The organism is Pseudomonas sp. MF08875 (assembly GCF_059862525.1).
The window spans coordinates 1-40,486 of record NZ_JCBCUW010000050.1; the positions used below are offsets into that span (position 1 = coordinate 1).

Annotated in this window: 34 protein-coding genes, 1 tRNA gene and 1 pseudogene; 15 read left to right on the forward strand and 21 right to left on the reverse strand. The window is 62.1% G+C overall.

Annotated features, from left to right (window positions below):
• Positions 1 to 308 precede the first annotated feature (308 nt).
• The 7 genes from AC19YT_RS23225 to AC19YT_RS23255 form a co-directional block, all read right to left on the reverse strand.
• Complete coding sequence (locus tag AC19YT_RS23225; RefSeq protein ID WP_095109872.1) at positions 309 to 1,067, reverse strand: PIG-L deacetylase family protein; 759 nt, start codon at positions 1,065 to 1,067, stop codon at positions 309 to 311.
• A 139-nt stretch (positions 1,068 to 1,206) separates the two neighbouring features.
• A complete protein-coding gene (gene glgX / locus AC19YT_RS23230; protein WP_500611091.1) occupies positions 1,207 to 3,345 on the reverse strand; it encodes a glycogen debranching protein GlgX in 2,139 nt (712 codons plus the stop codon).
• A gap of 70 nt (positions 3,346 to 3,415) precedes the next feature.
• Complete coding sequence (locus AC19YT_RS23235; RefSeq protein ID WP_095109870.1) at positions 3,416 to 3,664, reverse strand: DUF2934 domain-containing protein; 249 nt, start codon at positions 3,662 to 3,664, stop codon at positions 3,416 to 3,418.
• Between the two features lie 69 nt (positions 3,665 to 3,733).
• Positions 3,734 to 5,812: a 4-alpha-glucanotransferase gene (gene malQ, locus AC19YT_RS23240; RefSeq protein WP_500611092.1), complete on the reverse strand. Its 2,079-nt coding sequence runs from the start codon at positions 5,810 to 5,812 to the stop codon at positions 3,734 to 3,736.
• Positions 5,813 to 5,856: 44 nt separating this feature from the next.
• Positions 5,857 to 7,425, reverse strand: a complete 1,569-nt coding sequence (gene glgA, locus AC19YT_RS23245; protein ID WP_500600123.1) for a glycogen synthase GlgA — start codon at positions 7,423 to 7,425, stop codon at positions 5,857 to 5,859.
• 390 nt (positions 7,426 to 7,815) lie between these two features.
• On the reverse strand, positions 7,816 to 8,253 hold the full coding sequence (locus AC19YT_RS23250) for a YqaA family protein (protein ID WP_095109867.1): 438 nt from the start codon (positions 8,251 to 8,253) through the stop codon (positions 7,816 to 7,818).
• On the reverse strand, positions 8,253 to 8,699 hold the full coding sequence (locus AC19YT_RS23255; protein ID WP_095109866.1) for a DUF411 domain-containing protein: 447 nt from the start codon (positions 8,697 to 8,699) through the stop codon (positions 8,253 to 8,255). The genes AC19YT_RS23250 and AC19YT_RS23255 overlap by 1 nt, the downstream gene beginning before the upstream one ends.
• A 218-nt stretch (positions 8,700 to 8,917) precedes the next feature.
• Between AC19YT_RS23255 and AC19YT_RS23260 the strand changes: the two genes are divergently transcribed.
• Positions 8,918 to 9,106, forward strand: a complete 189-nt coding sequence (locus AC19YT_RS23260) for a hypothetical protein (RefSeq protein WP_095109865.1) — start codon at positions 8,918 to 8,920, stop codon at positions 9,104 to 9,106.
• A gap of 6 nt (positions 9,107 to 9,112) precedes the next feature.
• Here the strand turns inward: AC19YT_RS23260 and AC19YT_RS23265 are convergent, their stop codons facing one another.
• Both AC19YT_RS23265 and AC19YT_RS23270 read right to left on the reverse strand, forming a co-directional pair.
• Entirely contained in the window at positions 9,113 to 9,487 is a 375-nt protein-coding gene (locus AC19YT_RS23265) for a fe2+ zn2+ uptake regulation protein (RefSeq protein ID WP_095109864.1), read from the reverse strand.
• 331 nt (positions 9,488 to 9,818) lie between these two features.
• A complete protein-coding gene (locus AC19YT_RS23270; protein ID WP_500611093.1) occupies positions 9,819 to 10,820 on the reverse strand; it encodes a FecR family protein in 1,002 nt (333 codons plus the stop codon).
• 153 nt (positions 10,821 to 10,973) lie between these two features.
• Here AC19YT_RS23270 and AC19YT_RS23275 point away from each other — a divergent pair, with 153 nt between their 5' ends.
• Complete coding sequence (locus AC19YT_RS23275) at positions 10,974 to 11,243, forward strand: PepSY domain-containing protein (protein WP_095109862.1); 270 nt, start codon at positions 10,974 to 10,976, stop codon at positions 11,241 to 11,243.
• A 124-nt stretch (positions 11,244 to 11,367) separates the two neighbouring features.
• Here the strand turns inward: AC19YT_RS23275 and AC19YT_RS23280 are convergent, their stop codons facing one another.
• A complete protein-coding gene (locus tag AC19YT_RS23280) occupies positions 11,368 to 16,470 on the reverse strand; it encodes a dermonecrotic toxin domain-containing protein (RefSeq protein WP_500611094.1) in 5,103 nt (1,700 codons plus the stop codon).
• A gap of 144 nt (positions 16,471 to 16,614) precedes the next feature.
• Positions 16,615 to 16,935: an ElaB/YgaM/YqjD family protein gene (locus AC19YT_RS23285; protein WP_095109860.1), complete on the reverse strand. Its 321-nt coding sequence runs from the start codon at positions 16,933 to 16,935 to the stop codon at positions 16,615 to 16,617.
• Between the two features lie 167 nt (positions 16,936 to 17,102).
• On the opposite strand from AC19YT_RS23285, the gene AC19YT_RS23290 reads away from it, so the two are divergent.
• Complete coding sequence (locus AC19YT_RS23290; RefSeq protein WP_095109859.1) at positions 17,103 to 17,357, forward strand: hypothetical protein; 255 nt, start codon at positions 17,103 to 17,105, stop codon at positions 17,355 to 17,357.
• On the opposite strand, the gene AC19YT_RS23295 is transcribed toward AC19YT_RS23290, so the two are convergent.
• Complete coding sequence (locus AC19YT_RS23295) at positions 17,329 to 18,264, reverse strand: LysR family transcriptional regulator (RefSeq protein ID WP_500611095.1); 936 nt, start codon at positions 18,262 to 18,264, stop codon at positions 17,329 to 17,331. The two genes, AC19YT_RS23290 and AC19YT_RS23295, sit on opposite strands and share 29 nt — an antisense overlap.
• 84 nt (positions 18,265 to 18,348) lie before the next feature.
• Between AC19YT_RS23295 and AC19YT_RS23300 the strand changes: the two genes are divergently transcribed.
• Complete coding sequence (locus AC19YT_RS23300; protein WP_500611096.1) at positions 18,349 to 19,281, forward strand: carbon-nitrogen hydrolase family protein; 933 nt, start codon at positions 18,349 to 18,351, stop codon at positions 19,279 to 19,281.
• A gap of 20 nt (positions 19,282 to 19,301) precedes the next feature.
• Here AC19YT_RS23300 and AC19YT_RS23305 read toward each other — a convergent pair whose 3' ends face one another.
• The 3 genes from AC19YT_RS23305 to AC19YT_RS23315 all read right to left on the reverse strand — a co-directional run bounded on the left by AC19YT_RS23305 (position 19,302) and on the right by AC19YT_RS23315 (position 21,844).
• Entirely contained in the window at positions 19,302 to 19,856 is a 555-nt protein-coding gene (locus tag AC19YT_RS23305; RefSeq protein ID WP_095109856.1) for a GNAT family N-acetyltransferase, read from the reverse strand.
• A gap of 25 nt (positions 19,857 to 19,881) precedes the next feature.
• The gene (locus AC19YT_RS23310; protein ID WP_095109855.1) at positions 19,882 to 20,346 is read right to left on the reverse strand and encodes an LEA/WHy family protein; all 465 of its coding nucleotides are present in this window, start codon (positions 20,344 to 20,346) and stop codon (positions 19,882 to 19,884) included.
• Between the two features lie 67 nt (positions 20,347 to 20,413).
• Positions 20,414 to 21,844: a nucleobase:cation symporter-2 family protein gene (locus tag AC19YT_RS23315; protein ID WP_256576615.1), complete on the reverse strand. Its 1,431-nt coding sequence runs from the start codon at positions 21,842 to 21,844 to the stop codon at positions 20,414 to 20,416.
• Between the two features lie 162 nt (positions 21,845 to 22,006).
• Here AC19YT_RS23315 and zapE point away from each other — a divergent pair, with 162 nt between their 5' ends.
• Entirely contained in the window at positions 22,007 to 23,128 is a 1,122-nt protein-coding gene (zapE, locus tag AC19YT_RS23320; RefSeq protein WP_500600132.1) for a cell division protein ZapE, read from the forward strand.
• A gap of 26 nt (positions 23,129 to 23,154) precedes the next feature.
• On the forward strand, positions 23,155 to 23,643 hold the full coding sequence (locus AC19YT_RS23325) for a GNAT family N-acetyltransferase (RefSeq protein ID WP_500600134.1): 489 nt from the start codon (positions 23,155 to 23,157) through the stop codon (positions 23,641 to 23,643).
• Between the two features lie 144 nt (positions 23,644 to 23,787).
• On the opposite strand, the gene AC19YT_RS23330 is transcribed toward AC19YT_RS23325, so the two are convergent.
• The 3 genes from AC19YT_RS23330 to AC19YT_RS23340 form a co-directional block, all read right to left on the reverse strand.
• Complete coding sequence (locus AC19YT_RS23330) at positions 23,788 to 24,009, reverse strand: hypothetical protein (RefSeq protein WP_500611097.1); 222 nt, start codon at positions 24,007 to 24,009, stop codon at positions 23,788 to 23,790.
• A 138-nt stretch (positions 24,010 to 24,147) separates the two neighbouring features.
• Positions 24,148 to 25,893, reverse strand: a complete 1,746-nt coding sequence (locus tag AC19YT_RS23335) for a phosphoethanolamine transferase CptA (protein ID WP_095109851.1) — start codon at positions 25,891 to 25,893, stop codon at positions 24,148 to 24,150.
• Between the two features lie 141 nt (positions 25,894 to 26,034).
• Positions 26,035 to 26,202: a DUF6026 family protein gene (locus AC19YT_RS23340; protein ID WP_176465131.1), complete on the reverse strand. Its 168-nt coding sequence runs from the start codon at positions 26,200 to 26,202 to the stop codon at positions 26,035 to 26,037.
• 231 nt (positions 26,203 to 26,433) lie between these two features.
• Between AC19YT_RS23340 and gnd the strand changes: the two genes are divergently transcribed.
• Together gnd and zwf are read left to right on the forward strand one after the other, a co-directional pair.
• Positions 26,434 to 27,450, forward strand: coding sequence for a phosphogluconate dehydrogenase (NAD(+)-dependent, decarboxylating) (gene gnd, locus AC19YT_RS23345; RefSeq protein WP_500611098.1), 1,017 nt, complete (start codon positions 26,434 to 26,436; stop codon positions 27,448 to 27,450).
• Positions 27,447 to 28,967, forward strand: coding sequence for a glucose-6-phosphate dehydrogenase (zwf, locus tag AC19YT_RS23350; RefSeq protein WP_500611099.1), 1,521 nt, complete (start codon positions 27,447 to 27,449; stop codon positions 28,965 to 28,967). The genes gnd and zwf overlap by 4 nt, the downstream gene beginning before the upstream one ends.
• Before the next feature lie 31 nt (positions 28,968 to 28,998).
• Here zwf and nhaB read toward each other — a convergent pair whose 3' ends face one another.
• Positions 28,999 to 30,501: a sodium/proton antiporter NhaB gene (gene nhaB, locus AC19YT_RS23355; RefSeq protein WP_500611100.1), complete on the reverse strand. Its 1,503-nt coding sequence runs from the start codon at positions 30,499 to 30,501 to the stop codon at positions 28,999 to 29,001.
• Between the two features lie 236 nt (positions 30,502 to 30,737).
• On the opposite strand from nhaB, the gene AC19YT_RS23360 reads away from it, so the two are divergent.
• The 7 genes from AC19YT_RS23360 to AC19YT_RS23390 all read left to right on the forward strand — a co-directional run bounded on the left by AC19YT_RS23360 (position 30,738) and on the right by AC19YT_RS23390 (position 39,323).
• Positions 30,738 to 32,027, forward strand: a complete 1,290-nt coding sequence (locus AC19YT_RS23360) for a hypothetical protein (protein WP_500611101.1) — start codon at positions 30,738 to 30,740, stop codon at positions 32,025 to 32,027.
• Between the two features lie 165 nt (positions 32,028 to 32,192).
• Positions 32,193 to 32,834, forward strand: coding sequence for a response regulator transcription factor GacA (gacA, locus tag AC19YT_RS23365; protein WP_095109846.1), 642 nt, complete (start codon positions 32,193 to 32,195; stop codon positions 32,832 to 32,834).
• A gap of 2 nt (positions 32,835 to 32,836) precedes the next feature.
• Entirely contained in the window at positions 32,837 to 34,660 is a 1,824-nt protein-coding gene (gene uvrC, locus AC19YT_RS23370; RefSeq protein ID WP_095109845.1) for an excinuclease ABC subunit UvrC, read from the forward strand.
• 33 nt (positions 34,661 to 34,693) lie between these two features.
• Positions 34,694 to 35,254 (forward strand): CDP-diacylglycerol--glycerol-3-phosphate 3-phosphatidyltransferase, encoded by a 561-nt coding sequence (gene pgsA, locus AC19YT_RS23375; protein ID WP_095109844.1) that lies wholly within the window; start codon positions 34,694 to 34,696, stop codon positions 35,252 to 35,254.
• 67 nt (positions 35,255 to 35,321) lie between these two features.
• Positions 35,322 to 35,397, forward strand: a tRNA-Gly gene (locus AC19YT_RS23380).
• A gap of 223 nt (positions 35,398 to 35,620) precedes the next feature.
• On the forward strand, positions 35,621 to 37,462 hold the full coding sequence (locus tag AC19YT_RS23385) for a tyrosine-type recombinase/integrase (RefSeq protein ID WP_048392768.1): 1,842 nt from the start codon (positions 35,621 to 35,623) through the stop codon (positions 37,460 to 37,462).
• A 1,552-nt stretch (positions 37,463 to 39,014) separates the two neighbouring features.
• A complete protein-coding gene (locus AC19YT_RS23390; RefSeq protein ID WP_373345695.1) occupies positions 39,015 to 39,323 on the forward strand; it encodes a carboxymuconolactone decarboxylase family protein in 309 nt (102 codons plus the stop codon).
• A gap of 222 nt (positions 39,324 to 39,545) precedes the next feature.
• Here AC19YT_RS23390 and AC19YT_RS23395 read toward each other — a convergent pair.
• Both AC19YT_RS23395 and AC19YT_RS23400 read right to left on the reverse strand, forming a co-directional pair.
• Positions 39,546 to 39,701 (reverse strand): annotated as a pseudogene (locus AC19YT_RS23395) (IS5/IS1182 family transposase); the annotation flags it as partial.
• A 439-nt stretch (positions 39,702 to 40,140) separates the two neighbouring features.
• A complete protein-coding gene (locus tag AC19YT_RS23400) occupies positions 40,141 to 40,413 on the reverse strand; it encodes a glutathione binding-like protein (RefSeq protein WP_500611102.1) in 273 nt (90 codons plus the stop codon).
• Between the last annotated feature and the right edge of the window lie 73 nt (positions 40,414 to 40,486).

The window sequence follows — 40,486 nt, forward strand, 5'->3', positions numbered from 1 at the left end:
CGAAATAATCAGAGGGGCTAGGGCGGTGAGGTCTTCGGGTTCAGTGGGGTCGGTGGGTTCAATGGGCGTGGTCATCACAGGCTCCTTCTCAGGCTCGATGCGCGGGTGAAGCCATCACATACCCGCAACCTGCGGCCTGGCTACTGTCAGATCTGACAGTAGCGATGAACGGTGTCGGTCCTTGCCCCACCCTGTGAAAGCGGGCTGGCCCGCCATGGCGGCCTGACAGCCAATAGCGATAGAACGGCTGTTGCGGCCTGATTGCGGGTGAACCCGTTCCCACACAAGCCCGCTCCTACAGCGCCGGTCTAGACGAAAACAATCTCGTAAGGCTGGCGCATGCGTTCAAGGATGGCCCGTGGCAGGGAGGGTTTGATGCCCAGGGCCGGTTCGCCTTGCAGTTGGCTGGCGTAGGCGTGGGTAGCGTGGCTTTTGCGCGCGGCGGCCCAGGTGTCGAGGCGAATTTTTCGGGCGCGGTGCCAGGGCAGGCGCGCCTGTTCGCCGGCTGGCCAATGCCAGGCGCGCACGGCCAGTTCATACACCGGCACCTGGCACTGGGCTGCGGCCAGCAGGCTGGCGCGACCCACAGCGTCATGGTCGACATTGCCATCGTTGCGCCAGGTGCTGAACAACACATCGCCGGGGCGCAGGTAGCGGGCGATGAATTGGGTCAGTTCGGTTTCGTATTCGTCCAGGGCACTGTCGGGGAAGCCGCCGCGAATCCATTGCAGGTGATGCAGGGGGAGGCCGAGGCGGCGCAGGGCTTCGACGCTTTCTTGGGGGCGGAACACGCTCAGGCGCTGCGCCGACCAGCGCCGCGAGCCGGGGTGGCTGGCGCTGCCGTCGGTGATCGAGAGCAATTGCAAGGGGTGGCCGAGCTTGTCGAGCAGTTGCAAAAGGCCGCCGCACATCACCACTTCATCGCCGGGGTGGGGGGCGATAAGCACGACGCGGGCGCCGGGGGGCAGCAGGCTGGCGGGGCTGATGAGTGGGACATGCTGCAGTTGCGGCGCACTGTTCCAGACCTGGGCGGGCAACCGCGTACAGGGTGCTAGTAGGGTTTTCATCAAGACACATCCTTGTTGTGCAGCGTTCGCTAACGGTGGGCGATGCCGTACCTGGCTTCAAAAGGAGGACAACCCGCGCTCCGGATCCTGGAGCGCGGCGCGATGAGTATTGTTCATCTTGGCGGTTTCTTCCTGGCCGCTAATCGGTTGCCCCCCGCTGTAGCTCGAATAACAACAGTGACCGCCCGGTCACGGTGTACCGCTGATCGAACTCGAAGCGTGGCTGGTCGTCGGCATCGGGTTGGTGGGTGTCGAGCAGGCAGGTCCAGCCTGCACCTTCGGGCACGGCCGGGAGAAGGAACTCGATGCTGTCGTGGTGGGCGTTGACCACCAGCAGCAAGGTGGCGTCGGCGCCGGGGCGGTGGATGCCGGTTTCCTGGGCGCGGCCGTCGAGCAGCATGCCCAGGCAGCGGCCATTGCCGTCCTCCCACTGCTCGGTGTTCATTTCGTTGCCCGCGGGGTCGAGCCAGGTGACGTCCTTGACCCCCAGTTCTTCGTCGTAGTGGCCGACCAAAAAGCGTTGGCGGCGCAGGATAGGGTAGGCCAAGCGCAGTTTTATCAAGCGCTTGACGAAGCCCAGCAGGGCCTGGCCGCCTTCGTCCAGTTCCCAGTTGACCCAGCCGATTTCGCTGTCCTGGCAGTAGGCGTTGTTGTTGCCGTGTTGGGTGCGGGCGAACTCATCGCCGGCCACCAGCATTGGCGTGCCTTGGGCCAGCAGCAGGGTGGCGAAGAAGTTGCGCATCTGCCGCGCGCGCAGGGCATTGATCTCGGGGTCGTCGGTAGGGCCTTCGGCGCCGTGGTTCCAGGACAGGTTGTTGTTGCTGCCATCCTGGTTGTCTTCGTCGTTGGCCTCGTTGTGCTTGTCGTTGTACGACACCAGGTCGTGCAGGGTGAAGCCGTCATGGGCGGTGATGAAGTTCAGCGAGGCATAGGGCCGGCGTCCGCGTTGGTTGAACAGGTCACCCGAGGCGGTCATGCGCGCGGCAAAGTCGGCCAATTGACCGTCGTCGCCTTTCCAGAAGGCGCGCACGGTGTCGCGAAAGCGATCGTTCCATTCCACCCAGCCCGGCGGGAAGCCGCCTACCTGATAACCGCCGGGGCCGCAGTCCCAGGGTTCGGCGATCATTTTTACCTGGCACAGCACCGGGTCTTGGCGGCAGGCGACGAGAAAGCTGTGGCGTTCGTTGAAGCCATCGTGATAGCGGCCCAGGATGGTGGCCAGGTCAAAGCGGAACCCGTCCACGTGCATGTTCACCGCCCAGTAACGCAGCGAATCGGTGACCAGTTGCAGCACGCACGGGTGGCTCAGGTCCAGGGTGTTGCCGGTGCCCGAGTCGTTGATGTAGAAGCGCTTGTCGTCGGGCATCAGGCGGTAATAAGAGACGTTGTCGATGCCGCGCATGGACAGGGTGGGGCCTTGCTCGTTGCCTTCGGCGGTGTGGTTGTAGACCACGTCCAGCAGCACTTCCAGGCCATCCTGGTGCAGGCGCGCGACCATGTCCTTGAACTCGTCGATTCTGCCGCTGGCCAGGTAGCGCGGGTCGGGGGCGAAAAACGCAATGCTGTTGTAGCCCCAGTAGTTGGTCATGCCTTTTTGCAGCAGGTGCTGGTCGTTGACGAAGGCGTGGATCGGCAGCAGTTCCACCGACGACACGCCCAGCTCGCGGATGTGCTGCACCACTTCGTCGGTCATGAGCCCGGCAAAGGTGCCACGCACGTTCTTGGCCACGGCCGGGTGGCGCATGCTGATGCCGCGCACGTGGGTCTCGTAGACCAGGGTCTTGTCCCACGGCACCTTGACCGGTTGGTCGCCACCCCAGTCGTGGGCCTCATCGATGACCTTGCACTTGGGCACGAACGGCGCGCTGTCGCGCTCGTCGAAACTGAGGTCGGCATCGGGGTGGCCGATGGTGTAGCCGAACAGCGCCTCGGACCATTTCAGTTCGCCCACCAATTGCTTGGCGTAGGGGTCGATCAGCAATTTGTTGGGGTTGAAGCGGTGGCCGTTCTGCGGCTCGTAAGGGCCGTGCACGCGATAGCCGTAAATCAAGCCGGGGCCTGCATCGGGCAGGTAGCCGTGGAAGATTTCGTCGGTGTACTCGGGCAGCTCGATGCGTTGCAGTTCCACCTCGCCGGTGGCGTCGAACAGGCACAGTTCGACCTTGGTGGCGTTGGCCGAGAACAGCGCGAAATTAATGCCCTGGCCATCCCAACTGGCGCCCAGTGGAAATGGCAAACCTTCGCGAATGACGGACGTGTGTGGGCCTGGCGTGCTCATAAAGACTCCTGCGCGGGGTACGACGAATGCCGGTCAGCGCGGGCATGGGCCCGGCGCTGCGGGGGTGGGTTCAGGCCAAGGGCGGCTTGCGCGGTGCGCGCGGTTTTTTCGCCGCCTGCGGCTTGTCGGCCACGGCAGCGGGTTTGGCCGCAGGCTTGGGCTTGGCGCTGGCCTTGGGCGGCTTGGTGGGGCTCAAGGCCTCGGCTTCGGCCAGTTTGCGGGCCATTTCCCAGTGGCGTGAATCCTGGCCTTCGGGTTTGCCTTCCGATTCCCAGATCTGGTAGGCGAACTCACGGATGCGTTTGTCATCGGTGCTCATGGCTATGCTCCTTACGTTCAACTCAGGTGACGTGAAACAACGGTGCCGGCCCTGCGGATGCGGGGCCGATCATTGGTCGCGCTCGAACGCCTGGCGCCGGGCGCAGGCGAGCATTTCCAGGCGCCGCGCCGTGGCCGGCTCATCGAGCAAGGCCGGGCTTTCGCCGTGCAGGCGGCGGCGCCAGTTGGGGTGGCTGTCGGTGGTGCCGGGCAGGTTGGCCTGCTCTTCAATGCCCAGGGCATCGTCCAGCGGCAGCAGCACCAGCGGCGCGCGGGTGTGGCCAAGGAAACGCACGGCGGCGTCCAGCACTTGGTCGGTCTCGCGGGCCTCTTCGCAAAAGTTCTGCGGGTCGGCGGCCAGGGCCTGGCGTAACCCGGCACGCTCGCGTTGGCGGTGCTGGCGCCAGTGGGCGGCGCCGTCCTCATCGACAAAGCCCAGGTGTTGGTTCCAATCGATATCGCGCCCGTGCCACCAGCCGTTAAGGGTGGGCAGGTCGTGGGTGCTGGTGGTGGCCAGGGCGTTGTCGGGCCAGTCGAGAATGGGCTTGAAATGGCTGTTGTCCTGCTCGAACAGCAACACTCGCATGCCCAGGATCGAGTGGCTGGCGAGTTTGTCGGCAAAGCCTTCGGGCACGGTGCCCAGGTCTTCGCCCAGGACGATGGCCTGGTGGCGCACCGATTCCAGAGCCAACAGGCGCAGCAGGTCATCCACCGGGTAATACAGGTAGGCGCCCTCGCTGGGTGCGGCGCCTTCGGGGATCACCCACAAGCGGCGCAGGCCCAGCACATGGTCGATGCGCAGGCCCCCGGCGTAGGCGAAGTTGGCCCGCAGCATTTCGATAAAGGCACGAAAACCATGGCGCACCAGGCCTTCGGGGCTGAATGCGGAAATGCCCCAGCCCTGGCCCTGGCGGTTGAGCAGGTCTGGCGGCGCACCGACGGTGAGGGCGGCGAGCAGTTCGTCCTGGCGACTCCAGGCCTGGCTGCCGCCGCCATCGGCGCCCACGGCGAGGTCGGCGATCAGGCCCACGGCCATGCCACTGCTGCGGGCGGCGGTTTGCGCACGTTCCAGGCTGCGGCTTATCAGCCATTGGCAGAAGGCGAAAAAACCAATCAGGGCGGCGTTGCTTTCGGCGAATTCGGCGATGGCGCAGCTGCGCGGGTCACGCCAGCGCGCGGGCCACAGGCGCCAGTCAGTGGGCTCGCCGCGGGCCGCGCAATCGGCTTGCAGGGCCTCGAAGCGGCAGTGATGTTCCAGGGCCTCGCCGCCGCGATGGCGGAAGTGGATGAAATCTTCGTGCAGCGGGTGTTCACCGTGGCAGAAGCCGTCATACAGGGCGCGCAACACGTGCTGCTTGGCCTGGGCGGCGGCGGGCCAGTCGATCAGCGGCAGGTGCTCCAGGCGTTGCAGTTCCTCGCCAAGGCCTGTGGCCTCGATGGCGCTACGCAAGGCGTGCTCGCCCAACACCGTGCCGGGGGCGGCGTACAGGCTGTTGAGGAACAAACGGCTGGAGGGCGAATAGGGGCTGTAGCGTTGCGGGTCGCAGGCGAACATCGCGTGCAATGGGCTGATAGCCAAGGCGTCGGCGCCCCGTTCGGCGGCAGCCCGGGCCAGGGTTTCCAGGGCTTGGGTGTCGCCGAAACCGCCATCACCGGCCCGGCGCAGGCCATAGAGCTGCACGCTCAGGCCCCAGGCGCGCGGTGTTTGGCTGGCCAGGGCATCGCCCAGGCTGTAGCAGTGCAGGGGCGCGACGGCCAGGGTGAAGCGTTGCCCGGCGATGCGCACCTCTTGGTAGCCCACGGGCAGCAGGCCGGGCAGCACGGCGTCGGCATCCAGGTCGAGGGCCAAGGTAGCGCCGTCTTCGAGATGGATTTCGCAGGCACTGTGGGGCGCGAAATAAGCGGCCAGGTTCAGGCCGCGGCCCTGGTCGACCGTTAGCAACGGCGGCAGTTGCCGGCCGTCCTGGGCCTGTTGCAGGGCCAGCAGGCTGGCGTCGATTTCCTGGGCGCTGGAGGCCGGGTAGCCGAGGCCGTTCAGGATCGCGCGCAGGGCGGCAGCGGCGACCTTGCGCGGCTGGCCGCTGGCATCGATCCAATCCACGGCCAGGCCGGCACGGCTGGCCAGGATTTCCAGTTGCGCATCACTCATCGAAACTCTCCGCTCAAAGGGCAGGGGCTATTGCGTAGGGCCGTTCAAGGCCGGCCCACATGGCCCTGGGCCTTGGCCACCAGTTGTTCGTAGAGTTCGGCGTAGGGTTCCACCGCTTGGCACCAGTTGAAGGGGGCGGCCATGGCCCGGCAGCGCATGGCGTTGAGCAGCGCCGGGTAGGCGAACACCTTGAACGCCCGTTGCAGGGCCTCGGTGTAGCTGGGGATGCTCGACTCATCGAACAGAAACCCGGTGACGCCATTCTCGATGGTGTCGGCCAGGCCCCCGGTGTTGCGCGCCACCGGCAGCGAGCCGAAGCGCTGCGCGTACATTTGGCTCAGGCCGCAGGGCTCGTAGCGCGAGGGCATGAGCAAAAAGTCGCTGCCGGCGAACATGCGCCGCGCGTCGGTTTCGTTAAAGCCGATGCGCACCCCCACGCGCCCGGGAAAGCGTTGGGCGAGGGCGCGCATGGCCTGTTCTTCTTCGGGTTCGCCGCGGCCGATGATCGCGATCTGCCCGCCCGAGTCGACGATGAACTGCGCCACGCCTTCGGTGAGGTCCAGGCCCTTTTGGTAGACCAAGCGCGAAACCACGGCAAACAGCGGCCCGTCGCTGGGCTCCAGGCCGAACAGTTCGCGTACATGGGCCGCATTGGCCGCTTTACCGGCCCAGTCGCCGATGCTGAAGGGGCTGACCAGGTGCGGGTCGGTGGAGGCTTCCCAGCTTTCATCGATGCCGTTGGGGATGCCGCTGAGCAGGCCTTGTTCGGTCTTGCTGGCGAGGAAACCGTCGAGGCCGCAGCCGAAAGCCGGGGTGGTGATTTCCCGGGCATAGGTGGCGCTGACCGTGGTGATGTGGCTGGCGTAGGCCATGCCGGCCTTGAGGAACGACAGTTTGCCGTAGAACTCCATGCCTTCTTGTTGCAGGGCGTGGGGCGGGATGCCCAGCTCCGGGCAGGAGGCGAGGCTGACCACGCCTTGGTAGGCCAGGTTATGAATGGTGAACAGAGTGGGGGTGCGCTGGCCGCGCCAGTGCATATAGGCCGGGGCCAGGCCGGCGGGCCAGTCGTGGGCGTGCACCAGGTCGGGGCACCAGTGGATCTGCGCCAGATTGGCGGCGATGTCGGCGGCAGCCAGGCCCAGGCGCGCGAAGCGGATATGGTTGTCGGGCCAGTCGCGGCCGTTGTTGGCGCCGTAGGGCGTGCCTTCGCGGGCGTACAGCTCAGGGCAGATCAGCACGTAGACGACCAGGCCATCGGGCATGTCCATGCGCCCGATCTTGCACGGCGGCAGCGCCGCGTGGCCGCCCAGTTCGCCGACGATATGGATAGGGTTGTCGCTGTTGAGCACCTGGGGGTAGCCGGGGATCAGCACCCGCACATCGTGCAAATGCGCCAGCGCCCGGGGCAGCGCCGCCGAGACGTCGCCCAAGCCGCCGGTTTTCACCAGGTCGGCGATTTCCGAGGTGACGAACAGCACTTTTTTGCGGTTGGGATTGTGGCTCGCCAACGGCAACTGGGTGCGCCCGCCCGAGGTGGCGATGGGCGGGTTCACTGAGTCGCTGGACACAGGCAGCACACATTCCCCATGGGCTTGCAAAGCGGCACTCGTCATTGATCTTCCCCTTTATCGTTCGGCCACTCCGTGGCCGCGTGCATAAGCGTGGCGCTAAGGGCGGCTTGGGCCCTGCGCGTTCAAAGCAAAAAAAGACTGACGGGTGGGGCTGTTGCAAGGATTGCACCAGCGCTCACGACCCCGCCTTTTAGCTGACTGGCCGGGCTTGCGAAAAGTTTCGATTATTTACAGCACCGATGGCGGGCCGGTGGGGCCGGCGATTGCAGCCTAGGACAGGAAGCAGAGCGCTGCGTGGGGATTGCCGGGTTGTCCGACAATCGACATGCGGTTGTTTGTCGCACCCCGCCGCAGGTAAATGCGCCGACGAGGGGCAAGAGGTGAGCCTGATCGAGCGGGCGCGGTTTGCACCAAGCCAGGGCGGCGGGTGATTTATGCGCCGATCCAGCCCAGGGTCACCCAGGCCAGCACCAGGTAGCGGGCGCCTTTGGCCAGGGTCACCAGCAGGGTGAAGCGCCACAGTGGCTCGCCCATCACTCCGGCCACCAGGGTGAGCGGGTCGCCCACCACCGGCAGCCAACTGAGCAGTAGGGTCCAATGGCCATACACCTGATAGTGGCGTCGGGCTTTGTCCAGGGCGGCAGGGCCGACCGGGAACCAGCGCTTGCCCCGCAGGCCTTCGAGGCGCCGGCCCAGCCACCAGTTGACCAGTGAGCCCAGGACATTGCCCAGGGTGGCCACGGCGAGCAGCGCCCACACCCCGTGGGCGCCGTTGAGCAGCAGGCCCACCAGCGCGGCTTCCGATTGCAGGGGCAGCAGGGTCGCGGCGCCGAACGCCGCGAAGAACAGGGCGAAATAACCCGCCAGCACTAGCGGGCCGGGTAGTCGGCGATCACTTCATCCGTACCGTTTTTATGCAGGCCGATGACCTGATAGGCGTCGCGGCTGTCGCCCATTTCCATGCCCGGCGAGCCGGTGGGCATGCCCGGCGCGGCGACGCCCAGCAGGTCGGGGCGTTTCATCAGGGCCAGGACTTGCTCGGCAGGCACATGGCCTTCGACGAACTGGCCGTTGATGACGCCGGTGTGGCAGGAGGCCAGGCGCGGCGCCACGCCCAGGCGCTGCTTGACCGCGCTCATGTTGGGCTCGACATGGTCGGTGACGGCGAAGCCGTTGTCTTGCAGGTGTTTGATCCAGGCCTTGCAGCAGCCGCAATTGGCGTCGCGGTGCACATCGATGGGGATCAGTTCGCTCGCCTGGGCCAGGGAACTGATGAATAGGGCAGACAAGGCTGCCAGACGCAATGAGGTTTTCATGACAGGGGAATCCGAAGGTTGCCGGCGCGAATCAGTCTCGCCGTGCCTGGGCAGGGTGCCGGGACGTGACCTTAGCATTGCTGGGCGCGCGGGGTGATTACAGATTTGTCAGGCAGGTGGGCAAGGGAGCCAAAACTACCCGGGGCCTGTACCATGGCCGCCGTTTGGCGCCGTGGTCGCTCGGCGCAGTCCACTTTTCAACGTTTCAGGAACCCGTCATGACCCAGTCGCAACGCATCAAATATTCGGTTCTGATTTCCCTGCTGGTACTGGGGATCATGTTTGGCCTTTCGTACTTGCAAAACGCCGGGATCATTGGCGAGAAGACCTTCCAGTACATCGCCGTGACGGTGGCCGTGGTGGTGGTTGTGGTCAACGGCGTGATGCGCCGCAAGGTCAAGCCCTGAACCGCATCAGGACTTTTCCAGTAGGGCTGCGGCCTGTTGATGCAGGCTGTAGCTTTTATCCTGGTTGAGGGTGATGACGCCCTCGCTGCACAGGCGCTTGAGCACTTCGCGCACACTCAAAAATGACAACGGGATGTCCAGCTCCAGTAGATGGCTGTGCACGCCGCGCACCCCCAGGGTGCGGTCGCTCTCGGCAGCCTTGAGCAGGGCGTCGATGACTTTGAGGCGGATCAGGCTGGTGCGCAAACCGAAGCTTTTGAGCAAAACCCGGATGCGGTCGTTGCCCTGGCGTTCCGTGCCTTTGCCATAGCTTTCGTCGGCACCGCTCATGGCCGCGCCGTGCAGGGCTTTTGTACCTTCCATGGGTTGCTGGTTGTACATGGGGGAAAACTCCTTGTCAGAGCCCAATCAGGAAATGATGTTTGCTCTCATCTAATAAGACGTTTGAGCCGGCAAAATCACGAAGTGGTGGTTGTATGAAATATGTAAGCGTACGGCCAGGTGCCCGAATTGACAGGGCGCGGTGGCCTGATTTTTTGCCTGGCGTTTGTCGGTAGGAACGGTCGATTGCGTCTTCGCGGGGTGCTGATGGTTTTTTTGCCCTGGCCTCGACGCCTATCCCCGGCTTCGCGCGCCGATGAACGCCCAGCCGTTGTCGGTGCGATAAATGCTGAGGGGAACGAGGCCGCTGCCCGCAAGGGGCGCGGCCTTTTTAGGGCTTGGCGGGTTGGTGCGGGATGGAATTGAGCACTGGGTTGCCGTCCTTGTTCCGGGTCAGGTACACGGGCAGCACTTTGGGCAGCGAACTGAGGATGTTCCTCACTTCGCGGGTGTCGTAGATGCCGCCGATGCGAATGCGCCCGGTGGTGGCGTCGGCGAGCATCACGGGTTTGGCCAGGTAGCGGTTAATCAGGGGCAGGGCGTCTTCGAGGGGCAGGTTGTCGAGCACCAGTTTGCCCGTGCGCCAGGCCAGGGAGCTGTCGTTGGCGGAGCTCTGGCTGACTTGCGGGGAAAAATCGCCTGCCGTGTAGCGCGCCTGCGTGCCCGGGGCCAGGCGCAGGCCATCGCCAGGCAGGGTGCCTTTGCTGGTGACCAGCACCGAGCCTTCGAGCAGGGTGACGCGTACTTGGTCTTGGTACATCCACACGTTGAACTGGGTGCCGGTCACGCGGATGCGCCCCTCCGCGGCCCTGACCACTAAAGGGTGGCTGCTGTCGTGGCTGACCTTGAAGAAGGCTTCGCCTTTGTCCAGGGTCACCCGGCGCTGGTCTTTGTAGTTGCTGTAAGTCAACTCGGTGCCCAGGTTCAGTTCCACCTTGCTGCCATCGGGCAGGGTCACTCGTTGCAGACGGTTGCTGGCCTGGTAGTGCTCGTAGGCGTTGGGCAACCAGCCCAATTGCCAACCGGTGTATGCCGCGATAGACAGGCAGGCCAGGCTGATGGCGGCTACCACGCCATAGGCAGGCCAGTGCCGGCGTCGCACAGGGGACGTGACAACCTGGGGCGGTGTGAGGCGGGGCAGTTGGGCTGCAACTTCCCAGCTGTCCTGCATGGCCTCGAATTCAAAGGCGTGCAACGGGTCGGCATCGCGCCATTGCTCGAAGGCCAGGCGCTCTGCCGAGGAACAGTCAGAGGCGTGCAGGCGCATGCACCAATGGGCGGCTGCATCGGTGATGGCGTCGTATTCAGCTTCTGAGGGTGTAGGTTCGCTCATTTACTCTTCCTGATTTCCTACATTCTAACTGTCGGGCAGAGCCAACGAGAACAACGGTCATGGCGTTTGCATATCAAAGTGGAACTTATCCTTGCTCCCAGTCCCCTAATGCCCCGACACGTGTCATTTGTTTTTTCAATAAGGAGTTTGACCATGATGAAGAAAACCCTGGCTACTTTGCTTGCCACCGCCAGCCTGCTGAGTGCCGGTGCGGCCCTGGCCGACAAACCGGGTGCGGGCTGGATCACCATCGAAAAAGCCTTGGAAACCGCGAAGACCAAGGGCAACTACGTCGAGATCTACCAGATCGAAGCCGATGACAGCGGCTATTGGGAAGGCAAAGGTCGCAAAGCCGATGGCACCGTGTACGAATTCCGCATCGACGGCGCTTCGGGCAACATCCTGCGCGACCAGAAAGACTGATAGCGCAGCCTCTTTAGTAGAAGGCGGGCTGACCCGCGCTCGGGCGCCTAGCGGCGGTAAAAACCCGCCGGGCACAGCATCGCTTTAAGGGTGCTGTGCAGCCCAGCGCAGGCAAGCCTACTGGCTATGGAATTGAGGGGCGTCGCCTGGCAGGGATGGCATCGAGTTGGCGCCCCAGTGTGGTGATGAGCAGCGTCAGTGAGTCGGCGTTGTCGAGCATGGTATCGACCCTCTTGGCCAGGTTTGTCTTGAATATTCCCCGGGCATTGCTCAAATCAAGCCCGCCGGTGGCTTCTAGGATTTGCTCCTCGATGTATTCGGTGTCCTCGGTACTGCCGAAATCGCTCCAGATGTTCCCCGAGACATCCACGAACTTGAACAGCTCACCGATAGGCGTGTGCACCGAGTAGCGGTTGTTCTGGATATCGCGCTGATAGGTCTGCAAATCGCGGCCTTCCTGGGTCAGGGTTTCGATCAGGTCGGAAAACGGCAGCACCGTCTCTAGGTAGGCGACATCGGCGGTGTTACAGGCGATGTGGGTCACCTCATGGATCAGGGCCGTCGCCCGAGCGTGACACTCCAGGTTGAAGGGGGTGGTCAGGCGATGGGTGTAGTCCTGCAAGGGAGGGAGGAAGAAGTTTTCCGTGAGGTAGATACGCCGATCCGGGTCTCGGTCGATGGTAAAGGCCCAGTTGCTGCCGGGGTCCAGGAGGTGGGTGCCGGTGATGAACCGCGACGAATCCAGGGCGTAGAGCGAAGGCGAAAGAATTTCCGCCAGCACCAGGTCCACGACCCTGTGCAGTTTTTGCACCAGTGCAGGGTCCAGCACCTGGGGGCCGGTGTCTGGGTCGGAGGCGATGCCGAAAAAGCTGTTGATGAAGCGGTGGATACGGGTGACCGGTGCGTGCCGGGATTCCAGCAGGCCCAGGTTGAGTTTGCAGTTCTGTACATAGAAGGTTGCCAGGTCCAGGGCTTCGACGATCTGCTGGGCGCGTTCAGGGTTGAGTTGGCGAATCTGGCCCATGCCCCGCGCTTCGATGTTGATGCTGGTGCGCGCGGCGGAACGGACCAACTGGCGATCTAGCACCCGCGTCATGGCCTGGCCGAAGCGAGGGACATGTTTGCGGGTATCGATGACCCACTGTTGCGCGGGGTCGAGGCAGACGAACGGGCCCTGTTTATTGCCTGCCAGTATTCGCCAGTATTCGCCGGCCCGTTGCAGGCGATAAACCTTGCCCGCGATAGGGACGTAGCTGTGGCGGCTGTCCGAGGCGATGTAAACCCGTGACTGCGCGTTGAACTCCAGGTCGGTTAGCGCCACGTCATGGGCTTCGTAGGTGTGCAGCAGCGTGCGATAGGGGGCCGTCATATCGATGTCGCCCCAGGTCTGGGCCTGCGGCATAGGCTCGCTGCTGGCGGCGTCTTCAACCGCCACAGCTGCAGGTGGGGGCGGTGTGGGGTCCATCAACTCACCGATGCTGGCCATGTGGCCGACGCCCTCGATAAAGGTCCTCAGCGCGCTGGCCCACTGATGATCCTGCAAGGCTTGCGCCGACGCCTTGAACAACTGGTAGCTGTCCCAAATCACCCAAGGCAACGTCAGCTTGCCCGAAATGACGCCCAGGCCATGGCGTAGGGCGCTGCTGAAGACCTGCTTGACGGTTTCCCAGGCGCTAGCCCCCTGTGGGTCCGCTTGGCGGGCGAGCATGTGGGTCAGGTGCCGGGTGTTCTCTTGGTACAGGTGCTTGAGCGCGTGGCCCTGGATCGGGTTGTGCGCCAGGGTGATCTCCGAGGTTTTGCCGCGGGTGCTCTCCAGCAAATGCCGGTAGGTGGCGTTTTGTGGCGCGGGCAGGCGTCCCAGGATCAGCTCTTGGAAGGCGCCAGGGTGGTTGAGGGCCTCGATGAACGCCGCTTCATGCTCGAATTCGGTGAACAGCGGCCCCTGGCTGTAGGGCGCATACAGCAGGTGCGGCCCGACGCTGCCGGCCGGCGGGCTGAGGATGTACAGGTTCAGCGCCTGGGCCAGTGTGGCACCGGCCGTGGCGAGTAGCTCCAGTGGCCGGATAACCGCGTTAGCCCCCTGCACACTGGTGCGCGCCTTGGCGTCGGGCATGTCCAGTACCTGTTGCACGAGCGCGAACCCGGCACCCGAGAGGCGCTCCTCCAGCATCAGGCCATGGGCATGCAGAAGCAGTTGCCAGGGCAACTGGGCAATGTAGAGCGCCTCGCGCTCCAGTGCCCCCGGCTTGCCGGGGAGCAGGTTGGCAAGCAACTGGGCCTGAAAATCCTGTTGGCTGGCGAGCTGTTGCAACCAACCGCGAATCGTCTGCTCATCGAGCCGTTCGTCGCTGCAACGGACGCTAAAGGCCGACGCTTGTTGTTCCACCGGGTTCAGGGCGAAGTCGAGCAGGTTCTGCGGGTGCCCGGCCAAGGCCAGTTTTGGGGTAATGGTGACCTCGTCGGGGCGCAGGGCGTAGGCCTGGAGCAGTGTGCGCAGCTTCCCTTCGATGAAGTCGCGCAGCGGCATGATCTGGTTCAGGTAGTCCTTGCCATCGCCTAGGCGAAGGCGGTACTGCTCGGCGATCTCGGCGTGGCGGCGCAGTTCCCGGGGGGGCGCCATGCCCAGCCAGGCCGGCAGCGATAGGCGTGCCAGCGCAAGCTTGGCGATATCCGTTGCATGGCCGAGGTTGGTCGCCGGGGGGCTGAGCCTGAGGTGGTACAGCAAGGGGGCCAGGGCACTGAATGGGCGCTTGAACGAGAGGATCTTGGCCCGCAGGGCGAGCCAGTGGTCGATCCAGCTCTGTTGCAAGCTTTGCGCGGCGGGCGCGTTGATCGCCCGCAGAGGCCCAGGATGGTAGATGTCGTGGGCCAGGTAATGCTGGGGAGCGAGGTTTTCCAGCAGGTCCAGGCGCCGGTTCGGCTCGCGCAGTTGCTGGCCTAGCCGGGTCCTGGCCTCCTGCACCGAGGCGAAGCTTTCGAGCCCGCGGGCCGGGCTCCAGCACACGGCCCGGCCAGAATGCTGGGGGTCCAGGCCGCCGCGCTCGGTGAGCAGGAAACAGTTGGCCAGGGTCAGTGGCTCACCTTGCAGGTTGCGATACACCGTGGGCGAAAAAGCCTCGGGAATGAACCCGTTCAAGCCGTCGGGGGCGGCGGTGAAGAACGCTTCGACAATCTCCAGGTCGCGCTCACTCAGGCTTTTTTGCCCTTTACGGGTACGGGCTTCGTCGAGGATCGCAGTGGACATGACGTGCGCCAGTTGCGGCTTGAGCTGTTCCAGGGCCTCGCGCGGGACCTCGGCCACGTTGATATGGCGAAAGTAGCTCAGGGTGGTTTCCACCACTTGGCGGAACAGGCGCAGGTCGATCCCGGCTAACCGGCGCGCCTGCCCGGCGGTCGGCGGGCCATAGAGGCCGGCCCGCTCGGTGAGCTCCAGCGGCGGGTCCTGGTCAATCAGGCGCCTGAGGAAAAAACCTACCAGGGTCTGGCTGGCCACGGGCGGCCGTGCTTCCAGTTCCTGGGCGCTGGAGTCGTAGTGGTTGAGGAATATTGCATTGGGGTTGGTGTGGGCGATATGGGCGGCCTGCAATTGGCGGGTCAATTCGTGGCTGACGATCTCTTCGATGCCGGCGCTGCCCAGCATGGCCTGGCGCAGCGGTGCCTCGATGCTCGCCAGGGTCTTGATATGTAGCCGCGCGCGTTCGATCGGCACCGTGGTCGACACCGGGTGGGTCGTCCAGCGACCTTGGCTGTCCAGCGCCAGGAGGCGGTGATCGAACATCCTGCGAATATCCAGTACCTGGTCGACCAGGGCATTGAGGTCGATATCGCCCTGGGTGCGGCGGTACACCTCAAGGGCGTAGCGCAGGTTGTGTTGCTGCTTTTCGATGATGGTGTTGAACAGGGTTTCGAACACCCCTGCCTGAATGGGCTCGCTGCCGAACTCGGGGGTGGTGAAGCCGATGAACCGCGCACGTTCCTCCTGGCTGAGGAAGTTGTAGAAGTCGTCTTCATAACTCGGCGCCTTGGCCATCGCCAGCAGTGTGCGTTGTAGGTCATCGTCGTCCTTGAGCACCTGCAAGCCCAGGGATTGGGTATACAGATAGGTCTGGGTGTTGCGGATTATCAGGGTGCCGGCCAGCACAATAGCGTGGGCGCGGTACTCCCACATCTGGACGGTTTCGGCGTGCAACGGGTGTGGTGGGCTGATGCGTTCAGGGGCGCTGGTGCGATACAGGACCTCCAGGCGCTGGCTTTGCTCGGCGCTGAGCACCTGCTCCTGGCGCTTGAACAGCAAGTCCACCCGGCATTTGTCGCTCATGGCCTGGGTAAAGAACTCGCGCCGTGACGCGCCGGTGTCCATGGCGGTGTTCCAGAAACTCTCCAGCACGCTCTGCATGAACGGCAACAGTTTGTGGGCCGCCTCATGCAAGGCATTTTCCCAGGGTGTGGGGTCTTGCGCCTCGCCCTTGTTCCCGGGGTTGAAAAATTCCCGGCGCTGGCCTTTGGGCCAGGCTTGGTTGCGGTACAGCCACAGCAAAGCGTTGCGCAGCGACATGGAATCGAGCCATTGGATTGGCACTTCGGCGGGTGGATAGCGAGTGAAAATATTGACGTGGGTCTTGCTTGCATCCAAGCGCGGGAACACCGGGCGCAGGGTCGAGGCCAGCAGTTGATCGAGCATCGCGCCCAGGGTGGGCAGCGTCAGCAATTCCTGGAGCATGGCCTGGGTATTCAAGGCCTGGTGGCGGTCGATCGCGGCCTTCTGCTCTTCAAACACGTTGCCGGCGATGACTTGGGATGTGATCGGCAGCAAGGCCGAGAAGTCGAAGCGGGCACGCTGCTGGATCGACAGGAACCGCACCAACGAGGTGCGCCGGGTGCTGCTGCGCAGGCGCTCGTCCAAGGCCGCCAGCACGGCGGCAGTGTTGTCGAATTTTTCCAGGCCCTCCTCAGGCGTATACAAAAACGCGGCGGCGTAGGCGGCGGTGGAACTCATCATGAACGCCCCGGCCAATTCGATGGGCGCCGTACCGGTGGCGCTTATCAGCAAGCGCTCGGCGATCATCGGCGGGGATTGATGGCGGCGCCCGGCGTCGGTGCTGAAAAACAGATTGCGCAGGAAATCGCGGTCCACGTCACTGATCCCCAGGGCGCGCTCACGCTCGTTGGGCCGTTTGGTGACTCGGGTGGCTTCGTCGAAAAAATACGGGTAGGGGAATTGGCTCATGTCGTCGTCCTGAGTGGGTACCGCGCGGGGCGGGCGTCAGGGCGATGGTGGACAGGCGCTGTGCAGGTTCGGTGGTAACTATGTGTCGCGGCAAAAAAAGGCCCTGCACGATGAGTACGAGCAGGGCCTGGGGGATGGCGTCGATCAGTTGCGCCGGCCCAGTAGCAACCCTACGACAAGGCCGAACCCGGCGCTGATGGCCACGGTTTGCCACGGGTGGCCGCCAATGTAGGTCTCGGTGGCATCGACCACCGGTTTGCTGCGCTCGCGCACGTTGTTCACGGAATCCATGGCCTGCTTGAGCTTGAGCGCTACCTGCGCACGCAGGCCTTCGGCTTCCTCGCCCACCAGGCTGGCGCTGCTTTTGAGCAGTTTGTCCGACTCCTCGATCAGCGCCTGCAACTCGCTGAAGGCTTGATCCTTGATTTGTTCTTCGGCCGCTTGCGCGGCGGTTTTGCGGGCCATGGGTAACTCCTTGCGGGTGAGTGACAGTGAACAATGGAGTTCGCGGCGGTGGAAAAAGTTGCATCGCGATTGCCGCACCCCAGTGCTGAACCTTGGGTGACGTAGAGGCTAGGACGTTTCGGCCTTCAGTGTAAGATGTCGGCCATTTCCCGCAGCAGGTAATCCCCATGAGCTTTAACCTGGCTAACCAGCCCCTGGCCGAGCGCGCCGCGCTCGAAGACGAAAAGTCCCGTTTGTTCGAGTTGTGGCAGAGCAACCTGGGCAAGGCCAAGGGCGAGGCCGGGCGGCTGTTCGGCGAGCGCGCCAAGCGCAAGGGCAAGTGGGCCGAATGGGTGCGCGCCGAGCTGGACACGATGTCGCCCCCGGAATTCGCCAACATGGTGCGCAGTGAAGTCAATCGCCTGATGGCGGCGGCGAAGTAGCCGCAAAACACCCCTGCACCGCTTCGCGTACCCGCAACAGCAGCGGGTCGAGCTGGCTCTCGGTGCGCCAACCCAGTTCGATGGGGTAGCGCGGCAGCGCCAAGGGGCAGGGCAGTAGGCGCAACCCGCCCAGGGCCGCGATGCGTTGCGCGGCGTGCGCCGGGATGGTCGCCACCGCTCGGCTGCCCCTAAGCAAGTAGGGCAGCGCGGCGAAGTGGCTGGTGGAAGCGCACACATGGCGCTTAAGCCCCAGAGCCGCGAGGCCTTCATCGGTAATCCCGATAAATCCGCCGGAGGACACCAGGATGTGCTCGCGGGCGACGAACTCCTCCAGGCCTATCGCCTGCTGCCCGGGTGCGAGGCTTGCCGGGTCCGCCAGGCAGGCGTAATGCCCTTCGCCCAGCACTTGGCGGCTCAGGCGGCGCTCGCTGAAACCGCCGGCGCTGATGGCCAGGTCCAGGCTGCGATCGAGCAGGCCGCTGGCGACGATCTGGCTGTGGGTTTGGCGAAAAATCAGGCGCAGCCTCGGCGCGCGGTGCTCGATTTCCTCGATCAAGCGGCGGCCATGGGCAATCTCGAAATCGTCGGACAGCCCCAAGGTCACCGAGCGGCCCTCGAAATCCTGGGTGGCCGGGTCGATCATGGCCAGGCTCTGCCGACATTTGGCCAGGGCCTCGCTGATGACCGGTTTGAGCTGATTGGCCCGCAGGGTCGGCGCCAGGCCCCGGCCGGTGCGCACAAACAGCGGGTCGCCATACACCTGGCGCAGGCGCCGCAACGCCGCGCTCATGGCCGATTGCGTCACCCCCAGGCGCACGGCGGCGCGGCTGGCGCTGGATTCGTCATGCAGGGCCTCGAAGGCCTTGAGCAGGTTGAGATCGATGTTAGCGATATTTATTTGGCTCATATCATTCAGTGTTTGAGTGGTCTTTATTCATATTCTGCGGCCAGCGCAGAATGGGCAACCGCTGACTCACCTTCTGGAGATTCCATGCCTGTATCCATCGTTGCCGCACTGCAAATCGGTTCGCTGCCTGGGGGCAAGGGCGAAACCCTGGCACAGATCCTCTCCTACGAGGCGCAGATCCTTGAGGCTGGCGCTCGCCTGGTGGTGATGCCCGAAGCCTTGCTCGGCGGCTACCCCAAGGGCGAAAGCTTTGGCACCCAACTGGGCTATCGCTTGCCCGAGGGGCGCGAGGCCTTTGCCCGCTATTTCGCCAATGCGGTGGATGTGCCCGGCGCCGAAACCGAGGCCCTGGCCGGGCTCTCGGCCCGCACGGGGGCGAGCCTGGTGCTGGGGGTGATCGAACGCGCCGGCAGCACCCTGTATTGCACCGTGCTGTACTTCGAGCCCGAGAGCGGATTGGTGGCCAAGCACCGCAAACTCATGCCCACCGGCACCGAACGGCTGATCTGGGGCACGGGCGATGGCTCGACCTTGGCGGTGATCGACAGCCAGGTCGGGCGCGTGGGCGCGGCGGTGTGCTGGGAAAACATGATGCCGCTGCTGCGCACCGCGATGTACGCCAAAGGCGTGGAGGTGTGGTGTGCGCCCACAGTGGACGAGCGCGAGATGTGGCAAGTGAGCATGCGCCACATCGCCCACGAGGGCCGCTGCTTTGTGGTCAGCGCCTGCCAGGTGCAGGACTCACCCCGGAAACTGGGCCTGGACATCGCCCACTGGCCTGCCGAGCGGCCGCTGATCGCCGGCGGCAGCGTGATCGTCGGGCCCATGGGCGACATTCTTGCCGGGCCGCTGCTGGGCGGTGCGGGGCTGCTGTGCGCGCAGATCGACACCGCTGACCTGATCCGCGCGCGCTACGACTACGACGTGGTCGGCCATTACGCCCGCCCGGATGTGTTCGAGCTGCGGGTGGACGAACGCAGCAAACCCGGTGTGCGCTTCATCCACGACGTGCCGTAGCCCGCGGGCGCGCCCGCTGGCTACAGGGGGGTGTTGCTGCGCAGCCATTCTTCGCGGGTGATTTCCCAGGTGTCGCAAGGCAAACGCCCGCAGACGAAATCGCCGTCACGGGTGGCGATCAGGCGCATGCCGGCGCGTTCGGACATACGCCGCGAGGCCTGGTTTGGCGCGGCCTTGGGTACGCGCATCAGCGGCCGTTCGAGGACCTGGAACCAGTACGCGGTCACCACTGCGCTGGCCTCACTCATCAGGCCCTGGCCCTGCCACTGCGGGCCCAGCCAGAAACCGCGGTGGTTGTCCTGCTCGTCCATCAGGCTGATGTTGCCGATCAGTTGTTCGGGGGCGCTTTTGAGGCGCAGCGACCAGTGCCACTCCTGGCCCCGGGCGATGGCGGGCAGGGCAATGTCGCGCAGGTAGGTCAGCGCGCCGTCCGCCGGGTAAGGCCAGGGCACCAGGGCATTGAGGTAGCGCACTACGTCCCAGTGCGCGAATTGTTCCTGGATGGCATCGGCGTCGGCCAGCTCCAGGGGCCGCAGGATCAAGCGTTCGGTATGGAAAGTGGGGGTGACGTCCATGGCAGCGGGGCTCCTTGTATTGAGGCTAGGGCGCGGTTGCGGGCAGGCTGAGGTTGCCGCGGTCGACGAAACGCATCGTACCGAACACCCCCCCGGCGAGCTTGCCCCGCAGCACGTAGGGCAGGTTGTCCAGGCTTTGCCCCTGGCGCAGGCCCAGGGTCTGGCGCAGCACGGAGAACGCCGAAATACTCACCGGCACCGTCAGCAGCCCTTCGGAAAAACGCGGGATCGAGCCCGTTTGGTTGCTCACGCCGCTGGCCAGCGGGCGGCCGTTGACTTCCAGGTCCAGGGCCGCACCGTTGTAATCGATGGCGCGCTCGTTGGGGTTTTGCAGGCGCAGCTTCACCGCGAAACGCAGTTCCAGCTCCTGGCTGGGCAATGGCTCGATGCCGACCACGTTGATGCGCAGCGGGTCGCGGTCGGGCAACAGGGCGCAGGCGCTCACACTCAGCAGTAACAGGCAGCAGGCAAGGCGCAGGATAGGCGGCATGGACGTTGCCTCGCAGGCGATGGGCAGGGCCGGCCACAGTGGCCGGCCGTTCAAGCATAGGACGCGATCAGCCCTCAGAGGTTCGCGCCGGCACGTCCGGGTTTTGCATGATCTTGAGGGTGGAGGCCTCGGGGTCGAATTCGTCTTCTTCCAGTTCGATGAATTCTTCGGGCAGGAAGATGTTCAGCAAAATCGCGCAGAACGCGCCCACGGTGATCGGCGACTCGAGGATGTTGTGCAGGGCCTTGGGCAGCTCGCGCAGCACTTCGGGCACGGCGGCCACGCCCAGGCCCATGCCCAGGGAAATGGCCACGATCAGCATGTTGCGCCGATGCAGGCCGGCCTCGGCGAGGATCTTGATCCCGGCCACGGCCACGGTGCCGAACATAATCAGTTCGGCCCCACCCAGCACCGGTTTGGGCATCAGTTGCAGCACGGCGCCGATCATCGGGAACAGCCCCAGCAGCACCAGCAGCCCGGCAATGAAGAACGCCACGTAGCGGCTGGCCACGCCTGTCAACTGGATCACCCCGTTGTTCTGGGCGAAGGTCACCATGGGCATGCTGTTGAAGGTGGCGGCCATCACCGAGTTGAGGCCATCGGCCAGCAGGCCCGACTTGATGCGGCGGATGTACACCGGGCCCTTGACCGGTTGTTGGGAAATCATCGAGTTGGCGGTCAGGTCACCGGCCGCTTCCAGGGGCGAAACCAGGAAAATCACCGCCACCGGCACGAACGCCACCCAATCGAAGGAGAAACCGTACTTGAACGGCACCGGCACGCTCATCAGCGGCACCTCCGGCATGCTGGAAAAATCCACCTGGCCCATCAGCCACGCCACCACGTAGCCCAGGGTCAGGCCGATGACGATGGCGCCCAGGCGCAGAAATGGCACGTCGATGCGGTTGAGGATCACGATGGTGCCCAGCACCAGGGCCGCCAGGGCCAGGTGGCTAGCGGCGCCCAGGTCGGTGGCGCCAAAGCCGCCGGCGATGTCGGTCATGGCCACTTTTATGAGTGATAAGCCCATCAGGGTGATGATGGTGCCGGTGACCACCGGGGTGATGAGCTTGCGCAGCTTGCCGATGAACTGGCTCAGGGCCACTTCGATAAACGCGGCGAAGAAGCACACGCCGAAAATCGTCGAGAGGATTTCATCGGTGCCGCCACCGCGGGCCTTGACCATGAACCCGGCGCTGAGAATCACGCTGATAAAGGAAAAACTGGTGCCTTGCAGGCACAGCAGCCCCGACCCCACCGGGCCAAAGCGCCGCGCCTGGACAAAGGTGCCCAGGCCGGAGACGAACAGCGCCATGCTTATCAGGTAGGGCACTTCGCTTTGCAGGCCCAGGGCGCTACCCATGATGAGGGTGGGCGTGATGATGCCGACAAAGCTCGCCAGCACGTGCTGGAGGGCGGCAAAAATGGTCGACATGAAATCGGGGCGATCGTTGAGACCGTAGATCAGGTCGCTGCGATGAAGGGGCTTGTCAGACACAATGCGAGGCCGGGTCAGAAAATGGAGGCGCAGAATGCCAGCAGGTGCCCGCGGGGGCAACGCGAAATGCCGCTGAATCGTCTCTGCAACCGGTGGGATCGCCAGTAAAGTGATGGCGCCGTGGCATACTGCCAGGCTTGCCCTGAGGACACGCCGCCGAACATGCCCTTCGATTCCCCATTGAGCGCCTATCAATACGCCATCGACCAGCAAGGTTTCGTCCCCGACGCCGCCCAGCACCGTGCCGTGCAGGCCTTGCAACAATGCCATGAGGCGCTGCACCAAGGTCGCGGGCCCGTAACCGGCGTTTATCTCTGGGGGCCGGTGGGGCGCGGCAAGACCTGGCTGATGGACCAGTTCTACCAGAGCCTGCGGGTGCCAGCACGGCGCCAGCATTTTCACCATTTCATGGGCTGGGTGCACCAGCGTTCGTTCCAGTTGAGCGGCATCGCCGACCCATTGCAGGCCCTGGCCCGGGAACTGAGCGCCGAGGTGCGGGTGCTGTGCTTCGATGAGTTGTTCGTCAATGACATCGGCGACGCGATCATCCTGGGGCGCCTGTTCCAGGTCATGTTCGACGAGGGCGTGGTGCTGGTGTGCACCTCCAACCAGCCGCCTGACCAGCTCTACGGCGACGGTTTCAATCGCGAGCGCTTCCTGCCGGCGATTGCCGCGATCAAGGCGCACATGCAGGTAGTGGCGGTGGACGGCAGCGAGGACCATCGCCTGCATCCGGGCGCCGGGGTGCAACGCTATTGGGTTTGCGCCGCGCCAGAGGCGAGCCGGATGGACGCGGTGTTCACTGAGCTGGCCCAGGGCCAAGCGGTGTCCAGCACACCCCTGACGGTGGGGTATCGACCCTTGGCGGTGGTCAAGGCCAGCCCCGCGGTGCTGTGGTGCCGTTTCGCCCAATTGTGCGAAGAACCCTTTGCCGCCATGGACTTCATGGCCCTGTGTGATCGTTTCCGCGCCATTTTGCTCAGCGACGTGCCGTGCCTGAGCGCACAACAGCGTCCGGGCCGCATCGCCCGTGGCACCGAGGATGGCGCGGTGCGGGTCGAGGCTGGGGACCGGGAACTGCCGCAACTGTCGATCCATGACGACAGCGTGCGGCGCTTCATTGCCCTGGTGGACGAATGCTACGACCGCAAGGTGCCGCTCTATATCGAGGCCCGCGTGCCAATGGCCGAACTCTACACCGAGGGCTACCTGGCCTTCGCGTTTCGCCGCACCCTAAGCCGTTTGCAGGAAATGCAGATGCAACGTTTTGCCGCTCACCCATGACCGCCACCACAGGACCAACACTGCAAATGGACGCCGATATCCTGGTTCTCCAGGCCAGCTACACCAACCCCACCCACGCCGAAGCCATCCGCCTGGTGCTCAACCACTACGCCCTGGACCCCATGGGCGGCGGGGAGCCGTTGTCCGCCGATGTGCTGCACAACCTGCCGGACGAGCTGGCCAAACGCCCCCATGCGTTCAGCGTGCTGGCCTTTGTCGGCGGCGAGCCGGCGGGGTTGGTCAATTGCTTCGAGGGGTTTTCCACCTTCGCCTGCCGGCCGTTGGTCAACGTGCATGACGTATCGGTGGTGGACAAGTTCCGCGGCTTGGGGCTGAGCCAGAAGATGCTGCAAAAGGTCGAGGACATCGCCCGCCAGCGCGGCTGCTGCAAAATCACCCTGGAAGTGCTAGAGGGCAATGCCGTGGCCCAAGCCTCCTACGGCAAGTTCGGCTTCGCCGCCGGCATGTTCGACCCGGCCCATGGCCGGATGCTGTTTTGGACCAAGGCGTTGTAGCGGCAATAAGGAGGGGGCGACCTCACCTGGGTGGGAGCGGGTTTACCCGCGATAGCGCTGGGTCAGGCGACATCAGCTTTTCTGACACTGCGCCATCGGCGAGTCGCCGCCGGGCCAGATCCGCTCCCGCAGGTCTTGCGGCAATCACGCCTTGGGCGTCTGTTCCTGGGCACCGCTGGTGCTCATGGGGGTGTCTTTTTTCGCCTTGTCGGCGGCCAGGCGTTGCTCGGCGTTGCCGTGCAGTTGCTGTTGGCTGACTTTGAAGGTGTCCCAGAACTCACGGGAGCGCTCGGCGCCGCCTTCGGCGAAAGCGGCGCTGGTGCTGGCGGTCATGAGGGCGGCGAGAAGCAAAGTGGAGATTTTCATGGGGTATTTCCTGTCATGGAAGGGAAGGGAGCCTCGTACTCGATGTGAGGCATGGGGGCAGCATCCGGCCCTTCAATTAAGTGCCGGTTAACCGGCCCTGACAGGTAATGCGAGGGCCGGAACCGGCCCCCGAGTGGGTTACTTCTGCACGACCGCAGTGGGCACTGGGGCGACCTTGGGCTTTATCAGGCTGAAGTCGATCATGGCCCGCTGCTTGCGCTCGAACGGGTTGCCGATCAGCAGCGGGCGGGGTTTGAAGCTGTCGCTGACCAGGCTTTTGCTGTCATCCAGCTCATCAGCGCTCAGGCCTGCCAGGTCGGCCCAGGTGTGGATCAGGTTGGAGCTGCTGTAGGGCCGGCCGGTTTCGCCAGTGAAGTCCCATTCGTGGTTGGCGCGCCACTTGGGCGAGGCCCAAGCCATGAACGGAATGGTGTACATCGGTGCCGTCGGCTTGCCTTCGTTACGGCCCAGGGTGCTGTGGCCGGCGGAGTCGAACACGTCTTCACCGTGGTCGGAGAGGTACATCAAAAAGCCATTGGGGTCGTTCTTGGCGTAGTCCTTGATGAGGCTCGACACCACGAAATCGTTGTACAGCACCGCGTTGTCGTAGCTGTTGTAGGTCGGCAACTGGTCGTCGCGCACGCCCTCGGGCACACCCTGGCGGTCGGTGAACTTGTCGAAGCTAGGCGGGTAGCGGTACTGGTAGCTCATGTGCGTGCCCAGCAGGTGCACGACGATAAACTTGCGCTCGGCGCCGTCGGCCAGGGCCTTGGAGAAGGGTGCCAGCACGTCGCCGTCGTACTGGCGGGCGTTCTGGTTGCGGTTGTTGTTGAGGTACACGCGCTCGTCGGCTTGTTCGGAGAACGTGGTGAGCATGGTGTTGCGCTTGGTCATGGTCTGCTGGTTGGTGATCCAGAAGGTCTTGTAGCCGGCCTGCTTCATCACGCTGACCAGCGACGGGGTCTTGAGGTAGTCGTCGGGGTGGTCTTCGTCGGCGAAGGTCAGCACCTGCTGCAACGCCTCGATGGTGTAGGGGCGCGGGGTAATGACGTTGTCGAACACCGCCAGTTCATCGCGCAGCTTGTCCAGTTCCGGTGTGGTCTGGCGCGGGTAGCCGTACAGGCTCATGCGCTGGCGGTTGGTGGATTCGCCGATCACCAGCACCAGGGTGGCCGGTTGGTTGGCCTGGGCGTCCTTGAGGTTTTTCAGGGGGGCGATCTTGCTCACGTTCTCGAGCATGCCCTGCATGTTTTCCAGCTGATGGGTGTAGCGCCGATACGCCACGATCATCTGCCACGGCACGGCGGGTTCGATGCGAGTCTCGAACTTCTCGATGGCGGTGGTCAGGTCGTCGGTCTTGATGATCTGGCGCACCAGTGGGTAGCCGACCACCGCGACGAGGATGGCCATGGCAGCCACCATTGCCTGCTTCCTGGGCAGGTACACCGGGCGCAGGCGTGTCCACAGGAAGAGCGCCACGGCGGTGTGGGCGATGAAGCCGAGCACGATCCACCAGGCGAAATATTGCGTCAGGTACTCGCCCGCTTCAGAGATGTTCGACTCGAACATGATGAAGATGACGCTTTGCGAGAATTCCTGCTGATAGACGAAGAAGTAGCCCAGGCTGGCCATCGAGCAAGCCCACAGGACCACGCCTATCAGCCCCGCCAGCAAGCGCGTGCGCGCCGGGAACAGCAGCATCGGCGCGAGCCAGATGGCGCTCATAAAAAAAGCTTGGCGGAAACCGGAAAAACCGGACGTGCCGGTGAAGAGAATCAGTGCCTGGGTAATGCCGGAAAAATACCAGAAGAACAGGAATAACCAGCCCAATCCTGCCCAATCGAAGCTTTTCGCAGACTTTTCGCTGCGTTCAAAAGTTGCCATCAAGCGCTCCAGGCGATTAATCAGATCGGCTGCTGAAGTCGCTCAAGGCGCCAGCCACCGGGCGCCGCTCGCCAGACGAGCGGCCAGAAGAGGCCGGAGTATCACCAAGGGCTTGTGAAAACTTTGTGAGTTGAAGCCCTGCTAGGCGGTTGCTGGGCTGGCCACGTTGCGGGCCTGTTGCAGGCGCTCTTGCAGTTCGGCGACCTGTTGGCGCAACTGCTCGCGTTCGGCCTTGAGTTGGCGCAGCTCATCGCGGCGAACGCTGACGTACAGGGTTTGTGCAGGTGCTGGCCTAACGAGCGCGCCCATGGCGGACCTCAATGTGCAAAAGATGTGTACTGGCGCCCCGGGCAGGTGCAAGGGTGCAATCGGCGCTGATTTTGGTTTTTTTCTGGAATAAATGGAACTTTTTTATTTTTCACTGTCCCTGTGTCTTCGTCGATATTTCTGACGTGATACCGCGTAGTTATCTGCTTGAAGGGCTGGTGCATCTGTGGATGTGCCGGATTAACCCTCGTCAGCGTCCTTGCGCTATAACCTTTGACACACCTTTTTAGTGGTAAGGAGCATCAGCACATGCAACTGGGGATTGTTGGACTGGGCCGCATGGGCGGCAACATTGCACGACGCCTGATGCTCAATGGCCACACGACTGTGGTCTACGATCGCAACACCGATTTTGTCGACGCCTTGACTGCCGAGGGCGCCACCGGCGTGGCGGACCTCGCGGCCCTGGTGGCCGGCCTGCAACAGCCGCGTGCGGTGTGGGTCATGCTGCCGGCCGGCGCGCCCACCGAAGACACCATCGAGGCCCTGAGCCAACTGCTCGATGCGGGCGATGTGATTATCGATGGCGGCAACACCTTCTATAAGGACGACATCCGCCGCGCCAAGGCCCTGGCGGCCAAAGGCCTGGAATACATCGACGTCGGCACCTCCGGCGGCGTCTGGGGCCTGGAGCGCGGCTACTGCATGATGATCGGCGGCGATGCCGGCGTGGTGCAGCGCCTCGACCCGCTGTTCGCCACCCTGGCCCCAGGCCTGGGCGACATCCCGCGCACCCGCGACCGCGTCGCCACGGATGACCGTGCCGAGCGCGGCTACATCCACGCCGGCCCGGCCGGGTCGGGGCACTTCGTCAAGATGATCCACAACGGCATCGAGTACGGCATGATGCAGGCCTTCGCCGAGGGCTTTGACATTCTCAAGACCAAATCCAGCGAAAACCTGCCAGAAGAACAGCGTTTTGACCTGAATGTCGCTGATATCGCCGAAGTCTGGCGCCGCGGCAGCGTGGTGTCGTCCTGGCTCCTGGACCTGACTGCCGACGCCCTGGCCAGCGACCCGAAACTCGACGGTTACTCTGGCGCGGTGGCCGACAGCGGTGAAGGGCGCTGGACCATCGAGGCGGCCATGGAGCAATCGGTGCCGGTGCCGGTGCTGTCCAACTCGCTGTTTGCCCGCTTCCGTTCCCGCCAGCAAAGCACCTACGGTGACAAACTGCTCTCGGCCATGCGTTTTGGCTTTGGCGGCCACGTCGAGACCCCGAAAAAATGACCGCCCCGGGAAAGGGCCGCACCCCCGAGCCGGCGCCGCCGACCACGTTGTTCCTGTTCGGCGCCCATGGCGACCTGGTCAAGCGCCTGCTGATGCCGGCGCTGTACAACCTGAGCCGTGACGGCCTGCTGGGTGAGGGGCTGCGCATTGTCGGCGTGGACCACAACCCCATCAGCGACGCCGACTTTGCCCTGAAGCTGGAAAACTTCATTCGCAACGAGGCCGCAAGCAAGGTCGGCAACGGCCAGGACTCCCTCGACCCGCAGTTGTGGGCGGCGCTGGCCAAGGGCATCAGCTACGTGCAGGGGGATTTCCTCGACGAGCAAACCTATCGGGATTTGGCGGCGAAAATCGCCGCCAGCGGCACCGCTAACGCCGTGTTCTACCTGGCCACCGCGCCACGGTTCTTTACTGAGGTGGTCACCCGCCTCGGTGCGGCCGGGTTGCTGGAGGAAAGCGACGAGGGGTTTCGCCGGGTGGTGATCGAGAAGCCGTTCGGCTCCGATCTGCAGACCGCCGAAGCACTGAATGCCTGCCTGCTCAAGGTGATGACGGAGAAGCAGATCTACCGTATCGACCATTACCTGGGTAAGGAAACCGTGCAGAACATCCTGGTCAGCCGGTTTTCCAACAGCCTGTTCGAGGCGTTCTGGAACAACCACTACATCGACCACGTGCAAATCACCGCGGCGGAAACCGTGGGCGTCGAGACCCGGGGCAGTTTCTACGAGCACACCGGCGCGTTGCGGGACATGGTGCCCAATCACCTGTTCCAGCTCCTGGCAATGGTGGCCATGGAGCCGCCCGCTGCCTTCGGCGCGGACGCGGTGCGTGGCGAGAAGGCCAAGGTGGTGGGGGCGATCCGCCCCTGGTCGGTTGAGCAGGCGCGGGCCAACTCGGTACGCGGCCAGTACGCTGCGGGTAAGCGTGACGGGCAGCCCTTGGCCGGCTATCGCGAGGAGCCCAACGTCGCTCCCGACAGCACGACCGAAACCTTTGTCGCCCTCAAGGTGATGATCGACAACTGGCGCTGGGTGGGCGTGCCGTTTTACCTGCGCACCGGCAAGCGCATGAGCGTGCGCGACACGGAGATCGTGATCTGCTTCAAACCTGCGCCCTACGCGCAGTTTCGCGACACCGAGGTCGATGAGTTGCAGCCGACCTACTTGCGCATCCAGATCCAGCCCAACGAGGGCATGTGGTTCGACCTGCTGGCCAAGCGCCCGGGGCCGGAGCTGGAAATGGCCAATATCGAGTTGGGGTTTGCCTACAAGGATTTCTTCACGATGCAGCCGTCCACGGGTTACGAAACCCTGATCTACGACTGCCTTACCGGCGACCAGACGCTGTTCCAGCGCGCAGACAACATCGAGAACGGCTGGCGTGCCGTGCAGCCGTTTCTCGATGCCTGGAAGCAAGACGCCAGCGTGCAGGCTTATGCCGCCGGCACCGACGGCCCGGCGGCGGGGGATGAACTACTGGCCCGCGACGGGCGCGTCTGGCATCGCCTGGGGTGAACCAACCGCTGCGGGTTCTCCCGCAGCGTCCTTACAGCCAGAAACTCACCGCGTACCAGCCCAACACCCCCATCACCGCGGTGTAGGGCAGGGCCATCCACACCATGCGCCCGTAGGACAGGCGCACCAGCGGGGCGATGGCCGAGGTCAGCAGGAACAGGAACGCGGCCTGGCCGTTGGGCGTGGCCACGCTGGGCAGGTTGGTGCCGGTGTTGATGGCAACCGCGAGCGTCTCGAAGTGTTCGCGGCTCATGTGGCCCAGGGCGAAGGCTTCTTTCACTTCAGTGATGTAGATGGTGGCGACGAACACGTTGTCGCTGATGGCCGAGAGCAGGCCATTGGCGATAAACAGCATGCCCGGTTGCTGCGCCGGCGGCAGGGCCAGCACCCATTGGATCAGCGGGGTGAACAGTTGCTGGTCGTGGATCACCGCCACCACCGCGAAAAACACCACCAGCAGCGCGGTGAACGGCATGGCGTCTTTAAAGGCGTTGCCGATGCGGTGCTCATCGGTGATGCCGGTAAAGGCGGTGATAAGCACGATCACCATCAGGCCGATCAGGCCGACTTCGGCAATATGCAGTGCCAACCCCACGATCAGGATCAATGCAGCGGCGCCCTGTACCAGCAGGGCGGCGCGTTGGCGCTGGGTGCGTTGGGCGTTGTCCTGGGCGGCGTAGCTGGCCAGGACGGCGCGCACGTTGTCCGGCAGCAGGGTGCCGTAGCCGAACCAGCGCAGTTTCTCCAGCAGCACGCAAGTCACCAGGCCCGCCGCCAGCACCGGCAGGGACACTGGGGCGACTTTTAGAAAGAACTCGGCAAAATGCCAGCCCATCTCATGGCCGATCAACAGGTTCTGCGGCTCGCCCACCAGGGTGCATACGCCGCCCAGGGCGGTACCGACCGCGCCGTGCATCAATAGGCTGCGCAGGAACGCGCGAAACTGTTCCAGGTCTTCGTGGTGCAGGCTCGCCACGCCATGGTCCTCGCTGAAAGGGCTGTCCTGGCGTGGGTCGCTGCCCGAAGCCACGCGGTGATAGACCGAGTAGAAGCCCACCGCGGCGCTGATAATCACTGCGGTGACGGTCAAGGCATCGAGAAACGCCGAGAGGAACGCCGACAGAAAGCAGAACAGCAACGCCAGCAACGCCTTGGAGCGCACCCCCAGCAATAGACGGGAGAACAGGAACAGCAGCAAGTCCTTCATGAAGTAGATGCCGGCCACCATGAACATCAGCAGCAGGATCACCGGGAAGTTGTGCAGCAATTCCTCATACAGCGCCTGGGGCGTGGTCATGCCCAGCAGCAGGGCCTGGACCATCAGCAGCCCGCCGGGGATCAGCGGGTAGCATTTGAGCGCCATGGCCAGGGTGAAAATGAACTCGGCCACCAGCAGCCAGCCGGCGGCTACCGGGCCGACCGTCCAGAGCAGCAGCGGGTTGAGGATCAGGAACGCGACGATGCTGGCTTTGTACCAGCGTGGCGAATGCCCGAGGAAGTTGTGCGCGAACGCCTGGGCCATTGAACCGGACATCGGCCGCTCCTTGAGTGGGAAAGGTGCGCAACTTGCCGTAACAAAATTGGAATATCAAGTGCGCTGATGATGTGCTTTGGCGCGCAGGTGGGCGGGCAGTGGCACAAAAAGTCACTTATTTGGCTTTTATGGAAGGTAAACCTGCAGCTTCTGACAGTAGCCGGCCCCGGGGCCTCTCTGTTGAATGGGGGCCACTTGCCCACCACGACCGGTTGGCTTCAGGGGGTGCAGTTCAAATGACTCAAAGGGTGCATTGGCACACGGCACAGGCGAGGCCTTCAGGTGCTGGCCGGTTGGATGCCGGGTTCGGCAAGGCAGGGCTGGCGCAGGTGTACTTCCCTGGCAGCACCTCGAGCCTGGCCACCGGCGTAGCGGTTTGCCCGGACGGCAAGTTGTTGGTGGCGGCCAAGGTCGGCACCCACCAGGGTTATCGCTTCGGCCTGGCCAGGCTCAAGGCCGACGGTTCGGCGGACCTGGGTTTTGGCGAGCAGGGCGCGGTCATCGGCCAGTTCGAGGGCTGCGGCGATGCCATGGCCGCCGGTGTGGTACTGCTGGCGGATGGGCGCATTCTGATCCATGGCTTACAGGACATCAGCGCGCAGCACAGCCTGCCGGCGCTGGCGATGTTCGATGCCCTGGGCCATCTCGATCGCCGCTTCGGCGATGGCGGCAAGCGGGTGGTGCATTTGCCGGGGCAACTGTCGGTGAGTACGCGTGACCACTGGGTGCCTATGGGGACGCCCGGCACAGAGGTCAGCGGGGCGTGCGTCCAAGAGGACGGTGCGATCTTGCTGCTGGCCAATCATCACTATGCGTTGGCCAACCATGTCGGCGTGCTGATCCGCGTGGGCGCCGATGGTGAGTTGGACACGGCGTTCAACGGGCGCGGCTTTGTGATCGTCAGGCGCGCGCTGGCCAACACTTGGCTGGGGGGTGTCCACCTGCAGGCCGATGGCCGCGTGCTAGTGGCCGGGGCCAGCGACTTGCCGCCTCAAGGCCTGCTGGCCCGCTACAACCCCGATGGCAGCCCGGACGCGCAGTTTGGCGATGGCGGTATGGCGATCTTCCACCTGGCGAGCCAAAGCAATCGGTTCCGCCAAGTGCTGGCCCTGGCGGATGGACGCTTGCGTTCCGTGGGCCATACCAACGATCCACTGCTAGCCATGGCGCGGGGCGTGCAGGGGGATGGTGGCCCGGACCTGGGGTTCAATGATGGCCAGGCTTCGCTGATCGCCATCGGCCACCAGGGGTGCCAGTGGACGGCAGCCACGCTGCAAGGTGAACAACTGATCGCTGTAGGGTCGACTCAGGGCGGTTTTGAGGCAGACATTATCGTGGCGCGTTGGGCGCCCGGCGGCACACTTGACCCAGGTTTCGGCCAAGGCCGGGGCTGGGTCAGGACGCGCCTGGGCCCAGGGCTGGACACTGCAACGGCTGTCGCCCTGCAAGAGGACGGGCGGATCGTGGTGGCCGGCCATTCGCTACAGGGCAACTTCAGGGCCGTGGTCGTGCGGTATATGGGTTGAGCCTGCGACCATTGGCAGCAGTGCGAGCCCTTTTCCGGGGCGCTGTGGTTTTATCTGCACTCATAGCGTATTGATACTCTTTATATAATCTGTGCAACTAGGTCTGTCGGCTGGTTTTTGCTAAGGTGTCCGGCAACTAATAAGACCATATCGCGAGGTGTCTGCTTGATTAGGGTGCTAGTGGTCGATGACCATGATCTCGTTCGTACAGGCATTACACGAATGCTGGCTGACATCGATGGGCTGCAAGTCGTCGGCCAGGCTGAGTCGGGAGAAGAGTCCCTGCTCAAGGCGCGGGAACTCAAGCCTGATGTGGTGCTGATGGACGTCAAGATGCCGGGCATCGGTGGCCTTGAAGCCACGCGCAAAATGTTGCGCAGCCATCCGGATATCAAGGTGCTGGCGGTAACGGTGTGCGAAGAAGACCCGTTTCCTACGCGATTGCTCCAGGCCGGCGCGGCGGGCTATCTGACCAAGGGTGCAGCCCTGGCGGAAATGGTTCAGGCAATTCGCCTGGTGTTTGCCGGGCAACGCTACATCAGCCCCCAGATCGCCCAGCAATTGGCGATCAAATCGTTCCAGCCCACCAGTGATTCTCCGTTCGACTCGTTGTCCGAGCGCGAGATCCAGATCGCCTTGATGATTGTGGGCTGCCAGAAAGTGCAGATTATTTCCGACAAGTTGTGCCTGTCTCCCAAGACAGTGAACACCTACCGCTACCGCATATTCGAGAAACTCTCGATCAGCAGCGATGTTGAACTGACATTGCTGGCCGTTCGCCACGGGATGATCGATGCCAGCCTCTGACAATGACTGACGTATTTGATCCCGGTGCTTTTCTTTCTACCTGCAGCGGCCATCCCGGCGTGTACCGCATGTTCGACAGCGATGCGCGCCTGTTGTACGTCGGCAAGGCGAAGAACCTGAAGAAGCGCCTGGCCAGTTATTTTCGCAAGACCGGCCTGGCCCCCAAGACCGCCGCCCTGGTGGCGCGCATCGCGCAAGTCGAGACCACCATCACCGCCAACGAAACCGAGGCGTTACTGCTAGAGCAGACGCTTATCAAGGAGTGGCGGCCGCCCTATAACATCCTGCTGCGCGACGATAAGTCCTATCCCTACGTCTTCCTGTCGGACGGGGAGTTCCCGCGCTTGAGCATCCACCGTGGCGCCAAGAAGCAGAAGGGCAAGTATTTTGGGCCGTACCCCAGCGCCGGGGCGATTCGCGAAAGCCTGAGCCTCCTGCAAAAGACCTTCTTCGTGCGCCAGTGTGAAGACAGCTACTTCAAGAACCGTACCCGTCCGTGCCTGCAATACCAGATCAAGCGCTGCAAAGCGCCTTGCGTTGGCTTGGTGGAACCCCAGGTCTACGCCGAAGACGTGCGCCACTCGGTCATGTTCCTTGAAGGACGCAGCAATGCCCTGACCGATGAACTATCCGCAGGTATGGAGCAGGCTGCCAGCACCCTGGATTTCGAGCGCGCGGCGGAGTATCGGGATCAGATATCCCTGTTACGTCGTGTGCAAGACCAGCAGAGCATGGAAGGCGGTACTGGCGACGTCGATGTGGTCGCAGCGTTCGTCAATCCGGGCGGAGCCTGTGTGCACCTCATCAGTGTGCGTGGCGGCCGGGTGCTGGGCAGCAAGAACTTCTTTCCGCAGGTGGGGATCGATGAAGCGGTGTCCGAAGTCATGGCAGCGTTCCTTGGCCAGTACTTCATCAGCAGCCCCGAGCGGGACTTGCCGAGCGAGTTGATCGTCAACGTCGTGCATGAAGACTTCCCGACCCTGATCGCTGCCATTTCCAAATTGCGTGGACGTGAACTGACCATCAGCCACCGGGTGCGCGGCACCCGTGCGCGCTGGCAGCAACTGGCGGTGACCAACGCCGAGCAGGCGCTGGGTGCCCGGTTGGCGAACCGCCAGCACGTTGCTGCGCGCTTCGAAGCCCTAGCCGAAGTCCTCAATCTCGACGAGCCGCCACAACGCCTGGAGTGCTACGACATCAGTCACTCCAGCGGTGAGGCGACCGTGGCTTCGTGCGTGGTATTCGGGCCGGAAGGGCCACTGAAGTCCGATTACCGGCGTTACAACATCGAAGGCGTGACCCCTGGCGATGATTATGCCGCGATGCACCAGGCCCTGACCCGGCGCTTCAGCAAGCTCAAGGACGGGGAGGGCAAGCTGCCGGACATTCTTTTGGTGGATGGTGGCAAAGGGCAATTGTCCATGGCCCGGGACGTGCTGAACGAGCTGGCCGTGCCCGACCTAATCCTGCTCGGCGTGGCAAAGGGCGCCACACGCAAGGCCGGTTTCGAGACGCTTTATCTCAATGACGCGGCCCATGAATTCACCTTGCGCGGCGATTCTCCGGCGCTGCATTTAATCCAGCAGATCCGTGACGAGGCCCACCGCTTTGCAATTACTGGGCACCGCGCACGCCGCGGCAAAACCCGGCGAACCTCAACCCTGGAAGGGGTTGTGGGCGTAGGTCCAAAGCGCCGCCGTGAATTGCTGAAACATTTTGGTGGATTGCAGGAGCTGTCTCGTGCAAGCATCGAAGAGATCGCCAAAGCACCGGGGATCAGTAAAAAGCTTGCTGAGCTGATTTATGCAAGCCTGCACAGCGAGTAGAATCCCTCCCTTACCTTGTAGCCAGTTGTGTCGATGAATATCCCTAATCTGATCACCGTCTTACGCGTTCTGCTCATTCCGATCTTCATTCTGCTGTTCTATTTGCCCTACCACTGGAGCTACATGGCGGCCAGTTCGGTCTTCGCCTTTGCCGCTGCAACGGATTGGCTGGACGGCTATCTGGCGCGGCGTCTGGAACAAAGCACACCGTTCGGTGCGTTCCTCGACCCGGTGGCTGACAAACTAATGGTCGCCGTGGCCCTGGTGCTGCTGGTCCAGGAGCACGCCAACCTCTGGCTGACCTTGCCGGCGGCGGTAATTATCGGTCGCGAAATCGTTGTTTCCGCCTTGCGCGAATGGATGGCCGAACTCGGTGCTCGGGCCCAAGTCGCGGTTTCCAACATGGGCAAATGGAAAACTGCGGCACAAATGCTGGCGCTGGTGATCCTGCTGGCCAACCCATCGTCCTTCACGTTCTGGGTTCTCTTGGGCTATGCCTTATTGCTGATCGCCGCAGGCTTGACGCTGTGGTCCATGCTGCAATACCTACGAGCGGCCTGGCCACACCTCAAGACCGACGTTGAAAAAAAATAAAGCTTTTTTGAATCAAAGGGTTGACGAAGGAATCGATTCCTATAGAATGGCGCTCACTTACCAAGACGCGGGAATAGCTCAGTTGGTAGAGCACGACCTTGCCAAGGTCGGGGTCGCGAGTTCGAGTCTCGTTTCCCGCTCCAAATATTGCGCTGCAGAGTTCCACTGAATTCTGTAAGTGATTGAAATCAGGGCCTTTAGGCCCTTTTTTTCGTTCCAGCGGGAACCACTGAAATCCAGCACTATCCGGTGCGTTTAAGTCCAGAATTGAGTCCAGAATTCTGACGAGCACTGAATCGGTTTGTTGCTGGAGCAGTTTGCGCAACGAGACGAGCATCTGGCCCTGACTCTGTTCAGGAGCTCGCGATGGCACTCTCAGAAATGACAGTTCGGCACGCCCGAATCACCGGTAATGACTACACCCTCGGCGACAGTGATGGTCTCACACTCAATGTGACGGCCAGAGGCGGCAAAGTCTGGCTCTTCCGCTACTATTGGGCGGGCAAGCAGAAGCGCATGTCCCTCGGTAGTTATCCCCAAATTGGGCTTAAAGAAGCCCGTACCCGTCGTGATGAAGCCCGTACCTTGGTTGCCCAAGGCATCAATCCCTATGAGCATCGCAAACAACAGCGGCTTGCTGTTCATGCTGCGAAGGAGCACACCTTCGAGGCTGTGTTCAATCAGTGGGTGGAGTTCCGCAGGCTGAGCCTGAAGGAAGGGCGTCAAAGCACGCTCTCGCAGATATTGAGAATCTTCAATAAAGACGTCCTGCCCAGCCTGGGCGGGCGGTCTATCTACGATATCAATCGTCACGATCTGCTAGATTTACTGAGCAGGATCGAACAGCGCAAGGCCTTAACGACCGCCGAAAAATGCCGGACCTGGTTCAACCAATTGTTCCGCTATGCGCTGGTGAAAATCGAGGGACTGGAACACAACCCGGCTTCAGACCTTGATGTGGTCGCACTTCCCAAACCTCCTGTTACGCACAATCCATTTCTCCGAATGGACGAGCTCCCAGGATTGATGGTTGCTCTTCGAAATTACGGTGGCGCCAGCCAAACGCGGCTTGGCCTTCGGTTGTTGCTGCTGACCGGTGTCCGCACGGGCGAGTTGCGGTTGGCGACACCAGACCAGTTCGATCTGGAGAAGCGCTTGTGGGTCATACCGGCGGAAGTGGTGAAACAACTCCAGCTAGCGATGCGGAAGCCAGGTAAGCAGATTCAAAATGTGCCGCCGTACATTGTCCCGCTGTCGGTTCAGGCGCTGGAGATCGTGCGTCACTTGCTGGACCAGGTTGTCCCCGCACAGCGCTACTTGTTTGCGCATCGAAGCGACCTGAGCAAGCGCATCAGCGAAAACACGCTGAACGGCGCGTTACGCCGGATGGGGTACGCCGATCAACTCACGGGTCATGGGATGAGGGCGACGATCTCGACGGCGCTGAACGAGATCGGCTACCCGAAGGTGTGGGTGGATGCTCAGCTTTCTCATGCTGATCCGGATAAGGTGAGTGCGGCTTACAACCACGCGGAGTACGTCGAGCAGCGCCGGACCATGATGCAGGATTGGGCGAACCGTCTGGATCTATGGGGGCAGGGCCAGCTAAAAGCGGCAAGTTCTCCGCTGACTATTCGTTTAGAGGGGGCAGCTTCGTTACCTTCGTTGGAAAACGCGAACGCAAACGCCGTTCTGTACAACAGCGGCTCCCCCGCGACGACCGTCCCAGTCTCCACAATGTCCATCAGCAACGAACCGGTCCTTAATGCGGCTCAGCATCCACCTGTCCTACCTGCTCCAACGCAGACTGGACAGCTGCGCGAACCCCAGGTATCAGACATACAACGTCAGCGCGCCGAGATGCTCGCCACTTATGAAGCTTCGAGTAGTCTGCCGCTGCTTGTCTTCGCCAAGCTGGCAGGCAAATCCCGAGATCAGATCAACCGCGATATCAAGGCTCGGCACCTGCTGTCTCTGAGCCTTGGGAATCGCGGTCAGCGCATTCCTGATTGGCAGCTTGATCCACTGCGGCACAAGTTGGTACTTGCTGCCTTAGCGCGGTTTCCGGATGTTGATGGGTGGAGGCTTTATGGCGCCCTTTGTAAACCTCATGAGCGATTAAAAGGTCGCGCGCCAATCGATGTGCTTACTAAGGAGAATTTCGATGTAACCGCGCGGATCGTTTGCAGTGCCCTAGGCTCAAGCTGAGGTGCTGTCTCGTGCGGTGATAACGAATGTGGCTGCTTCCTTGGGGTCATCTAGCGCTACTCCTGAATGCGTGGACTACACACGTCGCCTGATGTTTCGGAGTTGGTCGGCTAGAGGATTCTATTGCGCAGGAAGACACCATTTGGCAATATCCCGTTCCCGCGTTCTCTTATCAGCTCTCCATCCCTCTCATTTGGGGGCTGTGTTTTTGAGGGGCGGGTAATCACCCGGCTTCGTGCCGGGTTTTTTATGCGTTCGGCAGATACGGCCGGCGGATAAACATGGAATTAATCTACCCCTCGTATGGGGTGCTAGGGGTCGAGTGTTCGAATCACTCCGTCCCGACCATATTTTTCAATGACTTAGCCCGGTTCGGAAACGACCGGGCTTTGTTGTTTCTGGGCTTTGATCATTTTGGTCACCGTTGGGTCACCGTTAGCAAAAAGCTCGTAAAGTGCCATTCGGGGCTTCGTCGCGTTGAAACCTGTCAAGGCTGATCAGTTCTGACTGTATTGGCTGCAATCTTTTCCTTTTCGCGAACTTTCTCTCGGCGAGCACTGGCTGACATCGACACGGCGAGCTGTCTTTAGATTTTTTCTGATCACCACCAGAAGGATATGGCAAATCCGGGTGAGTTCGATCACCAACTGCTTACGGTGGGTGTTTTCGTCCTGCAGCTGGCAGAGTTCCCGTACCTGTCGGAACAGTGAAGGTGGGTGGCGCCAGCCAGATGGTCTCAGGAGGCGGCGCAAGCGCGAACCCATCACGTTTGAATTGCTTGGGCGGAGGTCGTCGCGTGATGAGCATTGTGGGAGGTCGATTTTTCTGGTGTTCGGAGGCAGGCCCGAACTGGGTAGTCAGGCAAAGCTCGAAGCGAATGGCAAAGTAAGGTTTTCTCGAAGCTCGTCACATTGAGTAGATTTGATGTGGCTGCGCCCATCCATCGTGAGTGCATGCTTGCTCGTAGACGCGTCGCTACTATGACCAAGGACGCCCGTTCCTGAAGCGACACTGCCTTATCCCGATCTGAACGAGCCAAGTCGAGTTGTGTGTTAAGCAAGCATCTATGGACGCCCGGATAGCCTCTGTATATGGTTCAATCAATCTTGTGATCGCGGTGTAATTCGCAATGGAGCTTACCCAGGAGGGGGGCCGTGTCTTCGAGTAGTGCTTATCATCCAGGTCCGGTAGAACCAACTCCACAGCAGCGCTTGCTACTGATGGATGACGTGCAGTGGGAGTCGTTTATAGAGCGCTGCGCACGCCAGCTCGAGAAGGAGGGCCAATACGCGCAGGTTCTGAAGCTAGGAGGCGCAAATGACAAGGGGCGAGATATATGCGGGTACACGGTACATCCACCTGCTTCGGATACTTGGGACCTATACCAAGCTAAGTATTACAGCAGCACTCTCTCCCCGAGCCAAATCGTAGGTGAGTTGGCCAAGTTTCTTTCCTGCGTGCAGCCCCCGAAACTGTATCAGTCAACGATCAGCGTTTCCTTGCTGGCCAGGCGGCGTTTGAGGAGATCACTGGGCTGCGTTCTAGTGAATTCTTGGACGGGCTAAAGGACCTTGCTCCTGCTATAGGCCGATTTGTTATGGAGTGGGAATTTGCCGATGTCTATGGGCAGAGTTCGTTAGATCTGCGTACCAGAGAACTCATTATGGTAGCTGGATGTGTTGCGCTAGGAGCAACTGCTGCTCCCATTCTGAAACTGCGAATTGGCTCAGCCTTGCGTGCCGGTGTTTCGCGTCAGGAAATTATTGACACAATTATCCAAATAGGTATAGCTGCCGGAGTTCCTGCTGCACTAGCGGCGATTCAGTCTGCTGGAGAAGTATTTGCAGTGCTCGATGCTTAAAGTGTTATCTGTTGCTTTTTTAGTAGGGAGCTCGAGAATAAAACAAGGCTCTGCGATGTTTGGAAGGCCCGGCTAGGGGTGGTCTGAGGTAGTCATATTTTTTTGTAAAATTCGGCTGCCTTCAATTTTGAAAGTGCCGATTTGATCCAAAACGCTCAGATCACTCACTCATTCCTATCTTTATTAGCCGCCGTGAGAACCTCGCGGTGGCTATTCCCTATATTACAGGCACACCTCTCCTGTATCGCTCGCTAAATGTCGGAATGCCATCCACAGATTCGACATTGCAAATCGCGTCGCCAGATGTGCCGTGTCCTTTGCCAGGCTAGGGAAGCGTGTTTTCACAAAACTGAACTGGCTATTGATCATTGGAAAGGGTGTTAGAACTTATTCAAAATTACTTTACCGCTCGCTTCTGTAGGCTCGTTATATACGTCGCTCTGAATCGCATGCCTACCTGCAGTGGGTGTCGATGCGACTTCAATCGGGATACTACTGCCAAGCTTATCCACTGCCACTGGGACACAAAAACATAAATCTTTCTTGGGTCATTTTTCAATAAGCTCCAACATGTAAGCCTGTGCTTGCTATTGTGTAGCTGCGAAGCGACGCCCGGTCTGGCTCTGACGTAACAGCCGTATTCATCGTTAGCTGAGTAAATTTTTAAGCCTGGTTACTGACAAGCTTTTAAGCAGGTTGATCATCACTCCAGTGTTCCGTCACTTGAAGGATGTCAGCTTTGGTGGTCTTAGCTTCATGATGGTGAGAGCCATGGCAGTTTGAGAGTCTGCCACAGCTATTTGTTAAAAAGCTAAACTCACTTCGCGTCTATATCCAGCGCTAGCTTGTAACTTTTCTGGTTTTCAAGGTTTTTAATGTAGGTTTCAATATGTGGAAATTCGCTCTTGGATTTGAGCAGGTTGAGCGCGCCTTTCACCACAAATCCCAGCATGAAGTCTGCTCCTGTGAGTCTCTCCTCGATTAAAAACTTTTTGTTATTCAAGTGGTTGTTTAGATAGGAAAAAACTTTATTGAAGGCGGCCGCAAAAACTGAGTGCAACACCTGACCTTTCCGGTACGGTGCTGCCACTATGTCCTATCACGAACTCAGTATCCCCGAACGTGCGACCCTTCAACTCGGCCTTGCCCAAGGTTTCAGCCAG

Excerpts from the sequence above, each read along its gene's own strand:
- AC19YT_RS23335 (WP_095109851.1), bottom strand. The coding sequence starts at position 25,893 with ATGGCAACTTTTGAACGCAGCGAAAAGTCTGCGAAAAGCTTCGATTGG.
- AC19YT_RS23300 (WP_500611096.1), top strand. The coding sequence starts at position 18,349 with ATGCCTGTATCCATCGTTGCCGCACTGCAAATCGGTTCGCTGCCTGGG.
- AC19YT_RS23265 (WP_095109864.1), bottom strand. The coding sequence starts at position 9,487 with ATGTACAACCAGCAACCCATGGAAGGTACAAAAGCCCTGCACGGCGCG.
- malQ (WP_500611092.1), bottom strand. The coding sequence starts at position 5,812 with ATGAGTGATGCGCAACTGGAAATCCTGGCCAGCCGTGCCGGCCTGGCC.
- AC19YT_RS23225 (WP_095109872.1), bottom strand. The coding sequence starts at position 1,067 with ATGAAAACCCTACTAGCACCCTGTACGCGGTTGCCCGCCCAGGTCTGG.
- nhaB (WP_500611100.1), bottom strand. The coding sequence starts at position 30,501 with ATGTCCGGTTCAATGGCCCAGGCGTTCGCGCACAACTTCCTCGGGCAT.
- AC19YT_RS23325 (WP_500600134.1), top strand. The coding sequence starts at position 23,155 with ATGGACGCCGATATCCTGGTTCTCCAGGCCAGCTACACCAACCCCACC.
- zapE (WP_500600132.1), top strand. The coding sequence starts at position 22,007 with ATGCCCTTCGATTCCCCATTGAGCGCCTATCAATACGCCATCGACCAG.
- AC19YT_RS23235 (WP_095109870.1), bottom strand. The coding sequence starts at position 3,664 with ATGAGCACCGATGACAAACGCATCCGTGAGTTCGCCTACCAGATCTGG.
- AC19YT_RS23280 (WP_500611094.1), bottom strand. The coding sequence starts at position 16,470 with ATGAGCCAATTCCCCTACCCGTATTTTTTCGACGAAGCCACCCGAGTC.
- AC19YT_RS23360 (WP_500611101.1), top strand. The coding sequence starts at position 30,738 with ATGACTCAAAGGGTGCATTGGCACACGGCACAGGCGAGGCCTTCAGGT.
- AC19YT_RS23305 (WP_095109856.1), bottom strand. The coding sequence starts at position 19,856 with ATGGACGTCACCCCCACTTTCCATACCGAACGCTTGATCCTGCGGCCC.
- AC19YT_RS23310 (WP_095109855.1), bottom strand. The coding sequence starts at position 20,346 with ATGCCGCCTATCCTGCGCCTTGCCTGCTGCCTGTTACTGCTGAGTGTG.
- glgX (WP_500611091.1), bottom strand. The coding sequence starts at position 3,345 with ATGAGCACGCCAGGCCCACACACGTCCGTCATTCGCGAAGGTTTGCCA.
- AC19YT_RS23330 (WP_500611097.1), bottom strand. The coding sequence starts at position 24,009 with ATGAAAATCTCCACTTTGCTTCTCGCCGCCCTCATGACCGCCAGCACC.
- AC19YT_RS23270 (WP_500611093.1), bottom strand. The coding sequence starts at position 10,820 with ATGAGCGAACCTACACCCTCAGAAGCTGAATACGACGCCATCACCGAT.
- pgsA (WP_095109844.1), top strand. The coding sequence starts at position 34,694 with ATGAATATCCCTAATCTGATCACCGTCTTACGCGTTCTGCTCATTCCG.
- AC19YT_RS23255 (WP_095109866.1), bottom strand. The coding sequence starts at position 8,699 with ATGAAAACCTCATTGCGTCTGGCAGCCTTGTCTGCCCTATTCATCAGT.
- glgA (WP_500600123.1), bottom strand. The coding sequence starts at position 7,425 with ATGACGAGTGCCGCTTTGCAAGCCCATGGGGAATGTGTGCTGCCTGTG.
- AC19YT_RS23340 (WP_176465131.1), bottom strand. The coding sequence starts at position 26,202 with ATGGGCGCGCTCGTTAGGCCAGCACCTGCACAAACCCTGTACGTCAGC.
- AC19YT_RS23260 (WP_095109865.1), top strand. The coding sequence starts at position 8,918 with ATGACCCAGTCGCAACGCATCAAATATTCGGTTCTGATTTCCCTGCTG.
- AC19YT_RS23290 (WP_095109859.1), top strand. The coding sequence starts at position 17,103 with ATGAGCTTTAACCTGGCTAACCAGCCCCTGGCCGAGCGCGCCGCGCTC.
- zwf (WP_500611099.1), top strand. The coding sequence starts at position 27,447 with ATGACCGCCCCGGGAAAGGGCCGCACCCCCGAGCCGGCGCCGCCGACC.
- AC19YT_RS23385 (WP_048392768.1), top strand. The coding sequence starts at position 35,621 with ATGGCACTCTCAGAAATGACAGTTCGGCACGCCCGAATCACCGGTAAT.
- AC19YT_RS23295 (WP_500611095.1), bottom strand. The coding sequence starts at position 18,264 with ATGAGCCAAATAAATATCGCTAACATCGATCTCAACCTGCTCAAGGCC.
- AC19YT_RS23275 (WP_095109862.1), top strand. The coding sequence starts at position 10,974 with ATGATGAAGAAAACCCTGGCTACTTTGCTTGCCACCGCCAGCCTGCTG.
- uvrC (WP_095109845.1), top strand. The coding sequence starts at position 32,837 with ATGACTGACGTATTTGATCCCGGTGCTTTTCTTTCTACCTGCAGCGGC.
- AC19YT_RS23285 (WP_095109860.1), bottom strand. The coding sequence starts at position 16,935 with ATGGCCCGCAAAACCGCCGCGCAAGCGGCCGAAGAACAAATCAAGGAT.